This is a genomic window from Nonomuraea marmarensis (assembly GCF_043197025.1).
Classification (GTDB): Bacteria; Actinomycetota; Actinomycetes; order Streptosporangiales; family Streptosporangiaceae; genus Nonomuraea; species Nonomuraea marmarensis.
Window position 1 is genome coordinate 1 of sequence record NZ_JBICRM010000027.1, and the last position, 56434, is coordinate 56434.

Genomic DNA, 56434 nt, shown 5'->3' on the forward strand with positions numbered 1-56434 from the left:
GTCCGCAACCATGACGCGGCCATCCCCCGCGTTCGTCCGATTGATGGACAGCAACTGATCGTAACCCAGATGCATGAAGTCACCGACAAGCACCCAGTCATTGTCGTCCTGCCACCCATTGAACAGAGGATGCTCGCCCCAGTTCTCCCAATACCGAACAGTCGCCGGCGACTGCCCGCTGGAGAAGTCCGCAACCATGACGCGGCCATCCCCCGCGTTCGTCCGATTGATGGACAGCAACTGATCGTAACCCAGATGCATGAAGTCACCGACAAGCACCCAGTCATTGTCGTCCTGCCACCCATTGAACAGACGATGCTCCCCCCAGTTCTCCCAATACCGAACAGTGGCCGGCGACTGCCCGCTGGAGAAGTCCGCAACCATAATGCGGCCGCTCACAATGGTGTCGTATGTGTAATCGAGCGCGTGGTGATCCAGGGTTCTTCTCGGGGTAGGCGGGTTCTGCTCTCCGGCCCACGGCGGCATGGGATCGTCGAGGGCATGGCCTGCCACTACGCCGGCGGTTCCTGTGGGTGGCAGGTAAGCTTGATCAGGATGCGCCCGCTGCCACTCTGCCCACAGTCGGTCTATGTTGCAGTGGTGGAGCCAAAAGACAGGGTCGTTGGGAGACGACATATCCATCATTGATCCGCCGACCCACATATGGCCAGGATTGTGGATCACGCCCTCCAGACGATTGCGAAAACTAGTGTTGGTGTCGCTTGCCCGGTTCCAGGGTGCGGAGTCGTAAGGAACGACGCCTTTCGCGGTGTCGACCTGGCCCTGGGTCGGCAGTGAGCCCATCATCCCGAAGGCGCGCCGCAGGTAGGGGCGGGTTTCCCCGGGATCGAGGATGGTCAGTGTCCATTGACCTGTCGCATGCGCGAACGGCCCGGTAGTGACCTGCTGGTTGGGGCCGGATCCATTGCCGCCCAGGAAACCGGCGGACCAAAGTGATGATGCGGGTGAGTTGTCCACGGTCCAGTCCCAGTAAGGAATGGACACGCTCGAGTCGATTGATTGCAAGGCGCGTTCGAAGCGTCGAAGGAACTCCCGGTGCCAGGGAAGAAAGCCAGGGCCGCCGTGGGCCGGATCATTCGGTGAGGATTGAAAGGCCGTTCGGTGTTGCGCGACGAAAACGTCATAAGCGCCGCTTGCTTTTAATGCCTTGACGGCGGCCACGAAGGCCGATCTTTCGTTCGCCGTGAGACTGGCTTGATTCTTCCGGATGTCCATGTCGCTACCCCCGCACCGCGTCGCGATATTCGATGATCCGTTTTGCTAGCTCAGGCAGAGACCGCTGCGGGTCGTACGCGAAACTGGCAGCGATATACCGGCCGGAATGGTCGACAACCGTGTATATCTTTTCCTCGTCGATATAGAGCTCGGGTTCGGTGTCCGCCGGAGAGTCGAGGGTCAGATCGCCTTCGCCGGCCCGCCCTCTTACCGAGATTACCCGCCCTCTATATATTTCTTGGTGAGTTCTCATGACATTCACCCCATGCGGTCCAGGTGGAACTGGCTATTTAACCTCTATCGAAATTGACGTGATTTGTTCAATCGACGATATGGTCGGCCGTACACCTGCCGACGCGAAGCATCGTTCCCGGAGTACTGGTTGCCGGCATGAACACGACGACATGCTGATTCTCGGTTGCTCTCAGTAGAGTTCTCAGCATGAGTTAGCTCTGTGCGGGGACGCACCAGGGACCGACCTAGGGATTTCCCTAGCCTCGGCAGACGTCCACAGGCGGGACGAACGAAACGGCGGTGCCCCGACGGACGCCAGCGTTGATCACACCTCAGCACTAGATCGAGATCTTGAGGCTGAGGGCGCCTGAGGACCGAGCGGCTTGACCTTGACGCGACGTCAACGTGTCTAATCGGGGGTGATCGCCCCGGAGGAGAGGAAACCCGATGGTCAGAGCCGCGCTACGGATCCTGGGGTTCGAGTTGAAGGGCCTGGCCGCCATCGGGTTGTGGGTCGTGCGCCGCCGTCACGGCGTGCCGCGCGGCGCGACCGCCGTGACGTACGCCAAGGAGCAGACCTTCATGTTGTCGCTGATGTTGTTCGCGATGGCGGTCGAGACGGTGGTCATAGATCTGCTGCTGGTCGCCACCGGCGTGCCCGCAGGGGTGCGGTTCGCGGTGCTGTTCGCCGATGTGTACGGGCTGCTGTTCGGGGTCATGTTGGCCGCCGCCTGCGTCACCCGGCCCCATGTCGTCACGGCCGACGAACTGCGCATCAGGTACGGCGCGTACTTCGACCTGCGCGTGCCCCGCCACCAGATCGCCGCCGTGCGCACGGGCCGCAACTACGACGAGAGCAGCATGGTCTCGATCAAGGACGGCAGGCTGAGCGTGGCGGTCTCCTCGCAGACCAACGTGACGATCGAACTGACCGAGCCGATCACCTTCGTGCGCCCGCTCGGCGCCCGCGCCGAGGCCACCACGATCCGCTTCTTCGCCGACAAACCCGACGTCGTCACGACGGCTCTTCGCGCCGGTCTCCCCGTGCGCCCATGAACGGGCTACTCGGCGCGGCGGGCGCGGGCGCGGCGTTTGCCCTCGTGCATCGCCTGTACGCGGGCGATCGGGATCGTGTGCCCCTCTTCGACCAGGTCGGCGGGCAACCGCTGCGGCTCGGGCATGAGCTCGGCCCACGGGTCCCCCTTGAGCTGCCCGGGCGCCGTGTGGATGGTGAAGTCGGCCGGTGCCACGCGGTCGAGGTCGGCCCAGGGTACGGGGAAGGAGACGGGGGCGCCCGGGCGGATGCGGGGGCTGTAGGCGGCCACCACCGTGGCCCCGCCCGCCCGGGTGGAGTCGAGGAAGACCTTGCCCGCGCGGTCCTCGCGGATGAACGCCGTGGTGGCCAGCGCCGGATCCAGCCGCTCCGCGCGAGCGGCCACAGCGCGGGTGGCCGCCGCCAGGTCCTCCACCGCCGTCCCTTCCGCCACGGGCACGAACACGTGTACGCCCTTCGCCCCGCTGGTCTTCACCGCGCCCGCCAGCCCGGCGTCGTCGAGCGCCTGGCGTACCAGGAAGGCGCCCCGCACGGCCAGCGAGAAGGCGTCACTGCCCTCTGGCGGGTCGAGGTCGAGCACCATGTGCGTGGGCTGGTCGCCGACGAACAGCGCCGGGTGGTATTCCACCGCCCGCTGGTTGGCGAACCACAACAACGTCCGCCTGTCGTCGCACAGCGCGTACGTCACCTGCCTGCGTGACGCCTCGGCCCAGACGGACACGGACTTCACCCAGTCGGGGGCGTACTTGGGCAGGTTCTTCTGCATGAACGGCTGCTGGCCTGGGCGTACGCGGATGACGGAGAGCGCGCGGTCGCGCAGGGCCGCGATGATGCGGTCGCTGACCGCGTCGAGGTAGTCGACCAGGTCGCGCTTGGTCGCGCCCGCCCCGTCGAACAGCGGCTGGTCGAGGTTGGTCAGAGCGACCCCGTCACGTGTCTCATCGCTGGCCACCCGCCCTACGATGCCCATGCGCACACCCGAGGTCAACCATGAGGAGAGCCCGATATGACCCGGTACCTGTACCTCACCCGGCACGGCGAAGCATCACCTGACGGCAGCCTGACGGACGCCGGCCGCCGCCAGGCCACGTTGCTCGGCGAAAGGCTCCAGGGCATCTCCTTCGCCGCCGTCCACCACGGCCCGCTCCCCCGGGTGACCCAGACCGCGGAGCTGATCGGCGAGCAACTACCCGGCATCCCGCTGGCTCGGCCTCAACCACTGCAACGCCGCCCTGACCGTCATCAGGTACGCCCAGGACCGCCCGTCCTCGGTGCTCTTCTACAACGACATGGCGCACCTGCCGCCTGAGCTCAGGTGGACCGGCTTCCCGCCCGAGCTCCGCCTATAGACGGGCCGTACCCGCCCCTCTCAGGCTGGGCAGCGCGGCCGGCCGCCCGCTCAGCAGCAGGAGCAGCGCCTGTACGGGCCCCTCCACCACGTCCCCCTCACCAACCGCCCAGTCCACGTCCGTGGCCACCAGCCGGAGCCCGCGCAGGCGCCGCTGCGGGTAGAAGGGGAAGCCGCGCTCCCAGATGAAGGCGGCGCAAGCGCGGGCCACGTCGAGCGGCATGGCCCGGTCGACGCCCAGCGGCACCGCGATGTCCTGAGCGTGGACGAGCGCGTCGAAGAGCGGATCCAGCGGCTTGGTCGTCGGCGCCCTGCGATGCGAGGTGGCCGACTCGCGTACCTGCTCGACGATCTCGCCGATCGGCAGCCTGGCGTGCCGCACCGCTGTGTCGCGGACGAACCGGTCGAAGCTCCCGCGCGCCCGGGCGAACTCCACTATCGCCGACGGGAGGCTCACCCTGGTGGCGAGCGCGAGGTGGGCGGCCACGTCGCGGACCCGCCAGCTCTCACAGAGCGAAGGCTGCTCCCAGTCGTCCGCCGACAACGAGCCGAGCAGGTCGGCCAGGGCCCGCCGCTCGGTTCCGAGTGCAGCCCAGATGTCTTCCTGGTTCATCGCACCTCCATTGCTAAGGTAGACTTAATATAAGGCTTCATTAGCAATGGGAGAAGTGTCCTTGGCCGCCACACATCCACCGCACGTCATAGCGCTGCTCTACGAGGCGTATCTGCGCCTCCAGGACGTCGTCCTCGAAGCGGGCAGGACGTACGACACCCGCGTCAGGCCCGCCCACTCGGCGGTGTTCTTCCACATGGAGCACGACGGCATCCGGCTGAGCAGGCTCGCGCAGAAGGCCCAGATGACCCCGCAGGCGATGGGGGCGCTGGTCGACGACCTGGAGGAGCTGGGCTACCTGCGCCGGGCGCCCGACCCCGCCGACCGCCGAGCCAAGCTCATCGTGTTCACCGAACGCGGCGACGAGGCGCTGAAGGTCGGCTACGCCGCGATCGACGATGTCGAGCGACGCGTCGCGGCCCTGCTCGGCGAGGACGGCCTCGCCGAGCTGAACGCCGCTTTGAGCCGCGTCATCGGCGCCTTTTAGGAGGGCGCCTTGGCCATCAGCTCGCGTTCTTCGCGGGTGGCGATGAGCCCGGCCGGCGCCAGGATCTTCGACTCCTCGAACGGCACTTCCGTGCTCGGCAGCGGCTCCCGCGTCCTGATCGCCTTGGTCCACACGCGCAGCGCGTCCAGGATCACCACGATGATCAGGATCGCGAACAACGCGGACAGGATCCCGTCCACGGTGGAGTTGACCACGACCTGCTGCATCGCGTCGGGCGTCTTCGCGGGCGCGAGCAACTTCCCCTGGTCCAGCGCCGTCTGATAGCGGTCGCGCTGGGCGAAGAAGCCGAGCGTGGGGTCGGCGGAGAACACCTTCTGGTAGCTGGCCGTCAGCGTGACGGCCACGTCCCAGGCCAGCGGCACCCCCGTCACCCAAGCCCACTTCAGCCGCCCGCTCTTGATCAGCAACGTCGTGGCCACGGTGAGCGCCACCGCGGCGAGCAACTGGTTGGCGATGCCGAACAGCGGGAAGAGCTGGTTGATGCCGCCGAGCGGGTCGTTGACGCCCACGTAGAGGAAGTAGCCCCAGGCGGCCACGACGACCGCGCTGGCCGCCACCAGCCCCGGCCACCAGCTCACCCGGGAGATCGGCTTCCACACGTTCCCCAGCGTGTCCTGGAGCATGAACCGCCCCACCCGCGTCCCCGCGTCGACGGTGGTCAGGATGAACAGCGCCTCGAACATGATCGCGAAGTGGTACCAGAACGCCTGCAGCCCCGCTCCCCCGAGGAACCCGGAGAAGATCTGCGAGATGCCCACCGCCAGCGTGGGCGCGCCTCCGGTCCGGGCGATCAGCGTCTGTTCCTGTACGGCCGCCGCCGCGGCCTGCAACTGCTCGGGCGTGATCACGAAGCCCATGTTGGTGACCGCTTCCGAGGCGGTCTGCACGGTGGCCCCGACGACGCCGGCTGGGGAGTTCATCGCGAAGTAGAGCCCGGGGGTCAGCACGCAGGCTGCGGTGATGGCCATGACGGCGACGAACGACTCCATGAGCATGGAGCCGTACCCGATCATCCGGACCTGGGTCTCCTTCTGGATCATCTTGGGCGTCGTGCCGGACGAGATCAGCGAGTGGAACCCCGACAGCGCCCCGCAGGCGATGATGATGAACACGAACGGGAACAACGCCCCCGCGAACACCGGCCCCTTGCCGCTGAAGGCGAAGTCGGTGAACGCCGTGGTCTGCATCGCCGGCATCGTGATGGCGATCCCGATCGCGATGAGCACGATGGTGCCGATCTTCATGAACGTCGACAGGTAGTCGCGCGGCGCCAGCAACATCCAGACGGGCAGAATGGCGGCGACGAACCCGTACGCGATGAGCCACAGTGCCAGCGCCGACGGGCTCAGTGTGAAGAACGGCGCCCAGCTCGACTCCTGCACCCAGCCGCCGGCCACGATCGCCAGGAGCAGCAGCGCGACCCCGATCACGGTGGTCTCGACGACCTTGCCCGGCCGGATCACCCGCAGGTAGAACCCCATGAACAGGGCGATGGGGATGGTCATGGCGATGGAGAAGACGCCCCACGGGGACTGCGCCAGGGCGTTGACCACGACCAGCGCCAGCACGGCGAGCAGAATGATCATGATGGCGAAGACCGCGATGAGCGCCGCCGCCCCGCCGATCGGGCCGATCTCGTCGCGCGCCATCTGACCGAGGCTGCGGCCGTTGCGCCGCATGGAGAAGAACAGGATCACCATGTCCTGCACGGCCCCGGCGAAGATCACCCCCGCGACGATCCAGATGGTGCCCGGCAGGTAGCCCATCTGGGCCGCCAGCACGGGCCCCACCAGCGGCCCCGCCCCCGCGATGGCGGCGAAGTGGTGGCCGAACAGGATCCGCCGGTCGGTCGGCTGGTAGTCGATGCCGTTGTCGAGCCGCTCGGCTGGGGTGGCCCGGCGGTCGTCGGCACGCAACACCTTGCGCACGATGAACCTGGCGTAGAACCGGTAGGCGATGGCGTACGAACCGAGGGCGGCGGCCAGCAGCCAGACCGCGTTGACGTTCTCACCGCGGGACAGGGCGAGCACCGCCCACCCCGTGGCACCTACGAGAGCGACGGCCGTCCAGATGATGATGGAACGCAGTTTCACCCGTTACCTCCCGGATATGGGGCGACCCAGGCAACAACGCAGCCCTGCATCCGGCGGCAGATCGGTGGTGAAGTGCCGCCAGCGCCACAGCGGACGGCAGTCGATCGTCACGGGAAGCTCGGCGAGATGCACCCAGGCGGTGGGATGGGCGTACACCAGATCGGTCCCGAGCCTGCGCGCCCGGCGGGGCAACCGGGAGCGGCGCAGCGGCCTGACCGAGAACTCCCCCGCGTCCGCGCAGCAGAGGCCGGTCACATGCCAGTCGAAGAACACGACTTCTTGATCGCGGAGGGATTCACGAGCGGCGGGGGTGAGAGTGATACGGGACATCTGGCGCTCCTGAATATCAGGTAGCTCAGAAATTAACGTCGGCCTTACCCGCTGTACTCGCCGTTGAAACAGCCTTTGCGGAACCCCCGAAAAGCAACGCGCCCCTGCCCCGGTGGGGGCAGGGGCGCGATCACCTAACCGGTTACGGCTTCTTCCAGGGGTCGAAGTAGGCCACCGTGCCGAAGTCGACCTCCAGCGCGGTCGTCGGGCTCCCGCTGATCGCGCTCGCACCGGTCACGAAGATCCGGACACCCGCGCCGCCGGCCGCGTCCACGGCCAGCGCGTGCGCGCTGTCCGAGACGCCGGCCGCCCCGTCGAAGGTGCCCGTCCAGACCGGCTGGCCACTCGCCGCGTCGTACGCGATCGTCAGGTAGTCGTTGCCCTTGTCCGGGTCCTGCGCGCTCTGACCCGTGACGACCACCTTGCCGCCATCCGGGGTCACGGCGACGTCCCACGCGACGTCGTCGGTCTTCGCCTGGCCGCTGTAACGCTGCACCCAGGACCGCCGGCCCGTGGCGGGGTCGTAGGCGATCGTGGTGTAGTCCGACCTCGTCCCTTCGCCGTCGGTGTTGCCGGTGACGTAGAGCTTGCCACCGCCGGGCGCGAGCGTGATGTCCTGCGGGTTGTCGCTGGAGTGCGCCGGGCCGTCGTAGCGGTCGGTCCAGATCTCCTTTCCTGTGGTGGTGTCGTAGGCGATCGTGGCCCAGTCGGTCTCCGTCTTCGGGTCGGAGCTGGCTCCGGTGACGAAGACCGCCTTGCCGTCCGCCGCGACCTCCATCGCGGAGGGGATGTCGCTCCCGTTCGCCGGGCCGTTGTGCTGGGCCGACCAGAGCTGCTCGCCGGTGGCGGCGTTGTAGGCCACGGTGCCCCAGTTGGTCAGACCCGTGCCGGGTTCGCCCTGGCTCTGGCCGGTGACGATGAGCTTGGACCCGTCCGGGGTCACCTTGAGCACCCGCCCCTCGTCGGTGGCCCCTCCCGGCCCGTCGAAGTACGCGATCCACGTACGCGCGCCGGTGTCGGCGTTGTACGAGATCGTGTAGTAGTCCTCCTTGCCGGGCTCGGCCATCGCGGCCATGCCGGTGACGTAGACGCTCTTCCCGTCAGGGCTGACCTCGAGCCCCCAGCCGCTGTCCGAGCCGTTCACCGGCCCGTTGTACCGCGTGACCCAGAGCTCCGCGCCCGTGGCGGTGTCGTACGCGATCGTGACGGCGTCGTTGCCGGTGTCGTCGGTCCCGGTGCTGACGCCGTGGACGAAGAGCTTGCCGCCGTCAGGGCTCACCTCGATCGCCATCGGTTCGTCGTAGCTCTTGCCGGGACCCGTGTAGCCCTTGCTCCACACCTCGGCGCCGGTGGCGGCGTCGTAGGCGACGGTGGCGATCTGCGGGCTGAGCATGCCGGGAGAGGTGCCGTAGCTCACGCCGGAGACGTAGATCCGCTTGCCCTTGGGGTCGAGGGCGATGTGCTCGGCGGAGTCGTCGCCGCCCTTGGCGCCGTAGGTGGCCGCCCACTTCTCGGGCACCGGCCGTACGACGACGGGCACGCGTACCGTGTGCTTGTGCTCCTTCCAGGTGAGCTGCCCGCCCTGGTACTGGTTCATCGGCGCCGTGGTCTGCGTGAAGGAGACCGTGAACGACTTCGTCTCCCCCGACTTCAGCTTGAGCTTGCTCGGGCTGACCTTGGCCGTGATGCCGCTCAGGTCGGCGACGGAGGCGGTGTAGGTGGCGGTCGAGCGACCCACGTTGGTCACCTTGCGCGTCACCGTCTGGGTGCCCGGCAGCCTGCCGACCGAGATCGAGGGCACGTTCATGTCACTCGGGTCGAACGAGTAACCCTTCTTGGCCAGCGCGTCGCAGGTCTGCTGCTGCACGCCCTTGGTGCTCCCGCACAGGAACGCCAGCCAGTCCTGGACCCCGCTGTCGTAGACCAGGCCGGGGTCGGCGGCGCTGTTCGGAGTGACGTGGCCGGCGCCCGCGCTGAAGATCACCGACGGGTCCGTGTTCGGCCCGTCGCGCACGTCGGAGCCGCTCGTCATCAGCGCCGACTTGACGGCCATCGGCGACCAGTCCGGATGCAGGTCCTTCAGCAGCGCGGCGATCCCGGCGACGTGCGGGGACGCCATGGACGTGCCGCTGGCGAAGTTGAAGTCGAGACCGTTGGCCCCCGGCGGCGCGAACGCGGCCAGGATGTCCTGCCCGGGAGCGGTCAGGTCGGGCTTCAGCACGTCGCCGCCGGCGGCGGCGGTCGGCCCGCGCGAGGAGAACTCGGCCACGTACGGAGCCGGGGCGTCGTTGCTGATCTCCGCCTGGTCGATCGTGGCGGTCGCGCCGGCGGTGGCGGCGTAGTCCTTGACGGCCTGCCGGTCCTTGAGCGCGATGTGCACGGTGGGGACGGAGTGCAGGTCGGCGTTGAGCGAGCTCTCGTCGACGTTGGCCAGGACCATGCCGATGCCGCCCGCCTGGGCGACGGCGGCGCTCTTGTTGACGCGCGGCGTCACCCCGCGGTCACAGAGCACGATCTTGCCCTTGACCTTGGCCGGGTCGAGCACCGGTTTGCCGTCGTTGTCCTTGGCGGCGTAGCACTGCGCCAGCTGTGTCGCGTCCACGCCCGGCAGTCCCGCCGCCGTGGCGTCGATGAGCGGCGCGGGACCGGCCTTCGCCGCCAGCGACGCGCCGCTGTAGGTGGTGCCGTTGCCGAGCGTCACCGAGCCCGACGTGCCGCGGTTGTGGGTGCCCGCCGCGACCGTGGTCACCCACGGGGACGGGTGATCCACGGTGGCGGGCGTCGGGCCGCTGTTCCCGCCCGCGGCGGCGACGAAGACGCCCGCCTCCGCGGCGTTCAGGAACGCCAACTCCGCCGGGTCGAGAAGGTCCGCGCCCCCGCCCGAGACCGAGTAGTTGATGACGTCCACGCCATCCGCCACCGCCTGGTCAATGGCGGCGACCAGGTCCGAGTAGTAGCCGTTGGCCGTGGAGGCGTCCTGGGTGGACCAGAGCGCCTTGTACGCGGCCACCCGGGCCCGCGGCGCGATGCCGCTGATCGAGCCGAACGTCGCGGCCGGACCCGTCACGGGAACGTCGTGGTTGCCGCCCGCCGTCGAAGCCGTGTGCGTGCCGTGCCCGTTGTAGTCGCGCGGCGACTGGAACTCCCAGGGCAACTGCTCCTTGATGCCCTGGTCACCGCCCCACCCGGCGTTGAAGTGCTGGGCCGAGACCAGCTTGCCGTTGCACAGGCCGCTGTTCCAGGAGTTGTCGGGGGTGGCGGAGTCGCACTTGCCGTGGAACCCGTCGACCCGGCCGTACTTCTTCCCGCTCGGGTCGGGGTTGGCGAAGCTTTTGCTGTCCGCCCAGATGCCGCTGTCGATCACGCCGATGACCAGGCCGTCGCCGGCGCCCTTGCCGTGCTTGTCCCCGGTCGGTCCGCCGAGCTGGTCCCAGAGGCCGCCGCGGGCGTCCAGGCCCAGGAATGTCGGCGTCGACGACGTCTGCACCGACACCTTCCTGTCCTCGGTCACGGCCACCACATCGGGCATCGCCCGCAGCTGCTTGACCTGGTCCGCGGTCAGCTTGGCCGCGAAGCCGCCGTAGGAGTAGAGGTACTCGTAGACCTTCTTGCCGCCCCCGACCTTCTTCAGCGCGGCATCGTGCCGGCCGCGCAGGTGGTCAGCGTACTTGGTCACGTCGTTGGAGCCGGGGTCGATCTTCTCGCCCTCTTGCGGCTTGGTCTTGGCCAGCCCCGCCACGTCGCCCTCGTAGGTCGCCACGGGGTCGGGGGCCATCTGCACGATGTAGGTTTTCTGCTCGTCCGGGCCGGCTTGCGCGGAGACCGGGCCGGGCCAGGCGAGCCCGGCCAGCGTCAACCCGGTCACGGCCGTCATCGCCAATAACCGTCTGGGAATACCAGGAGATTTGGACAGATCCATCGTCGCCCCTCATGCGTCGCCGCTGTTCGCGGACGATCGCCGAGGCTAATGAGGGGCGGCTGGGGGCGGCATCCGTACGGTATACGGATTTTTGGACGGCACTTAACGGGAGATGACCATCCGGTAGCCTGTTTGCGCTGATATTTCACACATCAGGGCAGGTAGGGGGTGGGGCCGCGTGCCCTTGGGACCGGCCCGCGTCGCCCCCTCGGGATCTCTGTCCGACGTGCTCATCGGCCGCCGGGCCGAGCTCGCCCTCCTGCGTGCGGTCATCGGCTCTCCGCCGTCCCTCGCCCTCATCGAGGGGGAGGCGGGCATCGGCAAGAGCCGCCTGGTCGGAGAGCTGTTCGCGACGCCGGGCCTGGCTGGGATCCGCAGGCTCGTGGGCCAGTGCGAGCAGCTCCAGGAGCCCCTGCCGCTGTCCCCGCTGCTCGACGCCTTCCGCCTGGCCGGCGACGAGCTCGCCCGGTCCCGGCCGCCCAATCCCGTCGTGGGGGTGCTCGCGCCGCTGCTCCCCGAGCTGGCCGAACACCTGCCGCCGCCCCTGCCCGCGTTACCCGACCAGCGGGCGGAGCGGCACCGGGTGTTCCGGGCGGCCGTCGCGCTGCTCGACCATCTGGGCCCGCTGGTGCTGGTGCTGGAGGACGTGCACTGGGCCGACGGCGGCACCCACGACTTCCTCGCCTTCCTCGCCGCCCACCAGCCGAAGAACGTCTCGGTGATCCTCACCGTCCGCACCGAAGTGGGGCTGCTCCCGATCCGCGAGGCCTTCGCGCGGGCGCCCTCGGGCCCGGCCAGGACCGTCAGCCTGACGCCGCTGAGCCTGCCCGAGGTGGAGGAGCTCGCGCAGAGCATCCTGCGGGCCGAGCTGCCCCGTACGTTCGCCGCCCCCCTCTACGAGAAGACCGGCGGCATCCCGTTCGTGGTCGAGGAAGTGCTCCGCACGCTGCTGGAACAGCTGCCCGCCAGCGAGATCCCCGGCCGTCCCGACGTGCTGGCCGAGCTGGCCGTCCCGACGGTGTTGCGTGACGTGGTGCGGCAGCGCCTGTCCTCGCTCGACGACCCGGCCCAGGAGATCATCGGGGCCGCCGCCGTCATCGGCATGACACCGGATGACCACGTGCTCGCGGAGGTCACCGGCAGCGGCGCGGCGGGCATCGCCAAGGCTCTCGCGCAGGCCCAGGCCGTGGGGCTGCTGCACGAGGAGGACGGCCGCTGCCGGTTCCGCCACGCGCTGGCACGGCAGATCGTGTACGAGTCCGTGCCCGTGTCCGGCCGTCGCCTGCTGCATCTCAGGACCGCGCAGGCCCTCGAATCCGGGGCCGCGCCCAGACCTGTGGCCAGGCTCGCCCACCACTACCGGCAGGCGGGGCGTACGGCGGAATTCGTGGGCCACGCGGAGGCCGCCGCCGACACCGCCTTCTCCCACGGCAACGACGCCACGGCGGCCCGGTTCCTGCTCCAGGCGCTGGAGCTCGGCGAGTTGTCCCGCGAGGTACGCGTGCGGCTAGCCGTCAAGCTCGGCCGGGCGGCGGTCGACGGGCTGGCGCACACGGAGGCCGTACCGATACTCGAACGCCTGCTGGCCACCGAGCCCCTCCCCACCCACCTGCGCGGCGAGCTGCGCTTCGCACTCGGCCGGCTGCTGCGGCAGCAGGGCGAGACGCGGGCGGGCCACCTCCAGATCGAGAGCGCGATCGAGGACCTGGCCGACCGGCCCGCGCTCCTGGGGCGGGCGCTGGCCGTGCTCTCCGCGCCCGAGACCGTCGTGGACCGGCACGTCAGCGAGCACGCTGCGCGCTGCGACCAGGCCGAGGAGGCGGCCCGCCGCAGCGGCGACCGCGACGTCGGCATCGCGGTACGCATCGCCAGGGCCTCACTCCTGCTGGAACAGGGCGACCCGGGAAGCTGGCGGCTGATCGACGAGCTGCTGCGTGACGACGGCCTCAGAGCGGCCCCGAGAGAGCACGCCCGCGCCTGCCTCAACTGGGCTCAGGGCGCCCTGCACATCGGCCGGCTGGAGCGCGCCGAGGCGCTGCTCGCCGAGGGACGCCAGGTGGTCGACCAGGCCGAATACCTCCGGCTGGCGGAGATCGTCGAGCTGGTGACGGCCGCCGTCGACCACGCCGCGGGACGGTGGGAGGGCCTGGCGGACCGGGCCCGCCGGTTGGAGGGCACAGGGGCCAAGGTGGGGGCCGCGTCCCTGGACCGGCGGCTGCTGCAGGCCACGCTGCTCACGGCGACGGGCCCGGCCGAGGAGGCGACGGCCCGGCTGGGCGACGTGATCGCGATCGCCGAGCGGGTCGGGTCCGTGTGGCCGCTCATCCCCGCCCTGATGACGTTGTCCCGGCTGCTGCTGACGCTGGACGACGCCGCCGGGGCAGCCTCGTACGCGACCGCGGCCCTTGCTCACGTGCGTTCCAAGGGGAACTGGGTGTGGGGCGCGGAGACCGTACTGTGCCTGGTGGACGCGCTGGACGCGCTCGGCGAGGCAGGTGAGGCCGCTGAGCTGGTGGAGGAGCTGAATCTCGGCATCGCGGGCGCCGACGCGCCGATCGCGCAGGCGGCGTTGCTGAGCGCCCGGGCCGTCCTGGCTCGTTCGCGGGATTCTCTGGAGGCCGACCGACTGCTGGACGCGGCGCTGGCCACGTTGCGCGCCGCCGGGTTGCGTTACGAGGAGGCGCTGGCCGCCGAGCGCCTGGGCCGGTGGCGCTGCGAGCGCAGCGCCGCTGACGGGGGGCCGCTGCTGGAAGGGGCGCTGCGGTTGTACGGGGGGATGGGCGCGGACCGGGACATCGCGCGGATCTGCCGGGTCATGCGGCAGAACGGGGTGCCCATTCCGTATCCGTGGCGGGGAGGGCGTCCGTCGCACGGGCAGACGTTGTCGTCGCGGGAGCGCGAGGTGGCGCTGCTGGCGGCGGAGGGGAGGACGAACCAGGAGATCGCGACCGAGCTGTTCCTGTCCAGGCGCACGGTGGAGAGCCACATCTCCAGCGCGCTGCGCAAGCTGGGCCTGCTGTCGCGGAAGGAGTTGTCGACCCTCCTGGGCTCGGATCCATGACTCAGCAGATCAGGCGGTGCTCCCAGGCCGACTCGTCGCCGGGCAACCTCAGGCGCACCGCGGGACCGTTGAAGCGTTCGATCAGTTCGCTGAGCTGCCCGGGACCGGGCGGGATCGGGGCCGCGCCGTCGTCGCGTAACAGCCGACGACCCGCCGCGCCGCGACCACCGCACCGAGCCCGACCTCAGCCGCGAACCCTCGAACCCGCACGCCGCTCAGGCTAGGAGCCGCGGCCCGATCGCCCAACCGGCCAAAAGTACGATCGCGACCCTCCTTCCGGACGAGGCCGACGCCGGGCGCACGTTCCATAGGCTGTCAACCATGGCAGATCAGGAAGAGCAGCAGGACGTCCGCATCGAGATAAAGATGATCATGTCGATCACCGATGCGAAGGCCCTGCAAGACGCGGCCATCGACCTCATCGACAGGAACGGCGTCTGGCACGTCGGGCCGAACCCGACGGCCGCCCAGAAGCAGGAGGAAATCGACAAGATCAAGGCGGACCCGGCCCAGGCCGTGAGCAATCTGGTCGCCTTCATGAACATCGACGACCTGATCGCCGAGCGAGTCCCCGGCCTCGAGGCCGACAGCGCGAGCGTGGGCGCGAAGGTAGGAAGATCCGGCGAATTCGAATAGACCGGGTGACTGTCACTGCGAGTCCCAGGATCAGCGGGGCCTCTCCCGGCCACTCGGTCCTCCGCCAGGATTGCGACTGCTGAGAGAGAGGAGCCATCATGACCAAGACCAGCCCCGGCGGAACCCTGACCCTCGCCGAGGACCTCACCCTGAGCCGGATGGGCTACGGCGCGATGCAGTTGGCCGGGCCCGGGGTGTTCGGCCCGCCGAAGGACCGCGACCAGGCGATCGCGGTGCTGCGCGAGGCCGTCAGGCTCGGCGTCACGCACATCGACACCAGCGACTTCTACGGCCCCGCCGTCGTCAACGAGCTGATCAAGGAGGCCCTGCACCCCTACCCCGACGACCTCCGCATCGTCACCAAGGTAGGAGCCACCCGAGGCGACGACGCCTCGTGGAACGTGGCCCTGTCCCCGCAGGACCTGATCGACGCGGTCCACGACAACCTCACCCATCTCGGCGTCGAAGCGCTCGACGTGGTCAACCTGCGAGTCGGGGCCGCTGACACAGCGATCGCCGGCTCCCTCGCCGAACCCTTCGGCGTGCTCGCCGACCTGCGGCAGCAGGGCCTCATCCGGCACCTGGGCGTCAGCGGCGTCACCTCGGAGCAGCTCACGGAGGCCCAGCGGATCGCCCCGGTCGTCACCGTGCAGAACCTCTACAACCTCGCGAACCGCCAGGACGACGCGCTGGTGACCCGCTGCGCCGACGAGGGAATCTCCTACGTGCCGTTCTTCCCGCTCGGCGGTTTCACGCCGCTGCAGTCCGACGTCCTCGACCGCGTCGCCGCCCGCCTCGGCGCGTCGCCCCAGCAGACCGCCCTCGCCTGGTTGTTGCGGCGCTCGCCGACCATCCTGCTGATCCCCGGCACGTCCTCCCTCGGCCACCTCCGAGAGAACGTCGCCGCCGCCGACCTGGCACTCCCCGAGGACGCGGTGGCGGAACTCGACGCCATCTGAGCCTTCAGGAGTCCCGCGACTGGAGCAGGGTGAATGCCACGGCCAGCAGCCCCACCAGGGCCCAGATCACCCCCCTGGGATCTCGACGCCGGCCGCTCGGTACGCAGCCGCCGCAGGCTCCTGGAATGTTGCTCGTGCACGCGTACCATATGCCGTTTCCGGGGTTGGGCCGGATCAGGTGGTACGGGGACGCGTTCGCCTGGAGGCCGGCTACAGGGAGTCCAGCCAGCTGAGCAGGCGGGTGCCCTGGCGAGTCATGACGCTGGGCTCGCGCAGGGCGTTGGCCAGCAGGGACATGCCCTGGTAGGCGCCCACCAGGGTCAGGGCGAGCCCGTCGGGGTCGGGTAGGCCGAGTTCGCGGAACTGGCGTTCGACCCAGTCCAGCAGCAGCCGGATGACCCTGCCCGCCTCCACGTCCAGGCCGCCTTCGGCGCGTTTGTCCAGCTCGGCGGCCAGCGTACCGGTCGGGCAGCCGTACCGGACCGCGAGATCGCGTTGGCTGACCCACGCCTCCACGAGGTCCTTGAGCCGCTCCCGCGGATCGGGCAGGCCATCCAGCCGGTCGGTGAGCAGCCCCAGCTGTCGGGCGTGCTCGGTGAGCGCGGCGCCGACCAGCTCGTCCTTGGTCTTGTAGTAGTAGTACACGTTGCCGACGGGGACGTCGGCGGCATGGGCGATGTCGGCGATGGTGGTACGCTCCACACCCTGCTGGTGTACGACCCGGGCGGCGGCGATCATCAACCGCTGCCGCTTGGCGGTTGCCGCTCTTACCCGGGAACCTTTCGAGTCAGTCACCTGACTAACTATAGCCGCCACAAAGTCGGGGTCACCGGTTTCGATCCGCCCTCATCAGCCGCCGGCCAACCACCACACTGTTGTCCGCGGCCATCGCCCCCGGTCTCCCCGAACGTGAACCGTGGCTCTTTCGAGGGAGCCTCACGCGATGGCCGTCACCATTTCTCCCGGGCGACGCCTCGGCGGAGCCACCGCGGCACGGCGCGGTCAGAAACCGTGCCGGTGGGCCCGTCCGAGCCGATGGTCGCGAGCCGTACGATCGCGTCGGTACCCTGCTCGACCGTCTGGCGGCCGCTGTTGATCAGAACGTCGAGCCGGCCCTCTCGGCGAGTGAGTTAGGCCACGGCCACGGCGACGGTGGCGTCGTCGGTACCGGACCGGGAGGGTATGTCGCGCTCATCCTGGGAGCAGCAGGGACAGTCACGCCGCATCGACGGCGATTAGCCTTGAACGGTGGAAAAAGCCAACGCACTGGGCGTCTACCTGCGCGCACGACGCGATCTGGTACGCCCCGAGGACGTCGGCCTGATCGGCGGCGACCGCAGGCGAGTTCCCGGACTTCGCCGTGAGGAGCTGGCGATGCTGGCCGGCATCAGCTCCGACTACTACCTGCGCCTGGAGCAGGGACGCGGTCAGCATCCATCCGCCCAGGTACTGGACGCGCTGGCCAACGCGCTGCGACTCGACGCGGCCGCCACCGCGCACCTGCACGACCTGGCCCGCCCCAAGACCCGCCGCCGGGCCCGCCCGCGTGCCGAACGGGTCCCGGCCGGGATCATCCAGCTCATCGACCAGTTGCCGATGCCCGCGTACGTGTACGGCAGGTACATGGACGTGCTGGCCGCGAACCACCTCGCCAGGGCGCTGTCACCGAACTTCGCCCCTGGCCGGAACCTGCTGCGACAGGTCTTCCTGGACCCGGGCGACCGCGAACTCCACCTGGACTGGGACCGCGCGACCGCCGGCGTGGTCGGCGGCCTGCGCGCGACGGCCGGCGCCGACCCCGGCGACCCGCGCCTGGCGGAACTCGTCGGCGAGCTGTCGATCAGCAGTGATCGTTTCCGCACCCTCTGGGCCCGCGCCGACGTCGGGCACCGCGGGGAAGGCACGAGTCACATGCTGCACCCGCAGGTCGGGGAGCTGCACCTGCGCCGCGACAAGCTCGCCATCGCCGGAACCGAAGGGCAGCAGCTCGTCATCTACCACGCGGAACCCGGAACGGCCTCCGCCCAGGCCCTCGGTCTCCTCGGATCCATCGCGGCCACCGATGAACGCGACGCAACGACCCAAGACCAGGACATCGTCGGCTGAATGCGAGGTCGAACCCGCGCCACGCGACGTTCAGGACGTCCGGACCGCACCGAGGAAGGTCACGGTCAGCGGCTCGCCGGGCTGGGGGTCCTCCGCCGCGGTGAACTGGCCCTCCGCCCCGGTGAAGCTGTAGGTGGCCGGGCCCCGGCGGGTGACCGTCCACGGTCGGCGCAGGTCGCCCGACACGCTCAGCGGCGCGGCGACGGTGCCGCGGCCGGACTGCGCCGGTCCCGTGCAGTTGGTGCCGGTTACCGTCATCTGCCCGGCGTGCTTGTTCTCGGCTATCCAGGCACAGGTGTACGTGTCGGTGCCGGCTGCGGCGGGTTGCGGGTACGCGGTCAGGGCGAGCAATGCCAGGGCGAGCCTCATGGGTGTAACGGCCTTTCCGATGATCAGTAGTGCTTTCACCTCCCTGCCCACCATTACTCAAAGCAACTCTCTCATCACTCACAGGAGTAACCATCGATGCCCAGGACACATCGCCGGATATCAGAGTCCTCATTGGTTAGCTCGGCGAGCGTCACCGCGGACCGTCCGGCCAGGCGAGGACGGCGGCTGCGCGATGCCGAGCCGCTCGGCCGAAGTGCAACTCCTCCGCAACGGCAACGAAGCACTCCACCTCATCAGATCATAGGGCCGCGACGAAGCCCGCATGACTGAGCACCAACCGAAGCGTTCCCCGGCCAACCGGCCTCGGTGAACTCGCCCGGTCGGCCAGGACCCACCTCGCACCAAACTGCCATAACCTCAGCCTCTAACGCTCACTAATCAGAAAGGGCGACATATCACTGAACGTAGAAAAATAAGTTAGCAGGCGGTCAATTAATCGATCGCCCCCTGGACGTCAGCTCGCCGCGACATACATATTCATCAGGGATATGAGTGTTTTAAGGGGAATCGTGGGACCTCGGGGCGGCGGACCGTTATGGATGTATCAACAGAAGTTCGGGAAAATAGAGTGGGTCATGCGAAGGCTGCCGCCGAGCGGTATCGCTGGAGCGGCTCCGAGCGTGATGAAGCCTGGCGGAGGCAGGAGCGGGGTGAGGCGTTCCCCGACTCGCCGGAGATGCTCGCGGCCCGCGCCGCCCGCCTCATCCAGCGCAACGGGGTTCCGGTCGAGGCGGCGATGGAGGCCACCCGGGCCGACAGCCTGGACCGGCCCAGGATGTACGAGCGCATCCTCGGGGTGGCCAAAGACCTGCAGGCGTGGAGCTTCCTGCCTCGTGGCATGCGGGCCGCGCGGACCGTCGCACGGATCTCCGTCAGCGAGAACGGCCGCGAAATCCCGATCGGCACCGGCTTCCTGGTCTCGCCGAGGCTGCTGCTGACCAATCACCACGTGTTCCCCGGCGCCACGGCGGCCCGGTCGGCCTTCGTGGAGTTCGACGCCCAGGTCACCATCGACAACATCCCCGACGTGTCCAGGCGGTTCACCCTCGCCCCGGACACCTTCTTCATCGCCGACCCCGATCTCGACTTCGCCCTGGTCCTGGTGAGCCCCGGTGCCGACGGCCGGCCTCTGGGGGAGACGTTCGGCTGGAACAGGCTCAGTGTTCAGACGGGCAAGCTGGTCATCGGAGAGCCGGTCAACATCATCGGCCATCCCAGCGGCCGGCTGAAGGAGATCTCCATCCGGGAAAACCGGCTGGAGGCACGGCTGGACGACTTCATCCAGTACCAGACCGACACCGAACCCGGCAGTTCCGGCTCCCCGGTGTTCAACGACCAGTGGGAGGTGACGGCGCTCCACCACAGTGGCGTGCCCAGGACCGACGACCAGGGCCGGATCCTGCGGCGGGACGGGCAGATCTGGCAGGAGGGAGACGGCGACGACGCCGTTGACTGGATCTCCAACGAGGGCGTGCGCGTCAGCGCCATCCTCAAGCAACTGGCCGCGCTGCCGCTCGACACCGCTCGCCTGGCGTTCCTGGCCGAGATGGGGCCGGAGGCCGGGCTCCAGAACGGCGCCGCCGCGCGGACGGCCGTCGCCGGCTCGGTCCCGCCTCCCGCCCCCTCGGTTGACGGATCACCCGTCGAGACAGGCGTACGAGCGGATGACGCGTACGTCCGGACCACCGCGACCCGCATCGGCTTGCCCTCCAGACCGACCGCGTTCGGCGGGTCCAAGCACCTGGTCTTCCTGCACGGCCGCGGTCAAGAGGGACGTGACCCAGAGCAACTGCGCCGGTACTGGACCGCCGGGTTGAACGGCGGACTCACCCGAGCGGGGCTGACCACGATCACGCCGGCCGACGTCTGGTTCCCCTTCTATGGGCTGCAGCTCGCCCAGGCCCTGCGAACACGGGAGGCACCTCGGGGGGTCGTCGACGATCCCGTCGAGGCGGCCGCACCGGGATCCGGCGCCACGCGGCGGCTGTACGAGCAGATGATCATTGAGGCGGCGACCCGGGCAGGCATGCCCGCCGAACGGCCGGCCCGGGCGGAAGGGCTGGGCGACGCCGTACACCAGGGGTTGAGCTGGCTGGCCAACACCACCAACCTGGATCGGCTGCTCATAGCCGCGATCTTCGGAGATGTGGCCGCGTACCTCGACGACCAGCGGATCCGGGAGACGGTTCTGGACTGCGTGCTCCAGACGATGCCGCGGACCGGCCGATTGGTGCTGGTCAGCCACAGCCTGGGCACGGTGGTCGCGATGGACCTGCTCACCCGGCTCGACCCGAGGGTCGAGGTCGAACTGCTCGTCACCGCCGGCAGCCCGCTCGGTATGGACAGCGTCCACAAGCGCCTGCTCACCGGCGGGCCCCAGCGGCCGGGCCGGGTGGCGCGCTGGTTCAACGCCTGGTGCCCCATCGATCCGGTCGCCATCGGCTGCCCACTGGGCGATCACTGGCAGGGAGAGCTGGCCGAAACCCCCGTCACCAACCCCGCGGGCCGGGCCCACGACATCGAGGAGTATCTCGCTCACCCCGAGGTCGCCCATGTGATCGGGATCCCGCTCACGTCGCCGAGCCCGGCATGAACCCCAAGCAGTGTCGAACATGACACCTGGGCCGCTCAGATCGCCGGCGACGGATCCGCGCGGGACCAGCGTGCGACCGATCACCGCCCGGCCAGTGTCACCCTCGCTCATCCCTGAAGCGATCTTCGAGGGCCTCGATCAGGCCGGCGATCATGCCGTCGGGCGAGGGACTGTAGTGGGGTACGGCCCATCGAGTGATCTTGGCGTCGATCACCGTGGGCCGGCCCGAGCTCAGTGCCGCGCGGAACGCGTTCTCGAACTCCTCGAGCGTCTCCACTCGGTAGCCGTCCGCGCCGCACGCACCCGCGTAGGCGGCGAAGTCCGGATTCTGGAACTCGACCAGCCCCGTCTCCGCGTAGGTCGCGATCTGAAAGAGCTTGATCAACTTGAATTCCTGGTCGTCGAAGATGACCCAGATGACGGGGATGTCGTGCTCGACGGCCGTCATCAGTTCGAAGCCGGACAGCGAGTAGCACCCGTCGCCGCAGCCGACGACGACCGTCCGCTCCGGTTGTGCGACCTTCAGCCCGATGGCGCCGTTGACGTGCCCGGCCATCGGCCCGAACGAACCGGCCTTGCGGAAGTTCTGGCCTTCTTCGAGGTCCACGTAGTAGCCGAGCCACGCCAGATGCGCACCGGCGTCGGCGAGGACGACGCCGCGCTCCGGCAACATCCGCCCGATCGCCTGCGCGAGCTCTCCCGGGTGGATCTTCCCGGTCAGGTGGGTGATGTGCCTGGCCTCGTAGTCCCTGCCGTCGACCGCGACGGCCGGCACCTCGCCGACCCGCCGCTCCAGCGCGTCGACGAGGGCCGCCACGGCCGGTCGCGCGTCGGACAGGAGCGCATAGTCGGGCTTGTACGCCTTGTGGAATTCGGTGTCCGAGATGTTCACGTGAATGAGCAGCTTGCCGTTGAACAGGTCTTTGCGGTAGTTGAACGTGGCGTGCTGGTTGAGCGAGTTCCCGATGCACAACACGACGTCGGCCTCGCGGAAGGCCTTCCAGGCGCTCGCGTGGCCACTGTCGGCGAAGACGCCCACCGAGAGCGGGTGCCCCTCGGACACGATGCCCTTGCCGTCGAGTGTGGTCAGCAGCGGGATCTGGAACCGCTCGATCAACCGCCTGATCTCCGGCCCCGCTCCACTCCGGACGGCGCCGAAACCGGCGAGTGCCACGATGCGCTTCCGCCTCGCGATGGCCTCCGCCAGCACCGATGCGATCTCCTCCACACGTGCCGGGTCGGGCAGCACCCTCGCGACGTCAAGCCGGATGGGTCGCACATCCCCGGCCTCGACACCACGCTCGGTCAAGTCCTCGGGTACGTGGATGTGCACCGGTCCTGGCCGCCCCTCGAACGCGATGTTGACCGCTTCCTCGAGTACGTCCCACGTGTCGGCGGCGTCGGTGAGCAGGAAGGACTTCTTGGTCGTGGCCGCGAACATGGCCCGCGAGTCGGGTGTCCTGTTCATGCCCGAGGTCTCGTTGAGTGAGCCCCATCCCTGCCATTTCCTGGACGCGTACCCCGAGACGGCGAGGACCGGGTAGGAGTCGGACATCGCCACGGCCAGCCCGGAGAACAGGTTGAACGCCCCAGGTCCGGCCGTGGCGAAGCAGAAGCCCAGCTTGCTCGTGTACATCGCGTACCCGCAGGCCATGAACGACGCGGCCTGCTCGTGCCGGGTGATGATCGGCCGGATCCGCCGCGAATGCTTCAGCGCCAGCATCAGGCCGGCGGCGTTCTCCCCGGCACCGCCGAACGCGGCATCGACTCCCACGCTTTCGAGCCCTTTGACGAGAGCTTCGTAGACCTTCATGGCGTCCTCCCCGCATGCGGCTACATGTGCCACTGCGCGGCATGCCGCGCGTGCGCGCCGGTCGTTCCGTTCACGAAGAACCGCTCGTAGTACTCCGGCTCGACATGGTGGGTCTGCAGCCAGATGCCGGGCACGTGGACGGCGTCGGCATGTGCGGGGAACCGCCCGTGCGTCGCGTGCAGGTACACACAGACGTCTCGTACGCAGTCGATCACCTGCTGGTCGTACTCGCCCGCCTCGGCCAGATAGCGCTGCCCGTAGTCACCCTTGTAGACGCGGGCGAACGTCTTCGTGTCGGTGTAGATGCCGTCCGGCCCGAACTTCGCCCGCACGACGCTCTCGACGGCCTCCTCCATCGAGGGGTAGTTGGGCGGGCAGGCGGCCTTGATGAGGTGCTCTCCGCCGGCCCGGAGCCCGACCGGATGGGAACGCAGAGCGGCGTACTTCGGCAGCGGTACGTGCCAGCGCAGGATGTCGGGGAGCCGGAAGCGCGGCGTGACGAAGTCGAAGCCCAGCATCCGGCCGTACGCCCGGGAGAATTTCGGGTCGCCCAACATGATCTGCGGGTGGATCGTGGCGTGGATCCAGGCGCCGAGTCCCATGGCGTCGGCGACCAGCATCATGTTCTGCACGAGCAGATCGGCCTCGACCTGGGTGCGCATCGGCCCCAGGGCTCCGAGCGGCAGTTTGAGGTCCGCGTTCAGGAACCCGTTGCGCACCCATTTCCGCACGCCTGCCGGGCGGTAGAAGTTGCGGTCGTCGACGAGTGCCGGCCTGGCCCCCTCCGGCTGGGTGAGCAGGTACATCAGCCCGTTGATGTACTGGTGGGACAGGTCGACCACGGGCAGGAAGATCGTGGTGCCAGGGAGGTTGGACAGGAAGCGGTTGGAGTCCAGGTAGGCCGGGAAATCCCGCATCCCCTCGGCGACGTCGAGACGGTGGGGAAGGACTCTTACCTTGGCCCGGCGGGCCCGTTCGACCAGCGTGCCGGCGTCGAAGGGCAGGTCCGGGGAGGGTTCCAGCTTTCTCAGGTAGTACGTGCCGCTGTCGTTGATCATGAAGAAGTGGGTGCCCTGGGCGTTGTCGGGGCTGCCCGCCGTACGACCTGCGGTGTTGAGATTCGGCTTGGCCATGATGGGCTCACCGTCGCGCGGGTCCTCGAACGGACGGTCCGGCATGGTGAGGCCGGAGCAGCCCGTGAGGGCGATGAGCACGGCCTCCTCCAGCTCCGTCAGCGGCATCGGACGGTGCGGTGACCGGTAGCTCATCGAACCGGCCGGAACGGACGCGCCGCGGCTGACCCGATGGGTCCGCCGCCTCCAGATGGTCTCCAGCAGCGGCCGGGAGAGGAGGTCTTCCAGCCCCTGATGCCTGATCGCCTGCTTCATACTCGGTCACGCCTTTCGGGCATGGTCGGGCGCCATGGCGCGAACGCGCTTGCCGTTCTCGGCAGGAAGCCCGCCAGTTCGGGGCAGTGCCGCAGGATGACGCTCTTCATGCCGTTGCGTTCGATCCAGTCCAGCCCCAGCGGGGTGTAGATCTCGGGCCTGAAGTCGACGGTGAGGAAACGGTCGCTCTGCAGCCGCCGGCTGGCCATGAGGATGAAGATGCGGAACGCCGTGTCGCTGAAGCCGAAATGTTCGGGCGGGTTCTCCGCGTACAGGCCGACCATCGTGTCGATGTCGTCGACCGTACGGTAGACGTCCTTGAGCCGTGCCAGCGTGTCCGGGTCGGAGGTGAGGTCTTCGAAGCGGCGCAGGCGCGTCTTGTGCAGACCGGCGCGGAAGTCGTTGTAGCGCGGAACGCCGCGGCGGCGCGTACGGACGAGGTCGACCACGGACAGGTCGATGATCTCCCCGTTGCGCTCGAACGCCTGGAGCGCACGCGGATAGTTGTACAGGGTGATCGCCCCCGGGTGCGCGATGCCCAGCGAGTAGAGCGAGTTCGTGAGACCGGCCTTGCGCATGAGGGTCTCCGTGGCGGAGCCCTGCACATCGTTGAATCCCAGGGTGCCGAGCGTCCGGCCGGACCTGTGATCGGCGATCTGGTAGTCGTCCGGGATCAGCGGGTGCATCCGGTAGACGGTGACGAAGTCCTCGGTGAGCGAATAGGGCACGTTGTGGTGGTCGGGCAGGGTCTCGGGGATGCCGGTGAGCGCATGCGCGTCGACCAGCCACAACCCCAGGCGGGTCAGCCAGTTCTGCGGCGGCCCCGCCCAGTTGGCCGTCAGCCCGATGTCGATCAGTTCGGTCGCGAGGATCGCGGGGGTCCACTCCACAGTGTGGATCTTGGCGATGAGGGCGGAGATGACGAGCCTCGCCGTGTGGTACACGGTGTTCTCGTCCATGCGGGGGTACTCGCTCCGCAGGGCCTCGCAAACGGCGTTGTGCTCACGGGCGAACAGGGTGTGCATGACGCTGAGACCGAGCCACCAGTTGTCCCTGAAGCCGGTGATCGGGATGCCGTCCGGGCCGGGCAGCAGGTGGCCGTTCTCCAGATGCAACGCCGCGCTGCCATTCGGCTCGCGCAGGGACTTCGCGACGCTCTCGTCCCCGCCGTAGACCTCTGAGCCGTCCCACCAGTGGGAGGCAGCGTTGGCGGACAGGATCGGCGGCTCCGCACCGCCGGCCGGGCGCACGCCCTCGTCGTCGGCGAACCGCATCACCGTCTCGGGCGCTCCCCCCGGGGTGTTGGTCCAGGTCATGCCGGGCGGCAGCGGCACCTCGACGCTCTGGTGGCGCTTGTGCTCGACCCAGTCGTGCACCTGGAACTGGATCCAGGCGGCGGCGATGATGTTCAGCGACCGTGCCGGGATGAAGGTGTCGCGGTGGAGCAACTCCCTGCTGACGGTCACCGGATTGGGCGTGTCGAAGAGGTCGGGCCGGTAGACGGGTGGGAGATTGCGGCCGAAGGCCGAGCCGAGAGCCCCCATCTTCGGTGCGGACAGGTCGTTGTAGGTGCCGTCATAGGTGCGCCTGACCCGCAGGCGCTCATCGATGGGCGAGGCGACCGGATGGGCCTTCGGTACGGCCTCGCGAATCTCGGTGTCGATGAGGTTGTCACGGCGCAGCACCTGCCGGAGGGCTTCGATGTTGAGCAGCCCGAGCCAGGTCGGCAGCTTGTGCCAGGGGACGAACCGGTTGAGGACCCGGAATCCGCTGCGCAGAAACCCGCCGACGACGACGTTGCGCTTCGGCGTCGGCGTGCGGAAGCGATACCCACGGCGATGGGCACTGGCAGCCTCGTAGGCGGCCTTGCGAGCGCGGTTCAGGTTGCCGAGGGGGCGGAACTCGTCGGTGGTGTTCCACGGGTCGAAGGCCAGCTGGTCGACCTGGAGCGCGATGGCGCGCGCGGCCGCGGTGTCCAGATCCTGGCGCGGGATCGTCAGCGTGGCCACCGGGACGACGGGCGCGTCCTCCTCCCGCCAGTCGGCCGCGCCGTTCTCGATGGGCGTGCTCCTGGCGTCCTCGTAGCGCTGTACGCACAGGTCGAAGACGACGTCCGCCCTGGCCAGCCGCTCGGAGAGCTCGTACCCCAGGTAATCGGGATCGCTCCGCGACGGAGGGGGTGCCGCCGACGCGCCCGCGGCGGGGCGGAGCCGGTAGCGTACCGGCCCGGCGTCGCCCCACAGGATCGCACCGCGGCTCCAGTACGTCTCGAGGGCGAGGCTGCGCACCTCGCGCCCGGTTCCCGCGGTCACGTTACGCCGCATGCGCGCGGCGGTGGACCACCCCACCGCCAACGGCAGCTTGGCGTACACCGCGATCCCCTTGCGCAGGGTCGAGTCCGCGCCCGCCATGGCCTGCGCGAACGCGACGAACTCACGTGCGTTCCGCGCGTGGGAGACCGGATAGTTCGTCATGAGAAGGTCATGGGCCTGATCCGGCCCCACCTGGATCCGCAGTGCCGCACCTCGCAGATCGGGTGCGAAGTCCGGCTGCCGGGCGCCGCTCGCGTTGGACAGCCGGACGATGACCGGGTATTCGGCACCGGGCTGGGCGAAGCCGGTCCGCAGGTCCTCGGGAAGATCTGGCTGGAACCTCAGCCGGGCGTTCTCGACGCCGAGGATCGCCTTCGCGTGAAAGGTCCGCTCGATGGCGGCCGCACCGCTGCGTTTCTTGATTCTCAACTGGACCCGCATGAGATCGCGGGCGAGCTTCTCGAAGATCGCCCGCTCGACCTCGGGAGTACCGCCGACGTAACGCTCGTACTGCCCGGCCGGGGGCGCTTCGCGCACCGCCGGAGCTTCGCCGACTAGGCGCTCTTGCTGCTTGGTCATGCGAACTCCCTCGATGGATCTTTAATAGAAGCGCGATTCCATCATCCATGAGGTGAGAACAAATCCGAACAATGCACATCACAAGCGGCCGAAAGATTATCTTCAACGACTTATAGCCGAACGAAAGAATGCCGCCTTATTTGTTGATTCTTCGCCGGGAGACATGCGGTTGTTCCGTGCGCTTACCCATTCCCGGCACGCCCGAGGCCGCCTCTTGGGACGCGCCTTTCCTTGACCGACCACGTTTAGCGGGGTCGCGTCCGACTCACCTGAGCCAGAGCGCCAGCGCGAGGGCCCTCCGGCGCGGTGATGATCACCACGACCACGGCCGGCGTCGTGCCCGGCGACCGCTCTCCGGACATCCCGACGAACCGCTCAACGGGCAGGCCGGCCAAGAACCCGACAGCAAGTTGTACGCTCGCGAGTCCCGCGCTACCCCACGTAGGCCCTCCCACAAAGACCGTCAACCCGATGCCCGCGGTCGATGGCGGGCGGGATAATCAGGCTTCGGCGGCGACCATGCTCTCGATGATCAGGTGGTCATCCGTTGGCGAGCACGTCGGCCAGCCGGTGATTCGGATGAGTCGAACGATAGTGGCTGTCACCCCGGAATTGGCCAGTCGTGACCTGGCGGCGGTGTGCCGTCTCGCACCGCGCACTCCGCCCACCTGATCATCCTGGCGGCCATCGGCCCCGGTCTGCAGGGCTTGCCAAGGTCGATGGCGGCGGAATGATCAGGAGTGCTTCCCCGCGGTGCAGCGGGGCTCAGAGTTTGTACAGCTTGTTGAATGGTGTCGTGATTCGTTCCTGCCGCGATCCGAAATCGACGAGCACGGCGACCTCGTCTTCTACACCGATGACGACGCCAAGACCATATCGATCATGGGTCACCTGGTCGTCCACGCTGAACCGCTTGGCAGGCGGGGCGGGAGGCGGAGGTTTGAAGGGACTTGTGGGCAGGTGACGACGGGGAGCGCCGCTGGCTGGCTTCATCCCCTCCAGTATGTGCTGCCTGGGAGGACGCTCGCGACCGAAGGGCGACAAGTCAGTCAAAATGATCAGGGCCCGGGCGAGGATCTGACTCCTGACCTGGGCCTTCACAGCCGCACTGTCAGCTTGGGAATAGGCTACTGCTCTTGCCGTGCTGAGCTGGGAAAACAGGGGTGCAGGTCAGGGTGGGTCGAGTGACGTGAGTCCCCGTGATTCACCGCTGATCGCCATCCGTTCTGGTACGTGATCATGCCCCCGACCTCTTCCTTATCAGGACCGTCCAGGCTGTGATCAAGGACTCGGACCCGGTCCTGACCAGTGCTGGACGGTGTCGACGTGAGGCGCTGTGTGCCGTTGTTGCGGTACCCGCTACTCGGCGCGATCGCCGACCTGCATTAGCGCGACGCCCACCCATAGCTCAGCCCTGGCCGCGGAACCCCTGGTTCTGCGGGCGGGTTGCGCCAGCGCTTGCAGGCCAGCGGTGGTTGGCGCTGGGTTGTGTTGCTGAGGTTTGACAACGCTCTTGCGTTCGCGGTTAGCGTCAGGGATCCTTGACGACTATGACATTGAGGCTTGCTGAGATCCCCGATCACGAGGGCTTCGCCGCGCCGGTGCTCCCCAGTGGCGAGCTGGCCCCGTCCGCCAGTGCCTTCACCAAGACCTTCGTCGGCTACCAGGCCACATGTTCCTGTGGGTGGGCCGACCGGCGCCGATTCCCGGCCACGACGGAGGGGGTCAAAGAGGCGGAGTACCGGTGGTGGAGCAGGCATGCCCCTCCACTGCTCGCCGCCGCACCACCCAGAGAGCTGCTGATCAAGTCAAACCTCCTGTGCGAGCAGATCGTGAAGCTCGCCGTCGAGCGTCCTCTCGCCGCCCTCACCCTGCTATCTCAGGTAGAGAGCTGGCAGCGTACCCTGCTCGATCAGGCCGTCGCCGGGGCCCGGGAAGCCGGCGCCTCCTGGACGGAGGTAGGGGAGGCAATGGGGATCTCCAAGCAGGCCGCCCACGAACGGTTCAGGGCGCACGTGAGCACACAAGAGCACGGCAAGCTTCCTATCCCGCCAGATGGTCACTGATACGGTCCTGGCTGAGCAGGAACGGCCGGTTCTGACGGTGCCGAAGGTTTGCTGCCGTATCTCCTCGCTTCCGCGCCCTGGTGCTGCTCGCCACGTTCGGCAGGAGAACTCGTCACCGGCACACAATGATGACGAGGACGACCCAGATGGCCTACTGGGTCCCGCCGGGTGATCGTCAGGCCGAGACCGGGTCGCGCACCATGAATACGTCCACCTCGTCCTCGGTCTCGACCGTGAACCCGTGCCGCTTGTACAGCCGGCGGGCCGAACTGCCCTGGAGCACGTTCAGCCGGACCACGGCGTCTTCGCGGTCGCACCGCTCCAGCAGCCGGCTCAGCACAGCAGAACCGATGCCCCTGCCCTGCGAATCCGGATCCAGGTAGAAGTGCTCCAGCCAGTAGGTGTCCTTCGCCGGCCGCAGCGCCACGCAGCCGGCCAAGGCACCACCCACCTCGATCATCCAGGTGTGCGACGGCGTGAACCCGTCCCGCAGCCGCTGCCGCACACGCTGCTCGTCGTACCGCCCGAGCCGCTCGAGATCCGGCCTCAGCACCACGGCCCGCAACTCGGCCACCGCCTCGACGTCCGCCACCGAAGCCGGCCGAAGCTCCCAGTCCGCCATGATCGTGATGTTATCGCCCCGGGTTCTGCCAACCCCGGGAGGCTCCTACCGATCACCCGCAACCCCTGGAAGCGGCCGGGCTCACCCGCCCTTCACGACGGCGCTCCCGAAGTCTGCCGGGCGTTCGAGCAACTTGTAGGCGCGGGCCAGATCGGCGACCCGCTGGAGTTCTGTCAGGTCCAGCTTGGCGGGATAGGAGCCGAGCGCGACGCCTGCGGCCATTGCCCTGGAGATCCTCGTGTAGCGGGGCAGCGCGTCGCGCACCTGCTGGGGATCGCTCGCGATCAGGCGCTGCGCCTTGGCCAGCGCGCGCTGGAAGGCCGCCAGGGTGCGAGGGTTTCCCCGGATCCACTTGTCGGTGGCCGTCATGCCTGCGGTGTACAGGTTCGCGAACTCCTGGGTCATCGCGTCCTCCACGATCCGCGTGTGCTTGGTCTCGCGGCCCACGGTGACGAACGGCTCGGCCAGCAGGGCAGCGTCGAACTGCCCGCTGTGCAGCGCGGAGACCATGTCGGGATAGGGCTTCTCGACCAGCACGACGTCCCTCAGCGTCAGCCCGGCCCGCTTCAGCACGGCTGTCAGCGCCAACGGCCCGAGCCCCGTGAGGTTCGGGACCGCGATCCTCTTGCGCTTGAGGTCGCTCGCCGTCCTGATCTTCGACTTGGCGTTCACGGCGACCGCGAAGCTTCCTTGCGCGGCCTGGTACAGGCCGGAGACGATCTTGAACTCCTTGCCCATCTCGTTCACCTTGAAGACCATGGCGTAGTCGGTCTGCGCCAGGTCCAGCGCGCCAATTTCGACCTGGTGCACCGCTGCCGCCGCGCCGGTGATGATCGTCGGCTCCACCGTCAGCCCTTCCTGCTTGAAATAGCCCTTGGTCAGGGCCACGAACACGGGCACCGACTCCACGGTCGGCACCACGCCGACCTTGATGGTGGACTGCTCGGGCGGGCTGGACGGGCGGGCGGCGGCGCGCGGCTCCGCGGGCAGCGCCCGTACCCCGACGGTGGCGGCGAGCACGGTGACGACGACCACCACGACGGCGGCCAGCGCCGTAAAGTTGCGCCGCCTGCGCTGATGGATCTCGATCGCCCTGGCGCCCAAGTCGCGCTCCGGCATGTCGTCCGCGATGCGGCCGAGCTGTTCTCCGAGCCAGGTCATCGGCGTGCCCCCTCACTATGGGCCGGGTCGTCCAGAACGGGCAGTCTCGGCGCCAGCTCGGGCGCCAGCGCACGCAGGCGGGCCAGGGCGTGGTGCGCCTGGCTCTTCACGGTGCCGACGGAGCATCCCAGCAGGTCGGCGACGTCACGTTCGGTCCGGTCCTCGTAGAAGCGCAGGACGAGCACCGCGCGCTGCTTGGGCGTCAGCCGCATGAGCGCCTGGCGCAGGACGATCCGCAGGACGGCGGAGTCCTCGGGCGAGTAGGCGCGATCGGGCGGCTCGGCGCTCGGCACCTCGCCGGAACCGCGGCGCCGCCGCCACGAGATGTACTGGTTCACCATGGTCTTGCGCGCATAAGCGTCAAGGTTGTCGATGTGGCGTAACTTCGACCACCGCCCGATCATGCGGACCAGCACACTCTGCAAGAGGTCCTCTGCGAGGTGGACCTCTCCGGTGAGCAGGTAGGCCAGGCGCATCAACGGGCGTTGGTGAGCATCCACGAACGCCTGGAAACTGGCATCGCGATCCAACGTCTCTCCTCATGTCGGTACCCTCCAGACGCTGTGGGCGCGGCAAAAGGTTGGCACTCCTGAGCAGCGGGCGTACGGAAGTGACGGGTTACTCACACCGCCCTGCGGCCGTTGGCGTAGGTGAGCACGGCGGTGGCGAGCATGAGCACCGCGGCGGCCGGAGGCAGCCACGACGCTCCCCACGCGGAGCAGGTGACTCTCATGGTTGTCACCGCAGAGGCCGAAATGTATCCCCCAAGCAGTACTCCCCTGTAAGCAGAGCGCTCAGCCCTCGCCGGTGCGCAACTCACCGGTGGCGGTCCCCCCGACGCGAGCAAGGCGGCTGGGAAGCCGCAGGAGGATGGGAGGTAGGATAGAGGGCATGAGCGAGCCTACTGGCAAGTATTCGATCACCATGCCGCGCGACATCGCGGAGGCCGCCCGGTCCCGGAGCGGCCCTTCTGGCTTGTCCGCCTACGTAGCCGCCGCCGTCGCCCGCCAGATCGAGCGCGACAACCTCAGCGAACTCATCCAGGTCGCCGAGGCCGAGCACGGCCCCATCACCGACGACGAGGTCCAGGCACTGCGCGACCAGCTCCACCAGGCCCGGCAGGGACAGGCCCACGGTGGGGCGGACGCCGCGTGACCCGTTCTCCCGCCACCCCCGGCGGCACCCTCGTCCTCGACAGCGAGGGACTGGCCAAGGCCGTCCTGCGCGACCGCACTGTCACCGCATGGCTCGCACTCGCCCGCGCTGACGACCTTCGCGTCATCACCTCCGCCGCCACCCTCGTCGAAGTGGTCCACCCCCGCATCAACCGGCCGGCCCTGGAGTGGACGCTGTCCCGCCTTGTCGTCGAACCGGTCACCGAACAGATCGCCCGCCACGCCGCCACACTCCTGTCCGACGCCAGCCTGCACGGGCACAAGTACGCCATCGATGCCCTGCTCAGCGCCACCGCCCTCGCTGCTCCTGGCCCCGTCACGGTCCTCACCTCCGACCCCGAGGACCTCGCCGCCCTGTGCGGCGGACGCGTCATCGTCATCAAGGTCTGAGCTGTGCTTCTCACTCTGCTCTGCCAGATCACGTAGTCGCCGGATCTCGCGTAGATTTCCTGATCGCTGAGCACTGTGATCACAGTCAGCCCTTGCCGCCCGCGAAGCATCATCCCGATTCTGCGCGAGCACATGGACACCTACGTCAAGGACGAGCCGGGCTCGCTCATGTTCCCAGTAGGAACGGCGGCCGCATTCGTCGCAGCGGCTTCAACAGCCGGACCCGAGGGTCAACGTTGTGACCGAGATGGGGCTGCCCGGTCTCCACTCCCACGACCTGAGGCACACGGGCAACATGCTCGCCGCCGAATCGGGCGCGGGGCTCAAGGACCTCATGGCACGCATGGGACACGCCAACGTACGAGCCGCGGTGATCTACCAGCACGCCGTCAGAGGCGCGGACGAAGCGATCAACCAAGGCCATCGACAAACAGCTCACGGCGCGCGATGACGACGAGCATGGCGGAGCGGCGGGAGCGCTGGTCCCCGCAGGATGATCAACACCCAATGGCCGCTAATGACCCGAGAAAACCGAACAACTCCAGAAACGATCAAGGCCCGGATCGGGAATCACGCCCTGACCTGGGCCTTCATAATGAGGGTGACGGGAATCGAACCCGCGCTGTCAGCTTGGGAACTGCATCGATCGCGGCCCGCTGGGGCGGCTGAGCTGCGCGGAAGGCCGGTCCTGAGTGACCGTGGTTGACCCCTCGTCACCCTCCTAATGGCCCGCTAATGGCCCGGCGATCAGCCCGCTACCTCGTTCCTCGCACGACGCGCACCCCTGCCAGCCAGATCATCCTGTCTGCCGTCGACCCGCTTGAGGGGGAAGCGCCCATGGCCACGGGGAGGTCCTTACTGGGAGACGTAACGAGCACACCGCATGGGGTAATCCCCTAGACCGGTGAACCTGCGCATCCACCAATCGGCTTGTCGCGAGGCTCGCAAAGCGCGACCTCAACCGAGAGGCGGCCTGCATCGGATGTAGGCTTGGAGAATATGACTAGATGGTTATAATCGCTGTATGAGCTGGGAGGTCAGCCTTCATCCGGAGGTGGAGGCGTGGTATCTGACCATATGCGCAACCGATCCGGAGACTGCAGACCTGGTCAAGGACGCGATCGATCAGCTCGCCGAGGAAGGCCCGACGGCGCGCCGTCCTCTGGTCGACCGGGTACAGGGCAGACCACAACATGAAGGAACTACGCCCGCCCTCATCGGGGACGAGTGAGATCCGGATGCTGTTCTGCTTCGATCCGGCAAGGGAAGCGATCTTCCTGGTGGCCGACGATAAGGCTGGCAACTGGAACCGCTGGTATCGGGAAGCGATACCACTGGCTGATGAACGATTTGCCCAGCACCTGATCACGCTCAAAGAAGAAGAGCAGGAGGAGCGATGAGCACTCGGTACAGCAAGTGGTCGGATGTCAAGGCCAAGGCGGCAGCGCTCGACCCGCGAGACGCGACGGAAAGAGCTGCTGGAGAAGTCGTCGCGCGTGAACGCCGCGAAGCGTACGTCCGCGGATTCCAGCTCGCCGAGATCCGTCAGGCCGCCGGTGTCACCCAGACTGAACTCGCCGACACCTTGGGTGTCAGCCAAGCTCGCATCTCCAAGATCGAACATGGCGAGGTATCCGGCATCGACGTCGTACGAGAGTACATCGCTGCGCTCGGGGGTCACTTGGATCTCGTAGCTACGCTCGGCGACCGAACCTGGAAAGTCGCCTGAGGGGCGTGCCGATCTACAGCCAAGTAGTTCAGAACTTCGACCACGTCAGCCCAGACACAAGCCGTCACCCGGGCTTTCATACTGAGAGCGGGTGACGGGAATCGAACCCGCGCTGTCAGCTTGGGAATTGCAGAGATTTTGGCTCGTAGGGGGCGTTGACCTGGGACTGAAGCCGGGCGTGAGTGACCGTTGTTGACCCCTCGTCACCGCCCTTAATGGCACGCTAATGGCACGACGGTCAAGTGCTCTCTGTTCAACGGAGCGGGAGCGCTCGCACTCTGATGCCCGCGGGGGCGAAGGCCACAATCGCACCCGTCGACAGGTGAGGTTCGAGGACATCAAGGTGGTTAAGGATGATATTCACCAGCTCTGGCGGTCGAAGCTCAAGGATCTCTCGTACGAGCATGACCGAGGGCTTGGTCGTACGGGCCTGAGCCAAAAGCGCGCCGAAGTCCGTATCCGCCGAGACGATGACCCGGTTGTCCGCCATGGCAAGGGCCATGATCGTGGAGTCCGGCGCACTCGTTGCTTGGAGGTCGCGCACGTGCACCGCATCGTGACCGGCCTTCGTTAGCAGTTCAGCGACGCGCGGTGAGAGATTCTCATCGATCAGGAAGTTCACGCCGGCTCTCGGAGGCGGTAGAAGTGGACGTTCGTGGAGGCCGCTGCGTACTCCAGCCCCTGCTTGATGTCCTCGCGTTCGAGGTCGGGGTAGTCCGACAAGATCTCATCGAAGGTCCATCCGGCCGCGACGAGCCGTACCACCGTCTCCACGGTGATTCGCAGTCCTCGGATGGTCGGTTTGCCTTCGAGCTTGTCGGGCTCGACAGTGATCCGATCGAAGTTCATGATGTCTCCCCTCCATCTCGATACTGCCAGCTCGCACCCGCGCTAGCGACCACGATACTGCGGCGACATGAAGAGAGATGAGGAAGATCAAGGCAACCGGCCAGCACCAGGGGCCTGGCTGAGCTTTCTGTGGAGCGGGTGACGGGAATCGAACCCGCGCTGTCAGCTTGGGAAGCTGATGTTCTGCCATTGAACTACACCCGCGTACGACCTGAAGTCGCGCCCCCCACTGTAGCGGAAACTTGGCGTACAACAGCAATCCCAGCGCCCCGCAGTTCCCGGGAGGGCGGTAGGTTGCTCTGCGTGTTGCTATCTGACCGTGACATCCTCGCTGAGATCGACTCCGGGCGGCTCGCGCTCGATCCGTTCCATCCGGAGATGATCCAGCCGTCCAGCATCGACGTGCGGCTGGATCGGTTCTTTCGGGTGTTTGAGAACCATCGGTATCCGCACATCGATCCGTCGGTGGAGCAGCCGGATCTTACCCGGATGGTTGAGCCTGATGGGGAGGATCCGTTCATCCTGCATCCGGGGGAGTTCGTGCTGGCGTCCACCTATGAGGTGATCTCCTTGCCGGACGATCTCGCTTCTCGGCTGGAGGGGAAGAGTTCGCTTGGGCGGTTGGGGTTGTTGACGCATTCCACCGCGGGGTTCATTGATCCGGGGTTCAGTGGGCATGTCACGCTGGAGTTGTCGAACGTGGCCACGTTGCCGATCAAGCTCTGGCCTGGGATGAAGATTGGGCAGCTGTGTGTGTTTCGGCTTAGTTCGCCTGCTGAGCATCCGTATGGGTCGGCCAAGTACGGGTCGCGGTATCAGGGGCAGCGTGGGCCTACGCCGTCTCGGTCGTTCAGGAACTTTCATCGGACCAAGATCTGAGCGGCTTGGTCTACGGGGGTCTCGGATGGTCACGAATGCGCTGAAGGGTCACAACTGTGCTGAGGGCCTCGCGGTCTACGACCTCAGGGGCCCCTAGCCACGTGGTCTACGACCTCAGGAGCCAGGTCAGGGTCTACGAGCTCAGGATCCCGGCACCTGGCCGGTGGGCGAGGATTGGGTCGTAGGTAGGGTCAGGTGGCCGAGGTTGGTCGGCCTGGGGGCTGATCGATTTAGGTAAATAACGCGGTCGGGCGGCTTGGATTTCGGGGGTGTGAATCCGCGTTTCGCCGCCGATCGTTACAAATAACCACTCAGCGTAATCGGGTGCGCTCATCGGATCAGTCCAGAAGCCTGGCCGCTACGGGCTTCCCGGAAAAAGGCACCCAAAGTACTCTCTGTCCCGGTGTCGCACAACATACGCAGGGTAACCAGAAGGAGAAGGGGACATGAAGTTCGCATTTCGCCTGGTAACCCGTACTCTCTTCCACGGACCATCCCCGCACATCTGGAGAACGACGTGCGCCTGCGTCTCACGCCACGTGAGGACAGCTACTACGACCTGTTCGCCGATTCGGCGAACAACCTGGTCACGGCATCCCGTCTGCTGGTAGAGATCATCAGCGACGGATCGGACAGGGAGACCCTGGCCGAGAAGATGCGCGCTTGCGAGCACGCCGGGGACGAACGCACCCATGCGATCATGAACCGGCTCAATGAGAGCTTCATCACTCCGTTCGACCGTGAGGACATCTACCGCCTCGCGTCCAACCTCGACGACGTGATGGATGCCATGGAGGCCGCTTCCGACCTCATCGTGCTGTACCAGATCGACCATCTCCCCAAGGACGTCGTACGGCAGGTCGAAGTGCTCGAGCGGGCCGCCGAGCTGACCGCCGAGGCCATGCCGCGGCTGCGCTCGATGAAGAACCTCAACGAGTACTGGATCGAGGTCAACCGCCTGGAGAACCAGGGTGACCAGGTCTACCGGAGGCTGCTGGCGAAGTTGTTCAGCGGCGAGTACGACGCCCTCACCGTCATGAAGATGAAGGAGGTCGTCGACGCGCTGGAAGAGGCGGCCGACGCCTTCGAGCACGTGGCCAACACCGTCGAGTCGATCGCGGTCAAGGAAAGCTAGGACCAGGTGGACCTCACGCTCGCCCTCGTCATCGGCGTGGTCGTCATCGCTCTGGCCTTCGACTACACCAACGGGTTCCACGACGCGGCGAACGCCATCGCTACCTCCGTCTCGACCCGGGCCCTCACGCCCAGGGCCGCGTTGTTCATGGCCGCCGCCATGAACTTCATCGGCGCCCACCTGGGCACCCAGGTCGCGCAGACGGTCGGCAAGGGCATCATCGACGCTCCGGGCGGCTCGCATGGCCTGGTCGTCGTCGCCGCGGCGCTCATCGGCGCGATCGCCTGGAACCTGATCACGTGGTACTTCGGCCTGCCCTCCTCCTCCAGTCACGCGCTCATCGGCGGCCTGGTGGGCTCCGCGCTGGCCTCCGCCAGCGTGGTGCACTGGGATGGCGTCGTCGAGAAGGTCGTCATCCCGATGGTGTTGTCGCCGTTGATCGGGTTCACCCTCGCCGCCGCGATCATGATCGCAATTTATTGGATCTTCCGCAACAGCCAGCCGGGCAAGACCAACCGGGGCTTCCGCTATTCACAGACCGTCTCCGCTGCGGCGATGGCGCTCGGGCACGGGCTGCAGGACGCGCAGAAAACCATGGGGGTCATCTTCCTGGCCCTCACCGTCGGCGGCCTCGCCAAACCTAGCGATCCCATCCCGCAGTGGGTCATCTTGGCCGCCGCGGGGGCGATCTCGCTGGGGACGTACGCGGGTGGCTGGCGCATCATGCGTACGCTGGGGCGGCGCATCATCGCTCTCGACCCGCCGCAGGGATTCGCCGCTGAGTCGGCGGCGGCGACCGTGTTGTACGCGGCGGCCATCGGGTTCGGGGCGCCCATCTCCACCACGCACACGATCACCTCGGCGATCATGGGTGTGGGGGCCACCAAGCGGCTCAGCGCCGTGCGGTGGGGGGTCGCGGGCAACATCATCACCGCCTGGATCCTGACCATTCCCGCCGCCGCTCTTGTGGCCGCCGTTTCCTACTTCATCCTCCATTGGATCGTGGAGTAGGTGCGTACATCACGTCCACGTCCCAGCGGTTGAAGCCGAGGGACTCGTACAGCCCGATCGCCGCCGTGTTGGCCTCGTCCACGTACAACATCGCCTGGGCGAGGCCGCGGGCGCGCAAATGGCTCAGGCCGGCCAGGGTGAGCGCCTTGCCGAGGCCGGTGCCCTGCTGGGAGGGGTCGACGCCGACGACGTACACCTCCCCCAGGGGTTCGTGGCCGTGGTCGGAGGAGCCGTGGATCTTCGTCCAGTGGAAGCCGACGAGCCGGTCGTCGCGGAAGGCCAGGAAGAAGCCCTCGGGGTCGAACCAGGGCTCCTGCTCGCGGCGGATCAGGTCGTCCATCGTCCAGGCGCCCTGTTCCGGGTGGTGGGCGAAGGCCGCGGCGTTGACCTTCAGCCAGGGCTCCTCGTCCTGGCCCGGTACGAAGGTGCGCAGCCGTACTCCGGACGGGAGGACGAAGGGCGCGAGCGGGGCGAACAGGGAGCGGCGCATCTGCCAGAGCGAGCGGACCCGTTCGAAGCCGAACGAGGTCGCGAGGGCCCCCGCGCCCGTGTGGTCGCCGTGTGCCCAGAGGCGCAGCGTGCCTCCCGTCAGGTCCATGACCGATCTCAGGAGGTGGGCGCCGTGGCCCTGGCGCCGGTAGGAGGGGTGGATGACCAGCTCGACGCTCGGGCCCTCCACCTCGTCCGTGGGGTCCATGTGGGCATAGCCCAGCAGAACATCGGAGTACAGGAGCAGCGAGCGCGCCCGCGGGTCGCCGCCGTAGCGTAGGTGGAGCATCACGTGTTCGTTGAGCGGGCGGACGCCGTCGGCCTCCGTTGCCGCCTCCACCAGGCTCAGCACATCGTCGATCTCTGGGTCATCGAGCCGTTCCCTGACCTTCACGCGCACACTCACAGGACGAACTCTAGGCGTATGACTGGCAAATAACGCCATGTGACAGCCCGGCAAATCGTTACCTTTGCGACATTGGTTGCATAGGTTCTCGCCGTAACGTCTTGGGCCATGACGTCTCGTTCCCTCCTCCGGATGGCGCTGGCCGGAGCCGTCGCCTCGGGTGCGGTCATGCTCGCCACGCTCCCGGCCGACGCGAGCAAGGCCCCACAGACGGTCCCCGTCCGGCTGCTCGCGCTCAACGACTTCCACGGCAACCTCGAACCTCCCACCGGGTCCTCCGGCCGCATGGTGGACGAGAACGGCAACACCGTCGACGCCGGCGGCGCGGCCTACGTTGCCACCCACATGAAGGCCCTGGCCGACAAGAACACCATCGCCGTGGCCCAGGGCGACCTCATCGGGGCGACGCCGCTGATCTCGGCGGCGTACCACGACGAGCCGTCGATCGAGTTCATGGACAAGTTGGGGCTCAAGGTGGCCGCGGTGGGCAACCACGAGTTCGACGAGGGCTACACCGAGCTGCGGCGGATCATGAACGGCGGCTGCCACCCGGTGGACGGGTGCTCTCCGGCCGGGCCGTGGAAGGGCGCGAAGTTCGACTACGTCGGCGCGAACGTGCTGTTCAAGAACCCGAACGAGAAGACGGACGCGCTCGCCGCGCTCGGCGGCTCGAATTCGGCCCAGGTCAAGAAGGTGTTGTCCGACTGGGGTGTGCCCGCCCTGCCGCCGGTCTCCATCAAGTGGATGAACGGGATGCCCATCGGGTTCATCGGGCTCGTCACGCAGACCACGCCGAGCATCGTCACGAGTGAGGGGATCAAGGACCTCAAGTTCGTGGACGAGGTGAAGGCCGCGAACGTCGCCTCCAAGCTGCTCAAGCTGGTAGGCGTGAAGGCGCAGGTCGTGCTCGTGCACGAGGGTGACCAGGTGAACGCCGGCCAGTCGCCGGACGCGTGCAGCGCCGTCCCCGGGGCGGGCAACCGCATCGCCACGCAGGTGGATCCGGAGATCGACCTCATCCTCAGCGGGCACTCGCACCAGGCGTACCTGTGCAAGGTCAAGGACCCCGCGGGGAGCGACCGCGTGTACTCGCAGGGCGGGTCGTTCGGGCGAGTCATCACGCAGGTGGACCTGAAGGTGAACGTCAATAACCTCGACATCGACCGCGCCTCGGTCGTGGCGGACAACCACATCGTGACCCGGACAGTCACACCGGATCCCGAAATTTTGGCGTTCGTAAAGACGTGGAACGACCGCGTCGCGCCCGTCGCCAACAAGGCGGTCGGCACGATCAGCGCCGACATCACGAACGCGGCCGCCCCGTCCGGCGAGTCCGCGCTGGGGAACCTCATCGCCGACGCCCAGCTGGCCGCCACGAAGACCGGTGGCAACGCCCAGATCGCGTTGATGAACCCGGGTGGGGTGCGGGACTCGCTGGTGTACGCCGGCTCGCCGGCCGGCGAGGGCGACGGCGCGGTCACGTACGGTGAGGCGTTCAAGGTACAGCCGTTCAACAACCTCATGCAGGTCGTCACGCTGACCGGCGCCCAGCTCAAGACGCTGCTGGAGCAGCAGTTCACCGGCGGGCCGAACAACCAGGCGTTCACCAAGATCCTGCAGCCCTCGGCGAACTTCACCTACACCTACAGCAGGAACGCCGTCTGGGGCGCCAAGATCTCCAACATGAAGATCGACGGCGTGGCGGTGACGGACGCGCAGTCCATCCGGGTCGCGGCGAACAACTTCCTGGTGGGCGGTGGTGACGCGTTCCTCGCCTTCAGGGACGGAACGGAGCTGTGGAGCGGGCCGCTGGACATCGACGCCTTCGTCGAGCACCTCGGCAAGAACAACCCCATCGCCCCGCCCGCCACCAACCGCATCGCCGTCGTCGACTAGCCCCTCGGGTCCGCCCCTCCAGGGGCGGGCCCAAAACCTTCATCCTGTACGGCGGAGCCGACGGCACACCACCCGCCGACCAGCGCCGGCGGCCTCGGAGGGAGACGCCCGCTGACCCGCACAGGGCGGGCCGCCGCAACGGCGAAACGTTCACCGACCGGCGGCCCGACCCGGACACCGGCCAGCACCTCGCCGGCAAGCCGGCGGGCAGAGTCCAGGCATGGGCTCAGGGTTCCCTGTGCAAAGGGAGGACGGCCACGAAGCGGGCGCCGGGTTCGTGGTCGGCGACGGTCAGGGTGCCGCCGTGAGCCGTGGCGATGTCACGCGACAGGGGCAGCCCGAGGCCGCTGCCCCCCTTGTCCTTGGCCCTGGCGTTCTCCAGACGGGTGAAACGCTCGAAGACCCGTTCCCTGTCCTTCGGCCGGATGCCGTCCCCGTCGTCGGTCACCATCACAACTACCCGGTCCCCCTCCACCTCCACCTCCAGGTCGACCCTGGTGGCGGCGTGCCTGGTGGCGTTGTCGAGGAGGTTCGTGAGGAGGCGGTCGAGCTGGATGGGCGAGCCGAAGACGGGGGCCGCGCCGCACGAGTCGAGGACGATGGGGACCTGGGCGCCCTCGCGACGGCGTACCTGATCTTTGGCCACGCGGACCAGGTCCACCACGCGGCGCGGTGCGACCGCGCCCGCGTCGAGCCTGGCCAGCATCAGGAGTTCGTCGATGATGCCGGTCAGTCGGTCGGCGGCGGCCAGGGCTCGTTTGCCCGTGGCCTGCCAGTCCGTCTCGTCCGGGTAGGCGTTGGCCACCTCGAGCTGGGCGCGCAGGGCCGAGATGGGGCTGCGCAACTCGTGTGAGGCGTCGGAGACGAAGCGGCGCTGGGTCTCGACGGAGCGCTGGAGGCGGTCGAGGGTGTGGTTCGTGGTGGCGGCCAGGTCGGTGATCTCGTCGCCGGTGTCGGGTATGGGGACGCGCCTGCTCAGGTCCTGGCCGGTGATCTCGGCCATCTCGGCGCGGATGCGTTCGACCGGGCGCAGGGCGAGGCCGACCACGGCCCACGTGATGCCCGCGACGCTCACCAGGATGAGCGGAGTGCCGAGGAACAGCAGGATGTTTATCCATTTGAGGGCTTTGTCGACGTCGTTGAGGGAGGCCGCGCCGTACACCGTGGCCAGGCCGTTCGATGTGTGCACTTTCATGGCCATGACGAGGTAGTGCGTCTCGGGCTCGTGCTGGTGGCGGGACAGGGTGAGTTCGGTGGTGTAGATCGTCTCGGGCTCGGACGCCTGGAACGCCATCAGGCTCGGGATCTGGTCCAGGCCGGGGCTGGTCGCGATCACGTTGCCGCGCGCCGAGACCACCTGCAGGACCTGGACGTGTGACGGCGTCTCCAGCACCGTGTGGAACTCCCCCGCGCGAAGCTCGCTCGCGACCCGCCGTACGGCCAGTTCGACCCTGGTCTGCACGACCCCGTACAGGTTGCCGGGCACGGTGATGAGCGTCATGACGGAGGCGATGGTGAAGACCACCGCCGCTACGAGGGTCGCGATCGTGGTCAGACGCGCTCGGATCGAGCGGGGAAAGAGCCGTTTCACCATCCCATTTGCCCAGCCTTTATCACCATAAGTGACAGTTACCCGCAAGGGACATTCGCAACATTATGGCGGCTGATCTGCTGATATATTGCCGCCAATCGGACAGAGGGGTCGCCTTCGACTACTCTCCGTATATCCACCCTCCGCGTGCGCCCGGGGATCTCGGGCTCCAGTACGTCGACGCGCGTGACCTGGCCACGCGCCGCACGGTCGGGCTATTCGGGCTTCGAATCCGATCGGTACGTGCGGAAGAGGTCATACCCGGCGGCCGACAGGGCGATGGAGATCGAGAGGAGCACCACCACCAGCCCGTGCCGGAAGGCCGTAGCCCACCCGTCCCCCAGCGCGCCGAAGAACGTCGAGCCCGCTGCCGCGATCCCGATCGCCGAGCCCAGCCGCTGCCCCGTCTGCAGCACCCCCGCCGCGCTCCCACCACCCGCGGGCGGCACCTCGGACAGGGTGATCGCCTGGTTGGGGGAGATCACCAGGCCGCTGCCCATGCCCGCGACCAGCAGCGGCAGCACGGTCGCCAGCCCCACCCCACGGCCGGGCACCAGCGCGGTGGCGGCCATCGTGGCCAGGAGCCCGACGATCACCGTGGCCAGTCCGAGCGTCGTCAGCCGCCGCCCCATGCGCCACACGAGCCTGCCCCCGATCATGGCGGCCATGGCCGAGCCGAGGGCGAACGGGGTGATCGCCAGCCCGGCCATCAGCGGGCTGTATCCGAGCCCGCTCTGCAGGTACAGCGTGAAGATGAAGAAGATCCCGGTGAACCCGGCGAAGTAGAACAGCGCGATGGCCGTCCCCAGACTGTACGAGCGCTTGCGGAACAGCGCCAGGTTCACCAGCGGCTCCCGCCCGTAGAACCGTTCCCACACCACGAACCCGGCCAGCACCGCCAGCGCAGCCGGAATGAGCAGCCATTTGGCGCTCCCCTCCCACTGCTGCCGCTGGATGAACGGCAACAGCAACCCCGCCACCCCCACTCCCAGCAGCAACACCCCCACCAGGTCCATGCTCTCGTGCCGCCGGTGCACGAGTTGCGGCACCGGCAGCAGCTTCCTGGCCAGCGGCAGCAGCACCATCCCGATCGGCACGTTCACCAGGAACACCCACCGCCATCCGTGCTCGGGCCCGAACGCGGTCACCAGCGCCCCGCCGATCGTGGGTCCCGCGGCCGTGGAGACACCGATGGTGGCCCCGAGGGCGCCGAACGCCCGCCCCCGCTCGTACCCCTGGAACATCTGCTGGATCAGCCCCGACACCTGCGGGTTCAGCGTCCCGGCGGCCAGGCCCTGCACGAGTCTGGCGATGATCAGCACGTGCATGTTCCAGGCCAGCCCGCACGCCGCGCTGGACAGCGTAAAGAGCACCACGCCCACCATGAAGATCGTCCGCCTGCTCCGCGCATCCCCCAGCCGCCCGGACGGGACCAGCAGCAGCCCGAACGTGAGCGCGTACCCGGACACCGTCCACTGGAGGCCGTCATCCGTCGCGTGCAGTCCCTCCCGGATCGACGGCAGCGCCACGTTGACGATGCTCACGTCCAGCCCCGTCATGAACGGCGCCACCAGGCACACCGCCAGCGCGCGCCTCCGCGTGTCGAACCCGGACGCCCCCATCACGGCAACCTCTCCGCGCAACGGCAGCAGAAGACGGTACGGCTACCGCATCGCGCTCATTGATTCCCCGCACGTCACGAAATATCAGCCTTCAATGATTTCTTTGCCCCGGGATCCGGTGTGGGCACTCCACCCCAGTGTTCGTTTCTGAGCGGAAGGAAGGTAACGTCCGCTCATGGACACGATGACCGTTGAGCAAAACGGCATAAACGCGGTTCCCGAAGCGGAGCGGCGCGGGCGGCCCGGGGATCTCTTCTGGCCCTGGGCAGGATCCAATCTGTCGTTGTTCGGGGTCGCGTTCGGTGTGTACATCGTCGGGCTCGGGCTCGGCGTTCTGCCAGCGATCATTACCGGCGCCGTCGGGTACGTGTTGTCGTTCCTGCTGGTCGGGCTGGTCGCGATCGGGGGCTCCAGGTCGGGGGTGCCGACGATGACGCTGGGACGGGCGCCGTTCGGGTACCAGGGGAACAAGTTGCCCGCCGTGTTCTCGTACATCTCGAATGTCGGGTGGGAGATCGTGCTCGTCACGCTCTCCGCGCAGAGCGGCGCGGCCATCCTCGCCCGGCTCGCGCCCGGCATCCCGGCCACCACCGCCACCGCCCTGTGCTTCGCCGTCGCGGCGGTGGTGGTGATCGCGGTCGGCGTGTACGGGCACGCCATGATCATGGTGGTACAGCGGTATCTGACGTACGCGTTCGTCGTGCTGACCGTCATTTACATGATCCTCATGGTGCCCAGACTCGGCGGGGCGCTGGAGACCACGGCGGGACCCGGCGGTTGGGTGGGCGGGGTCATCTTCGCCATGACCCTGCTGGGGCTGGGCTGGGTCAACTGCGGGGCGGACTACTCCCGTTACCTGCCCGCCGAGTCCCGGCCGCGGTCGGTGGCGTTGTGGACGACGCTCGGGGGCGCGGTGCCGCCCATGGTGCTGCTCGTGTTCGGGGTGCTGCTGGCGGGCGGGGATCCGAAGCTGGCCGAGGCCGCGGGCGGCGACCCGGTGGCGGCGCTGGCCGGGGCGTTGCCGACCTGGTTCCTGCTGCCGTACCTGCTGACCGCCATCGGCGGTTTCCTGGCCGGGGCGATCATGGACATCTACTCGTCGGGGCTGTCGATGCTGGCGCTCGGCGTGCCGATCAGGCGGCACTACGCGGTGCTGATCGACGGCGTGCTCATGCTCCTGGGTGGCTACTACCTGCTGTTCGTCTCCGACAGCTTCCTCGGCACGTTCCAGGCGTTCCTCGCGATCATCGGCGTGGTGATGGCCGCCTGGGTCGCGATCTTCCTGGTGGACATGTGGCGGCTGCGGGCGGGTGGCCGGGCCTACGACGAGCGGCTGCTGCGCCCCGGCGGACCCGTCTTCCACTGGCCGGGACTGGTGTCGCTGGTCGTGGCGTCCGTCGTGGGGCTCGGGCTGATCACGTCGGCCGACGAGAACATCGCCAAGGTCATCGGCTTCCTGATGAGCGACGAACTGAAGGCGAGCACGTTCGGAGCGGCGAACATCGGCGTGGTCATCGCACTCGTGCTGGCGGGGGCTCTCTACTTCATGATCACCGCCTTCACGCATCGTCGAACCCGGGCCATCTGACGCACACCGCCCCGTCGCCGCCGCTCGACGGTTACTGTTGGTGAGTAATGATGGACATTCCGTTGCGCCTGTTGCGGTACACAGCGCACGCCACGGCCTGCGGGCTGCTGGTGATCGCCGTGCTCACCGTGCTGCGCGCGGACCGCGTGCCCGAGGCCGTGGGTGGCGTGTTGCTCGGCCTGGTGTACGCCGCCGGTCCGATCATCGAAGCCAGGTGGCCAAGGGCGCAGGCCGGCTGGCTCGCCGTCGTGACCGCCGGGTGGGTGGTGCTGGGCGTGATGGCGCCGCCGTTCGTATGGCTGGCGTTTCCGTTGTTGTTCGCGTACCTGCACTTGCTGCCGCTGTGGGGGGCGATGTTCGGGGTGACCGTGCTGACGTCGGCGGCGATCCTGGCGGCGGCGTGGCACGCGGGCGAGTTGTCGGCGCCGCTGGTGGTGGGGCCGGGCGTCGCGGCCGTGGTCGTGACGCTGCTGGCGCTGACCTGCAAGGCGCTGAGCGAATGAGCGCAGGCGTCAGCCCATGGGCATCGGCATATCCGGCATCAGGCTCTTCGCGTACGCGCCCACGATCTGGCCCCTGTTGTTGATCCCGAAGGCGACCGAGGCCGGCGCGCGCGGGAACTCGATCCGCGTGAACGGCCCCTTGACCCCCTTGGCCAGCAGGAACCCGCGGGCGGTCGCCTGTGTGCCGTCCCGGTACGTGGTCCCGACGACCTGCCCGAGGTCGTTGATCCCGGACGGGAACGTGAGCACGTCCCCAGGCGACTTGTACGTCGTCACCTTCCCCCTGTCGAGCAGCAGGCCGTAGCCGCGGTTCGGCCCGGTGACGACCACGCCGATGTAGCGGCCGAAGTCGTCGATCCCGGTGATCGCGGCTCCGACGGCCCCGGGGAAGTCGGGCAGCTTGATATCCCGATATTTCCCGTTCTCCCAGAGGAAGCTACGGTCCTCGCCACCCAGGACGTAGGTGCCGACGACCTGGCCGAGATTGTTCAGGCCCAGTGGCTGCGTCTGATCCGCCCCCGGAAAGTCGATGCGCGTGAACTTACCCCCGCGCAGCAGGTAGCCGCGCAGCTCGGCGTTCCCGCTGCCCGGGTACGGATCGGTGAGGCTGTAGGCCCCGACGACGTCGCCACTGTTGTTGATCTTGCCGGCGGTGGACCCCTTCGCGCCGGGGAAGTCGATCCGCGTGAACTTCCCCTTACGCAGCAGGAACCCATGATGCCGCCCGCTGGAGTCGTCGAAGTCGCCCACGATCGCGCCCTGGGCGTTGACGCCGATCGCCAGCACCTGAGAACGCGCCCCGCCGGGGGCGTCGATGGTGGTGTAGCGCCCGCGGTCCAGCAGGAAGCCGGGGACCGGGGTGTCGATGGCGGCCGTCGCGGGAGTGGCCGCCAGGAGCACCGCGAGGAACGCGGCGACGAGAAGGAGAGAACGAGTCATGTCGATCTCCACGAGTAGTCAGCTCATCCGTACACCTCCCATTCGTCGCGAACAGCACCACGGATCAGGCCGTCACGATGGCGAAGTCGCGTACCGGCCGGTCGAGCACGGCGACCAGCCGCTGCAGCACCGTCGTGTCCCCCTCGCGCTCGACCCCCTCGACGCCCTTGCCCGACAGCAGGCCGACGAGCTGGGCCTTGGTCAGCCGCAGCGTCAGATCAGCGGCGTCGTCGGGCGGGTCGGGCTGCTGGATCAGCGCCCCGTTGGACAACGTCGTACGGTGCCGCTCCCCCAGGTCGGTCAGGTGCCAGTCGATGGTCAGCCGCTCGTGCCAGGCCCGCGGACCGTCGACGCGGATGGCGATCGAGTCGAAGACCTGCTCCACGGTCAGCGCGGCGAAGAAGTCGGGCGAGGTGGCCTCCATCGTGTCCGGCACGATGCCGTCGGCCACCTCCAGGGCGCCGGTGAGGTAGAAGTTGCGCCACGTGCCGTTCTCGGCGCCGTGGCCGAGCCTGGTGTAGACCTCGGCGAGCAGGTCGCGGGCCTCCTTGTTGCCCTCGTCGGCGAAGACGGCGTGGTTGAGGAGCTGGGCGGCGAAGCGCAGGTCGTTCTCGTCGATGTAGCGCCTGGCGAACGCGACCACGGCCGCGCCCCCGCCCAGGCACTCGACGTAGCGGATCGCGCTCTCCCTTGGCGGGTGTTCCCAGAGGTGTGCCGGGTTGCCGTCGAACCAGCCCAGGTAGCGCTGGTAGATGGCCTTGACGTTGTGGCTGACCGAGCCGTGGTAGCCGTGCGTGTGCCAGGACCGCTCCAGCTCGGGCGGCATGTGCAGGGCCTCGGCGATCTCGGGGCCGGTCAGGCCCTTGTTGAGCAGGCGGAGCGTCTGGTCGTGCAGGTATGCGTACATGTCGCGTTGTTGTGCGAGGAGACGCACGATGTTGTCGCGCCCCCACGTGGGCCAGTGGTGCGAGGCGAAGGCCACGTCGGCGCGGTCGGCGAACAGCGCGATGGCCTCGGTCAGGTAACGCACCCAGATGCGGGCGTCGCGGACCTCGGCGCCGCGCAGGGTGAGGAGGTTGTGCTGGTTGTGGGTGGCGCTCTCGGTCAGGCACAGGGCCCGGCGGTCGGGGAAGAGCAGGTTCATCTCCGCACCGGCCTCGGGGTGGAAGACGATCCGTACGCCGTCGATCCGCTCCTCCTGGCCCGTACGCGTGATGTCGAGCGTCGGCGGGATGAGCGACATGGTGCCCGTCGAGGCGGTCAGACCGAGGCCGCAGCCGATCTGGCCCTCGGGCGAGCTCGGCAGGGCGGGGCCGTACATGTAGACGGCGCGGCGGGCCATGGCCGGGCCCGCGTAGACGTTCTCCGAGACCGCGTGCTCCATGAAGCCCGCGGGGGCCAGGATCGGGACGCCGCCGTCGGTGACGCCGCGCACGCCGCCGAAGTGGCCGGGGTGCGCGTGCGTGTAGATCACGCCGGTGACCGGGCGGGGGCCGCGGTGGGCGCGGTACAGCTTCAGCGCCGCGGCGGCGCACTCGATGGAGATCAGCGGGTCGATCACCAGTACGCCGCGTTCGCCTTCGACCAGGGTCATGTTCGTCAGGTCCAGGCCGCGTACCTGGTAGATGCCGTCGGTGACCTCGTACAGGCCCTGTCTGGCGCAGAGCTGAGCCTGCCGCCAGAGGCTGGGATGGGCCGTTTCCGGGCATTCCTCCTGGAGGAAGTCGTAGGAGTCGTTGTCCCAGACGACCCCGCCGTCCGCCGTTCTGATCACGGCCGGGCTGAGCTTCACGATGAAACCGCGATCGGCGTCCTCGAAGTCGTGCCTGTCGTGGAACGGAAGGTCTCCCATGTCCAGCCGAGTGCCCTGGATCGGACCCAGAAAGCTCAACAAACACCCCCAATAGCATGAATCTAGGGCAATAGGGACATACGGCCGAGGAGAGCTGATGTGATTGGCTGGTTCTCTGCTGAGCGTTGTGGGGGAAAAGTCATGAAAGCGTGCGTGTTCGACCTCGATGGCGTGCTGGTCGACTCCGAGCCGGTCTGGGAGGAGGTGCGGCGGGCATTCGTCGCCGCACACGGCGGGACCTGGCAGCCTGACACGCAGTCCAGGCTCATGGGCATGAGCACTGCGGAATGGGCCGCGTACCTGCACTCGCTCGGCGTGCAGCCGGCGCCCGACGAGATCGCGCGCGGCGTAGTCGACCAGATGGTCGCTCGCTATCGGGACCAGGTGCCGCTGATGCCGGGGGCGGTGGAGACGATCAGGCGCCTGTCCGGGCAGGTCACGCTGGGGCTGGCCAGCTCGTCCCCGCGTACGCTGATCGACGTCGTGCTCGACGCGGCGGAGCTGAAGGAGTATTTCGCGGCCACCGTGTCCACCGAGGAGGTCCCGCGCGGCAAGCCCGCCCCCGACGGCTACCTGGCGGCGGCCCGGCGGATGGGGGTCGATCCCCGGGACTGCGCGGCGGTCGAGGACTCCAGCAACGGGCTGCGGTCCGCGTACGCGGCGGGCATGCGCGTGATCGCCGTACCCCACCCCCGCTACCCGCCCGCGCCGGACGCCCTCGCCCTGGCCTGGCGGGTTCTGCCCGGCCTCGACGCGCTCACCGCGGGGTTGCTCTCGTGAAGGTCTGACCTGGGTGGCTATGCTTACGGAATCGTGCGAGACATCACGGTATTCAGCGGCAGCGCCCACCCCGAACTGGCCGAGGAGATCTGCGACCACCTAGGCACAACCCTGCACCCCGTCCAGGTCCACCGCTTCGCCAACGACGTGCTCGAAGTGCAGCTCCAGGCCAACTGCCGCGAGCGTGACGTGTTCCTCATCCAGCCTCTGGTGCCGCCCGTGCAGGAGCACCTGGTCGAGCTGCTGCTGATGCTCGACGCGGCCCGCGGCGCGTCCGCCGCCAGGACCACCGTCGTGCTCCCGCACTACGCCTACGCCCGCAGCGACAAGAAGGAGGCGCCGCGCATCTCCATCGGCGCGCGGCTGGTCGCCGACCTGATGGTGGCCGCCGGCGCCAGCCGGGTGCTGGCCATGACGCTGCACTCGCCGCAGGTGCACGGCTTCTTCAGCGTCCCCGTCGACCACCTGCACGCGCTGCGCGAGCTGGCCGCGCACTTCAGCCGGTACGACCTGTCGAACACGGTCGTCGTCTCCCCCGACCTCGGCAACGCCAAGGAGGCCGCCCACTTCGCCCGCCTGCTCGGCACCGGCGTCGCCATCGGCGCCAAGCAGCGCTTCAGCGACGACCGCGTGGTGATCAGCTCCGTGATCGGCGAGGTGGCCGGCAAGGACGTGATCATCCTGGACGACGAGATCGCCAAGGGCAGCACGGTCATCGAGCTGCTCGACCGGCTGCGCGAGCAGCGCGTCCGGACGGTACGCGTGGCCTGCACGCACGGCCTGTTCGCGGGCGGGGCGATCGAGCGGCTGAGCGCGCTGCCCGAGGTCGAGGAGATCGTCTGCACCAACACCGTGCCGCCGCCCAAGCCCAGCGACAAGCTCACGGTGTTGTCGATCGCCCCCGCCTTGGCCGAGGCCATGCGCCGCATCCACGACGGCGAATCGGTGAGCTCCCTGTTCAGTACATCCTGAGGATCTGCCCGGTGACCCTCCTGCCCTGGTGCGAGGCCAGGAACGTGATCACCTCCGCCACCTCCTCCGGCCGGGCGACGCCCAGGAACACGTCGCTGGCCGCGACCGACTTCTCGACCTCCTGGTTGACCCAGCCGGTGTCGGTCACGGGAGGGTAGACCATGTTGGCCGTGATGCCGTACTCGCGCAGCTCGTGGGCGGCCGACATCGTGTAGTTCTCCTGGGCCGCCTTCGCCGCGCCATAGCTGACCTCGGTCGGGAAGCCTCCCGGGCCGCCGGAGGTGAGGCCGATGATGCGGCCCCAGCTCGCGCCGCGCTCGATGTGCCGCCGCGCGAACTCGGCGATCAGCAGCGCCGGCGCCCGCACGTCCACCGCGAACTGCCTGTCGTGCGTCTCGGCGTCCACCGGCCTCAGCCGACGGCCGAAACTGTCGCGCTCGTTGGGGGCGAAGGTGTCGCTCTTAGAGGCGCTGGCGTTGTTGACCAGGATCTGCACCGGCCCGAGCGTCTTCTCGGCCTGGTCGAACAGGGATTTCGGGGTCTCGGGGTCGGCCAGGTCGGCCTCCGCGGCCGCGGCCGTGCCACCGGTCTCGCGGATGCGGCGTACCACGTCCTCCGCGCCCGCGCCGCGGACCCGGTCGTATTCCTCAGGGTATGCCGGTTCGTTAAGCGGGGCGAGGCGCTTGTAGGTCAGGAAGACCGCGACCCCCTCGGCGGCCAGCGCGATCGCGGTCGCGGCGCCTATGCCCTGATTGGCCCCGGTGATCAGCGCAACCTTTCCAGTCAGCCCGATATCGATCATAGTTGCCATCATGCACGCAGCGACGGAGCGCCTGCTAAGGCATTTTCTCGAGGGTGTCGAACCGACCGTTCCGCTGGTGGCGCTGTGGGCCCATGGCTCGCTCGCGGCCGGCGACTACCAGGAGGGCCGCAGCGACCTGGACCTCGTCGCCGTCATCGACACGCCCGTGACCATGGATCACTGGCGGCGGATCAAGGCCCTGCACCGGTCGATCGACCTGCCGCTGGCCGACAAGCTGCACTGCTCCTACATGGCCAGGCAGGAGCTGGTCGACCTCGCGGCCGAGCACGTGACGTGGGCGCACTCGGAGATCTTCCGTCGCACTGTCACCGCGGTCACGCGGCGCGAGCTGCACGCGGGGGCACGGCAGCTGTACGGTCTCCCGCCGGCCGGGTTGTTGCCGCCGGTGTCGGACCAGGAGCTGGCCGATTTCGTTCGGGTGGATCTGCGTGACTTCTGGCTGGACAAGACACAGGGACGGCGGCGGTGGTTGCGGGACGTGTGGGTGGACCTGGGCATGCTCACGGTCGCCAGGGCCACGGTCACCCTGCGGGAAGGGCGCCTGATCAGCAAGCGGGAGGCCCTCGACGTGCTGGCCGAACTGGGCGCGCCGGAGAAGGTGGTGGCCGACGTCCGGGCCCGCAGGTACGGCACGCCGGCTCCGGTGCTGAGCCGGTTCAGGAGGGGGCGGCTGGCTCGGGCGTTCATCCGATCCGCGATCAGGAAGACGCTGACCTGAGGGTCAACGACGACCCCGTCTCACAAGGCAGGATGTCGGCGCTCGCGCTAATTGTCGGGGGGATAGTGTTAGCTCGGGCTACGACCTGAAATGTGGGGAAGGGCGGCAAATGGGGGAGATCCGGCAGTCCTATCTGGTGGCCGCGGCGTCGGCGGTGTCGCTCCTGCGCGATCCCGCCGTGGGGGCGGCCTGGGACAAGCCGAGCGCGCTCACCGAGTTCAGCGTCGCGGGGCTGGCGGGGCACCTGGCTCATCAGCTCGTCAGGGTCGGCGACATCCTCGCGTCGAACGGGGAGGTTCAGGAGCCGGTCCAGCTCCTCGAGCACTATTCGAGGTCGCCGTGGATCCAGGCGGGCCTCGACCACGAGAGCAACGTGAGCATCAGGCGCGGCGGCGAGGCGGCCGCGGCCACCGGGTCCGCCGCGCTGGTCGACAAGGCCCAGACGCTGCTCGACCTGCAGACCGCCGCACTGGCCGTGGAGCCGGCCGACCGGGTCGTACGTCTGCCCTGGGCGGACTGGTCGCTGCGGCTGGACGACTTCCTGCTGACCCGGATGGTGGAGCTGGTCGTGCACGCCGACGACCTGGCGGCGAGTGTGGGTGTCGAGACCCCCGAGCTGCCCTCGTCGGTCATCGAACCCGTGGTCGAGCTGCTGGCCCGGCTGGCCGTGCACCGCCACGGGCCTACGGCGGTCATCCGCACGCTGAGCCGGGCCGAGCGGGCGCCCGCCACGATAAGCGCCTTCTAACGGGTACGCCTCCCACGGTGCCGGTGCGGGTGGCGCGTCAGGAGGCGATCATGCGGAGGGCCGTGACCACCTCGCGGCCCGACAGCGCGCTGTCCGGGTCGAGCAGCCACTGCGACAGGAACCCCGTCAGCATGGCCTGGTAGAACGCCCCCGTGAGCCGCTCCCGCTCCGGATCGCTGCCCGGCTCGATCCCCTCGAACAGCTGCGCCAGCCCCAGCCGCGCCTCCATGATGGCGCCCGCGAGCTGCTCGCGAACCTCGGGCACGTGGTCGATCTGCCCGAGCAGCTCGAACTGCACCACCCACAACGGCCGCAATCTGGAGAACGACTCCACCACCCGATCCCACGCGGCCTCGAACCGCTCCAGCGGGCTGGCCTCCGCCTTGACGTCGGCCGTCAGGGCGGCCCCCAGCTCGCCGCCCCACTCCTCCATCGCCTGGAACAGCGCCTCGTTCATCAGCGCTTCCTTTGACTTGAAGTGGTAGCCGATGCCCGCCAGGCTCACGCCGGAGGCGTTGGCGATGTCACGCGCCGTGGTGCGCGAATAGCCCTTCTCGATCAGGCACCGCTTCGCCCCGGCCAACAGATCTTCCCTGTTTCCCATGCTCACAGGCTAACACAGATGTCTTGAAAATTTGTCCTAGACAAACGTCTAAGACACATGTAGCTTCAGGGGCATGACGAACACGAACATCCTCATCTCCGGCGCGAGCATCGCCGGCACTGCGACGGCCTACTGGCTCCGGCGGCACGGCTACACCGTGACCGTGGTCGAGCGCGCCCCCGCGATCCGCGAGGGCGGCTACAAGGTGGACATGCGCGGCGCGGCGCTCGAGGTGATCGAACGCATGGGCCTGCTGGAGGCCGCCCGCGCCAGGAGCACGGACATGCGGATCGCCACCCACTACGACGCCAAGGGCAGGGCGGTCGCGACCATGGACGCCGACCTGTTCGGCGGGCGCATGGGCGATGACGTCGAGATCATGCGCGGCGACCTCAACGAGCTGCTGTACGACCTGACCCGCGAAGACGTCGAGTACATCTTCGACGACTCCATCACCGGCATCGCCGAGGACGGCACGGTGACGTTCGAGCGTTCGGAGTCCCGTACGTTTGACCTGGTCATCGGCGCGGACGGCGCGCACTCCAACACCAGGCGGATCGCCTTCGGCGAGGAGTCTCAATACGCCCGCGACCTCGGCTACTACGTCTCGATCTGCACGGTCCCCAACACGCTCGGCCTGGATCGCGAGGAGGCCGTGCACGCGGCCCCGGGCAGGACGGTGAACGTCTACAGCACCCGGCAGGACACGAGCGCCAAGGCGCTGTTCATGTGGTCGTCGGAGCCGCTGGCCTACGACCACCGCGACACGGCCGGGCAGAAGGAGCTGGTGGCGCGGGCCATGGCGGGAACGGACTGGGAGGTCCCCGCGCTGCTCGACGCCATGCGCGGGGCCAAGGACTTCTACTTCGACTCGATCTCCCAGATCCACATGGACCGCTGGTCCAATGGGCGGGTCGTGCTCGTGGGCGACGCCGGGTACTGCGCCTCGCCGGCCTCGGGGCAGGGCACGAGCGTGGCGCTCGTGGGGGCGTACGTGCTGGCCGGAGAGCTGGCCGCGGGCGGCGGGTTAGACGGCTACGAGCGGGAGATGCGCGCGTTCGTCGACGCCAACCAGGCACTCGCGCCCGCCAACGTCAAGGGCATGGTGATCGGGTCACGCGCGGCCCTCTGGTTCCAGCTCAAGATGATCAAACTGCTCCCGCACCTGCCGGGCCGCGACCGGATGATCGACCGGATCGCCGGCGCCATCCACCGTGCCGCGACCGCCATCACGCTCAAGAACTACCCGGAATAAAGCCTTCCGCGAGTGATCGGGGGCGCCCGGCCGCCGGGCTAGCCGGTGACGTCCGCGTAGTGGCAGGCCGCCTGGGCCTCGGGGACTGCGGGCAGGATGCTCAGCAGCTCAGACCGGCACTTCCCGTCCACCCCCGCCTCGGCCGCCTTCCCCGAGGCGAGCACCTGGCAGCGGGCGTGGAACCGGCACCCACCGGGGATCCGAGTCGGGTCCGGCGGCTCGCCGGTCAGCACCACCCGCTCGGGCGACTCCGGCAACACCGACATGAGAGCCTGCGTGTACGGATGCCGCGGCGCGGTCAGCACCTGCTCGACGGGACCGGACTCGACGATCCGGCCCAGGTACATCACGGCCACCCGGTCGGCGATGTTCCAGGCCAGCCCCAGGTCGTGGGTGACGACCAGCGCCGACAACCCCAGCTCCGCCCGAAGCTTCAGCAGCAGGGCGAGGATCTCACCGCGTACGGAGGCGTCGAGCGAGGCCACCGGCTCGTCGGCGATCAGCACCTTCGGGTTCAGCGCCAGCGCCCCGGCGATCACCACGCGCTGCCGCTGCCCACCGGACAGCTCATGCGGGTAACGCAGGAAGAACCGGTCGGGCGGCCGCAGCCCAGCCCTGGACAGGGCCGTGGAGACGACCTCCCGCTCATCCTGCAGGCCATGGATGCGCGGCCCTTCGGCGACGGCCTCGTACACCGTGTGCCTGGGGTTGAGCGAGCCCGTCGGGTCCTGCAGGACGAGTTGCACCTGACGCCGGTAGGCCTTGAGCGCCTTGGAGCCGTACTCCAGCGCCGTGCCGCCGTACCGGACCTCGCCCGAGGTGGGGCGTTCGAGGCCGAGCAGCGTGCGGGCCAGAGTGGTCTTGCCGCAGCCGGACTCGCCGACCAGCGCCACGATCTCGCCCTCGCCGATGGACAGGTTCACGCCGTCCACGGCGCGGGCGCGGCGGCCGCGCGAGGAGAACTCCACGTGCAAGTCCCGCGCCTCCAGCAGGCTTGGGGGAGCTTGCTCCCCCAAGCCTGCTGAGACAAACGCCTCTTCCTCGCCCTTCGGGGGGGTCGCGGGGGGCTTGCCCCCCGCGTGAGTCTCAGTCATGAGGCCCCCTCCTTTGCCCTGACGTGCACGCAGGCGGCGGTACGGCTCGGACCCGCCGGCCAGAGCTCCACGTCCAGGGTCGCGCATTCGTCCAGCGCCACCGGGCAGCGCGGGTGGAACGAGCAGCCGCCCGGAAGCTGCATCGGGTCAGGCGGATCGCCTCCGAGGCCTTTGGGCGCCATGCGCGAGCCCGGGTCCCCCACCGTCGGGAACGCCGCCGCCAGCGCCCGGCTGTAGGGGTGCTTGGCGTCGTGGAACACCTCGCCGGACGGCCCGTGCTCGACGACGCGGCCCGCGTACATGACCGCGAGCTGGTCGCACACGTCCGCCAGGACCGACAAATCGTGCGAAATCATGATCAGCGA

Annotated in this window: 52 protein-coding genes and 1 tRNA gene (1 of these 53 cut by a window edge); 26 read left to right on the forward strand and 27 right to left on the reverse strand. The window is 68.2% G+C overall.

What is annotated here, in order from left to right; all coding sequences use genetic code 11:
• A partial coding sequence (locus tag ACFLIM_RS34250; RefSeq protein ID WP_393172516.1) for a tyrosinase family protein occupies positions 1–1236 on the reverse strand: 1236 nt, incomplete at its 3' end.
• Positions 1237–1917: 681 nt separating this feature from the next.
• Between ACFLIM_RS34250 and ACFLIM_RS34255 the strand changes: the two genes are divergently transcribed.
• Positions 1918–2526 carry a hypothetical protein gene (locus tag ACFLIM_RS34255; protein WP_393172517.1) on the forward strand — a complete coding sequence of 203 codons (609 nt, stop codon included), beginning with the start codon at positions 1918–1920 and terminating at the stop codon, positions 2524–2526.
• A gap of 5 nt (positions 2527–2531) precedes the next feature.
• Here ACFLIM_RS34255 and ACFLIM_RS34260 read toward each other — a convergent pair whose 3' ends face one another.
• Positions 2532–3494 (reverse strand): DNA polymerase domain-containing protein, encoded by a 963-nt coding sequence (locus tag ACFLIM_RS34260; RefSeq protein ID WP_393172518.1) that lies wholly within the window; start codon positions 3492–3494, stop codon positions 2532–2534.
• Between the two features lie 36 nt (positions 3495–3530).
• Here ACFLIM_RS34260 and ACFLIM_RS34265 point away from each other — a divergent pair, with 36 nt between their 5' ends.
• Positions 3531–3833, forward strand: coding sequence for a histidine phosphatase family protein (locus ACFLIM_RS34265; protein WP_393172519.1), 303 nt, complete (start codon positions 3531–3533; stop codon positions 3831–3833).
• A gap of 34 nt (positions 3834–3867) precedes the next feature.
• Here ACFLIM_RS34265 and ACFLIM_RS34270 read toward each other — a convergent pair whose 3' ends face one another.
• Positions 3868–4485, reverse strand: a complete 618-nt coding sequence (locus tag ACFLIM_RS34270) for a maleylpyruvate isomerase family mycothiol-dependent enzyme (protein WP_393172520.1) — start codon at positions 4483–4485, stop codon at positions 3868–3870.
• A gap of 61 nt (positions 4486–4546) precedes the next feature.
• Between ACFLIM_RS34270 and ACFLIM_RS34275 the strand changes: the two genes are divergently transcribed.
• A complete protein-coding gene (locus ACFLIM_RS34275; RefSeq protein WP_393172521.1) occupies positions 4547–4972 on the forward strand; it encodes a MarR family winged helix-turn-helix transcriptional regulator in 426 nt (141 codons plus the stop codon).
• Here ACFLIM_RS34275 and ACFLIM_RS34280 read toward each other — a convergent pair.
• The 3 genes from ACFLIM_RS34280 to ACFLIM_RS34290 all read right to left on the reverse strand — a co-directional run bounded on the left by ACFLIM_RS34280 (position 4969) and on the right by ACFLIM_RS34290 (position 11290).
• Positions 4969–7086, reverse strand: coding sequence for a carbon starvation CstA family protein (locus tag ACFLIM_RS34280; RefSeq protein WP_393172522.1), 2118 nt, complete (start codon positions 7084–7086; stop codon positions 4969–4971). The genes ACFLIM_RS34275 and ACFLIM_RS34280 overlap by 4 nt on opposite strands.
• 3 nt (positions 7087–7089) lie before the next feature.
• Positions 7090–7416, reverse strand: a complete 327-nt coding sequence (locus ACFLIM_RS34285) for a hypothetical protein (protein ID WP_393172523.1) — start codon at positions 7414–7416, stop codon at positions 7090–7092.
• A gap of 142 nt (positions 7417–7558) precedes the next feature.
• Positions 7559–11290 carry a S8 family serine peptidase gene (locus tag ACFLIM_RS34290; protein WP_393172524.1) on the reverse strand — a complete coding sequence of 1244 codons (3732 nt, stop codon included), beginning with the start codon at positions 11288–11290 and terminating at the stop codon, positions 7559–7561.
• A gap of 223 nt (positions 11291–11513) precedes the next feature.
• Between ACFLIM_RS34290 and ACFLIM_RS34295 the strand changes: the two genes are divergently transcribed.
• From ACFLIM_RS34295 to ACFLIM_RS34305, 3 genes are all read left to right on the forward strand, one after another.
• Complete coding sequence (locus ACFLIM_RS34295; RefSeq protein ID WP_393172525.1) at positions 11514–14396, forward strand: helix-turn-helix transcriptional regulator; 2883 nt, start codon at positions 11514–11516, stop codon at positions 14394–14396.
• A 321-nt stretch (positions 14397–14717) separates the two neighbouring features.
• Positions 14718–15032 carry a hypothetical protein gene (locus ACFLIM_RS34300; protein ID WP_393172526.1) on the forward strand — a complete coding sequence of 105 codons (315 nt, stop codon included), beginning with the start codon at positions 14718–14720 and terminating at the stop codon, positions 15030–15032.
• A 98-nt stretch (positions 15033–15130) separates the two neighbouring features.
• Positions 15131–15991 (forward strand): oxidoreductase, encoded by an 861-nt coding sequence (locus ACFLIM_RS34305; RefSeq protein ID WP_393172527.1) that lies wholly within the window; start codon positions 15131–15133, stop codon positions 15989–15991.
• A 210-nt stretch (positions 15992–16201) separates the two neighbouring features.
• On the opposite strand, the gene ACFLIM_RS34310 is transcribed toward ACFLIM_RS34305, so the two are convergent.
• A complete protein-coding gene (locus ACFLIM_RS34310) occupies positions 16202–16786 on the reverse strand; it encodes a TetR/AcrR family transcriptional regulator (protein WP_393172528.1) in 585 nt (194 codons plus the stop codon).
• Between the two features lie 453 nt (positions 16787–17239).
• On the opposite strand from ACFLIM_RS34310, the gene ACFLIM_RS34315 reads away from it, so the two are divergent.
• The gene (locus ACFLIM_RS34315; RefSeq protein WP_393172529.1) at positions 17240–18097 is read left to right on the forward strand and encodes a helix-turn-helix transcriptional regulator; all 858 of its coding nucleotides are present in this window, start codon (positions 17240–17242) and stop codon (positions 18095–18097) included.
• Between the two features lie 30 nt (positions 18098–18127).
• Here the strand turns inward: ACFLIM_RS34315 and ACFLIM_RS34320 are convergent, their stop codons facing one another.
• On the reverse strand, positions 18128–18466 hold the full coding sequence (locus ACFLIM_RS34320; protein WP_393172530.1) for a hypothetical protein: 339 nt from the start codon (positions 18464–18466) through the stop codon (positions 18128–18130).
• 589 nt (positions 18467–19055) lie between these two features.
• Between ACFLIM_RS34320 and ACFLIM_RS34325 the strand changes: the two genes are divergently transcribed.
• Complete coding sequence (locus ACFLIM_RS34325) at positions 19056–21080, forward strand: serine protease (RefSeq protein WP_393172531.1); 2025 nt, start codon at positions 19056–19058, stop codon at positions 21078–21080.
• Positions 21081–21177: 97 nt separating this feature from the next.
• On the opposite strand, the gene ACFLIM_RS34330 is transcribed toward ACFLIM_RS34325, so the two are convergent.
• The 4 genes from ACFLIM_RS34330 to ACFLIM_RS34345 all read right to left on the reverse strand — a co-directional run bounded on the left by ACFLIM_RS34330 (position 21178) and on the right by ACFLIM_RS34345 (position 28273).
• Positions 21178–22893, reverse strand: coding sequence for a thiamine pyrophosphate-binding protein (locus ACFLIM_RS34330; protein ID WP_393172532.1), 1716 nt, complete (start codon positions 22891–22893; stop codon positions 21178–21180).
• 20 nt (positions 22894–22913) lie between these two features.
• Complete coding sequence (locus tag ACFLIM_RS34335) at positions 22914–24281, reverse strand: hypothetical protein (protein ID WP_393172533.1); 1368 nt, start codon at positions 24279–24281, stop codon at positions 22914–22916.
• Complete coding sequence (locus ACFLIM_RS34340) at positions 24278–27172, reverse strand: peroxidase family protein (protein ID WP_393172534.1); 2895 nt, start codon at positions 27170–27172, stop codon at positions 24278–24280. The genes ACFLIM_RS34335 and ACFLIM_RS34340 overlap by 4 nt, the downstream gene beginning before the upstream one ends.
• Positions 27173–27937: 765 nt before the next feature.
• Positions 27938–28273, reverse strand: a complete 336-nt coding sequence (locus ACFLIM_RS34345; RefSeq protein ID WP_393172535.1) for a hypothetical protein — start codon at positions 28271–28273, stop codon at positions 27938–27940.
• A 449-nt stretch (positions 28274–28722) separates the two neighbouring features.
• Between ACFLIM_RS34345 and ACFLIM_RS34350 the strand changes: the two genes are divergently transcribed.
• The gene (locus ACFLIM_RS34350; RefSeq protein WP_393172536.1) at positions 28723–29238 is read left to right on the forward strand and encodes a hypothetical protein; all 516 of its coding nucleotides are present in this window, start codon (positions 28723–28725) and stop codon (positions 29236–29238) included.
• A gap of 175 nt (positions 29239–29413) precedes the next feature.
• On the opposite strand, the gene ACFLIM_RS34355 is transcribed toward ACFLIM_RS34350, so the two are convergent.
• From ACFLIM_RS34355 to ACFLIM_RS34365, 3 genes are all read right to left on the reverse strand, one after another.
• Positions 29414–29860 carry a GNAT family N-acetyltransferase gene (locus tag ACFLIM_RS34355; RefSeq protein WP_393172537.1) on the reverse strand — a complete coding sequence of 149 codons (447 nt, stop codon included), beginning with the start codon at positions 29858–29860 and terminating at the stop codon, positions 29414–29416.
• Positions 29861–29941: 81 nt separating this feature from the next.
• Positions 29942–31021, reverse strand: a complete 1080-nt coding sequence (locus ACFLIM_RS34360; protein WP_393172538.1) for an ABC transporter substrate-binding protein — start codon at positions 31019–31021, stop codon at positions 29942–29944.
• Positions 31018–31551 (reverse strand): SigE family RNA polymerase sigma factor, encoded by a 534-nt coding sequence (locus tag ACFLIM_RS34365; RefSeq protein ID WP_393172539.1) that lies wholly within the window; start codon positions 31549–31551, stop codon positions 31018–31020. The genes ACFLIM_RS34360 and ACFLIM_RS34365 overlap by 4 nt, the downstream gene beginning before the upstream one ends.
• 361 nt (positions 31552–31912) lie before the next feature.
• Between ACFLIM_RS34365 and ACFLIM_RS34370 the strand changes: the two genes are divergently transcribed.
• From ACFLIM_RS34370 to ACFLIM_RS34395, 6 genes are all read left to right on the forward strand, one after another.
• Positions 31913–32176 (forward strand): CopG family transcriptional regulator, encoded by a 264-nt coding sequence (locus ACFLIM_RS34370; RefSeq protein WP_155355627.1) that lies wholly within the window; start codon positions 31913–31915, stop codon positions 32174–32176.
• Positions 32173–32586: a PIN domain-containing protein gene (locus tag ACFLIM_RS34375; RefSeq protein ID WP_393172540.1), complete on the forward strand. Its 414-nt coding sequence runs from the start codon at positions 32173–32175 to the stop codon at positions 32584–32586. The genes ACFLIM_RS34370 and ACFLIM_RS34375 overlap by 4 nt, the downstream gene beginning before the upstream one ends.
• 247 nt (positions 32587–32833) lie before the next feature.
• Positions 32834–33037: a tyrosine-type recombinase/integrase gene (locus ACFLIM_RS34380; RefSeq protein WP_393172637.1), complete on the forward strand. Its 204-nt coding sequence runs from the start codon at positions 32834–32836 to the stop codon at positions 33035–33037.
• A 573-nt stretch (positions 33038–33610) separates the two neighbouring features.
• Positions 33611–33817 carry a hypothetical protein gene (locus ACFLIM_RS34385; RefSeq protein WP_393172541.1) on the forward strand — a complete coding sequence of 69 codons (207 nt, stop codon included), beginning with the start codon at positions 33611–33613 and terminating at the stop codon, positions 33815–33817.
• A 7-nt stretch (positions 33818–33824) separates the two neighbouring features.
• On the forward strand, positions 33825–33986 hold the full coding sequence (locus ACFLIM_RS34390; RefSeq protein WP_393172542.1) for a type II toxin-antitoxin system RelE/ParE family toxin: 162 nt from the start codon (positions 33825–33827) through the stop codon (positions 33984–33986).
• Complete coding sequence (locus tag ACFLIM_RS34395) at positions 33983–34315, forward strand: helix-turn-helix domain-containing protein (protein WP_393172543.1); 333 nt, start codon at positions 33983–33985, stop codon at positions 34313–34315. Before ACFLIM_RS34390 ends, ACFLIM_RS34395 begins: the two co-directional genes overlap by 4 nt.
• A 253-nt stretch (positions 34316–34568) precedes the next feature.
• Here the strand turns inward: ACFLIM_RS34395 and ACFLIM_RS34400 are convergent, their stop codons facing one another.
• The 3 genes from ACFLIM_RS34400 to ACFLIM_RS34410 all read right to left on the reverse strand — a co-directional run bounded on the left by ACFLIM_RS34400 (position 34569) and on the right by ACFLIM_RS34410 (position 35368).
• A complete protein-coding gene (locus ACFLIM_RS34400) occupies positions 34569–34937 on the reverse strand; it encodes a DUF5615 family PIN-like protein (RefSeq protein ID WP_393172544.1) in 369 nt (122 codons plus the stop codon).
• The gene (locus ACFLIM_RS34405) at positions 34934–35164 is read right to left on the reverse strand and encodes a DUF433 domain-containing protein (protein ID WP_103961631.1); all 231 of its coding nucleotides are present in this window, start codon (positions 35162–35164) and stop codon (positions 34934–34936) included. The genes ACFLIM_RS34400 and ACFLIM_RS34405 overlap by 4 nt, the downstream gene beginning before the upstream one ends.
• A 130-nt stretch (positions 35165–35294) precedes the next feature.
• A tRNA-Gly gene (locus ACFLIM_RS34410) sits at positions 35295–35368 on the reverse strand.
• A 99-nt stretch (positions 35369–35467) separates the two neighbouring features.
• Here ACFLIM_RS34410 and dcd point away from each other — a divergent pair.
• From dcd to ACFLIM_RS34425, 3 genes are all read left to right on the forward strand, one after another.
• Entirely contained in the window at positions 35468–36043 is a 576-nt protein-coding gene (dcd, locus tag ACFLIM_RS34415) for a dCTP deaminase (RefSeq protein ID WP_393172545.1), read from the forward strand.
• 517 nt (positions 36044–36560) lie between these two features.
• A complete protein-coding gene (locus ACFLIM_RS34420) occupies positions 36561–37178 on the forward strand; it encodes a DUF47 domain-containing protein (RefSeq protein ID WP_132627671.1) in 618 nt (205 codons plus the stop codon).
• 6 nt (positions 37179–37184) lie between these two features.
• Entirely contained in the window at positions 37185–38189 is a 1005-nt protein-coding gene (locus tag ACFLIM_RS34425; RefSeq protein ID WP_393172546.1) for an inorganic phosphate transporter, read from the forward strand.
• On the opposite strand, the gene mshD is transcribed toward ACFLIM_RS34425, so the two are convergent.
• Positions 38164–39084, reverse strand: a complete 921-nt coding sequence (gene mshD / locus ACFLIM_RS34430) for a mycothiol synthase (protein WP_393172547.1) — start codon at positions 39082–39084, stop codon at positions 38164–38166. The two genes, ACFLIM_RS34425 and mshD, sit on opposite strands and share 26 nt — an antisense overlap.
• Positions 39085–39192: 108 nt before the next feature.
• On the opposite strand from mshD, the gene ACFLIM_RS34435 reads away from it, so the two are divergent.
• The gene (locus ACFLIM_RS34435; protein WP_393172548.1) at positions 39193–40980 is read left to right on the forward strand and encodes a bifunctional metallophosphatase/5'-nucleotidase; all 1788 of its coding nucleotides are present in this window, start codon (positions 39193–39195) and stop codon (positions 40978–40980) included.
• A 226-nt stretch (positions 40981–41206) separates the two neighbouring features.
• On the opposite strand, the gene ACFLIM_RS34440 is transcribed toward ACFLIM_RS34435, so the two are convergent.
• Both ACFLIM_RS34440 and ACFLIM_RS34445 read right to left on the reverse strand, forming a co-directional pair.
• Positions 41207–42574: a sensor histidine kinase gene (locus ACFLIM_RS34440; RefSeq protein WP_393172549.1), complete on the reverse strand. Its 1368-nt coding sequence runs from the start codon at positions 42572–42574 to the stop codon at positions 41207–41209.
• A 212-nt stretch (positions 42575–42786) separates the two neighbouring features.
• Positions 42787–44214 (reverse strand): MFS transporter, encoded by a 1428-nt coding sequence (locus ACFLIM_RS34445; RefSeq protein WP_393172550.1) that lies wholly within the window; start codon positions 44212–44214, stop codon positions 42787–42789.
• Between the two features lie 154 nt (positions 44215–44368).
• On the opposite strand from ACFLIM_RS34445, the gene ACFLIM_RS34450 reads away from it, so the two are divergent.
• Both ACFLIM_RS34450 and ACFLIM_RS34455 read left to right on the forward strand, forming a co-directional pair.
• Positions 44369–45781, forward strand: a complete 1413-nt coding sequence (locus ACFLIM_RS34450) for a purine-cytosine permease family protein (RefSeq protein WP_393172551.1) — start codon at positions 44369–44371, stop codon at positions 45779–45781.
• 47 nt (positions 45782–45828) lie between these two features.
• Complete coding sequence (locus ACFLIM_RS34455; protein ID WP_393172552.1) at positions 45829–46284, forward strand: hypothetical protein; 456 nt, start codon at positions 45829–45831, stop codon at positions 46282–46284.
• A gap of 9 nt (positions 46285–46293) precedes the next feature.
• Here the strand turns inward: ACFLIM_RS34455 and ACFLIM_RS34460 are convergent, their stop codons facing one another.
• Together ACFLIM_RS34460 and ACFLIM_RS34465 are read right to left on the reverse strand one after the other, a co-directional pair.
• Positions 46294–47223: a hypothetical protein gene (locus ACFLIM_RS34460; RefSeq protein ID WP_393172553.1), complete on the reverse strand. Its 930-nt coding sequence runs from the start codon at positions 47221–47223 to the stop codon at positions 46294–46296.
• A 64-nt stretch (positions 47224–47287) separates the two neighbouring features.
• A complete protein-coding gene (locus ACFLIM_RS34465; RefSeq protein WP_393172554.1) occupies positions 47288–49075 on the reverse strand; it encodes an alkyl/aryl-sulfatase in 1788 nt (595 codons plus the stop codon).
• Between the two features lie 153 nt (positions 49076–49228).
• Between ACFLIM_RS34465 and ACFLIM_RS34470 the strand changes: the two genes are divergently transcribed.
• Together ACFLIM_RS34470 and ACFLIM_RS34475 are read left to right on the forward strand one after the other, a co-directional pair.
• Complete coding sequence (locus tag ACFLIM_RS34470) at positions 49229–49855, forward strand: HAD family hydrolase (RefSeq protein WP_393172555.1); 627 nt, start codon at positions 49229–49231, stop codon at positions 49853–49855.
• A gap of 33 nt (positions 49856–49888) precedes the next feature.
• Positions 49889–50827 carry a ribose-phosphate diphosphokinase gene (locus ACFLIM_RS34475; RefSeq protein WP_393172556.1) on the forward strand — a complete coding sequence of 313 codons (939 nt, stop codon included), beginning with the start codon at positions 49889–49891 and terminating at the stop codon, positions 50825–50827.
• On the opposite strand, the gene ACFLIM_RS34480 is transcribed toward ACFLIM_RS34475, so the two are convergent.
• Positions 50814–51629, reverse strand: coding sequence for an SDR family NAD(P)-dependent oxidoreductase (locus ACFLIM_RS34480; protein ID WP_393172557.1), 816 nt, complete (start codon positions 51627–51629; stop codon positions 50814–50816). The genes ACFLIM_RS34475 and ACFLIM_RS34480 overlap by 14 nt on opposite strands.
• Positions 51630–51639: 10 nt before the next feature.
• Between ACFLIM_RS34480 and ACFLIM_RS34485 the strand changes: the two genes are divergently transcribed.
• Positions 51640–52368, forward strand: a complete 729-nt coding sequence (locus tag ACFLIM_RS34485; RefSeq protein WP_393172558.1) for a nucleotidyltransferase domain-containing protein — start codon at positions 51640–51642, stop codon at positions 52366–52368.
• Between the two features lie 109 nt (positions 52369–52477).
• Positions 52478–53116, forward strand: a complete 639-nt coding sequence (locus tag ACFLIM_RS34490) for a maleylpyruvate isomerase N-terminal domain-containing protein (RefSeq protein WP_393172559.1) — start codon at positions 52478–52480, stop codon at positions 53114–53116.
• A 37-nt stretch (positions 53117–53153) separates the two neighbouring features.
• Here ACFLIM_RS34490 and ACFLIM_RS34495 read toward each other — a convergent pair whose 3' ends face one another.
• Positions 53154–53720: a TetR/AcrR family transcriptional regulator gene (locus tag ACFLIM_RS34495; protein WP_393172560.1), complete on the reverse strand. Its 567-nt coding sequence runs from the start codon at positions 53718–53720 to the stop codon at positions 53154–53156.
• Between the two features lie 73 nt (positions 53721–53793).
• On the opposite strand from ACFLIM_RS34495, the gene ACFLIM_RS34500 reads away from it, so the two are divergent.
• Positions 53794–54975 (forward strand): FAD-dependent monooxygenase, encoded by a 1182-nt coding sequence (locus ACFLIM_RS34500; RefSeq protein WP_393172561.1) that lies wholly within the window; start codon positions 53794–53796, stop codon positions 54973–54975.
• Between the two features lie 38 nt (positions 54976–55013).
• On the opposite strand, the gene ACFLIM_RS34505 is transcribed toward ACFLIM_RS34500, so the two are convergent.
• Positions 55014–56069, reverse strand: a complete 1056-nt coding sequence (locus ACFLIM_RS34505) for an ABC transporter ATP-binding protein (RefSeq protein WP_393172562.1) — start codon at positions 56067–56069, stop codon at positions 55014–55016.
• Positions 56066–56434 carry the end of an ABC transporter ATP-binding protein gene (locus ACFLIM_RS34510; protein WP_393172563.1) on the reverse strand. It continues 606 nt past the right edge of the window, so the window shows 369 of its 975 coding nt (coding positions 607–975); its start codon lies off the right edge, out of view — the gene reads right to left on this strand; its stop codon occupies positions 56066–56068. The genes ACFLIM_RS34505 and ACFLIM_RS34510 overlap by 4 nt, the downstream gene beginning before the upstream one ends.

What these genes read in the sequence shown, in the direction of transcription:
- ACFLIM_RS34255 (WP_393172517.1), top strand. Translation starts at nt 1,918, where the DNA reads ATGGTCAGAGCCGCGCTACGGATCCTGGGGTTCGAGTTGAAGGGCCTG.
- ACFLIM_RS34260 (WP_393172518.1), bottom strand. Translation starts at nt 3,494, where the DNA reads ATGGGCATCGTAGGGCGGGTGGCCAGCGATGAGACACGTGACGGGGTC.
- ACFLIM_RS34265 (WP_393172519.1), top strand. Translation starts at nt 3,531, where the DNA reads ATGACCCGGTACCTGTACCTCACCCGGCACGGCGAAGCATCACCTGAC.
- ACFLIM_RS34270 (WP_393172520.1), bottom strand. Translation starts at nt 4,485, where the DNA reads ATGAACCAGGAAGACATCTGGGCTGCACTCGGAACCGAGCGGCGGGCC.
- ACFLIM_RS34285 (WP_393172523.1), bottom strand. Translation starts at nt 7,416, where the DNA reads ATGTCCCGTATCACTCTCACCCCCGCCGCTCGTGAATCCCTCCGCGAT.
- ACFLIM_RS34290 (WP_393172524.1), bottom strand. Translation starts at nt 11,290, where the DNA reads ATGACGGCCGTGACCGGGTTGACGCTGGCCGGGCTCGCCTGGCCCGGC.
- ACFLIM_RS34300 (WP_393172526.1), top strand. Translation starts at nt 14,718, where the DNA reads ATGGCAGATCAGGAAGAGCAGCAGGACGTCCGCATCGAGATAAAGATG.
- ACFLIM_RS34305 (WP_393172527.1), top strand. Translation starts at nt 15,131, where the DNA reads ATGACCAAGACCAGCCCCGGCGGAACCCTGACCCTCGCCGAGGACCTC.
- ACFLIM_RS34320 (WP_393172530.1), bottom strand. Translation starts at nt 18,466, where the DNA reads ATGAGGCTCGCCCTGGCATTGCTCGCCCTGACCGCGTACCCGCAACCC.
- ACFLIM_RS34330 (WP_393172532.1), bottom strand. Translation starts at nt 22,893, where the DNA reads ATGAAGGTCTACGAAGCTCTCGTCAAAGGGCTCGAAAGCGTGGGAGTC.
- ACFLIM_RS34335 (WP_393172533.1), bottom strand. Translation starts at nt 24,281, where the DNA reads ATGAAGCAGGCGATCAGGCATCAGGGGCTGGAAGACCTCCTCTCCCGG.
- ACFLIM_RS34340 (WP_393172534.1), bottom strand. Translation starts at nt 27,172, where the DNA reads ATGACCAAGCAGCAAGAGCGCCTAGTCGGCGAAGCTCCGGCGGTGCGC.
- ACFLIM_RS34350 (WP_393172536.1), top strand. Translation starts at nt 28,723, where the DNA reads ATGACATTGAGGCTTGCTGAGATCCCCGATCACGAGGGCTTCGCCGCG.
- ACFLIM_RS34355 (WP_393172537.1), bottom strand. Translation starts at nt 29,860, where the DNA reads ATGGCGGACTGGGAGCTTCGGCCGGCTTCGGTGGCGGACGTCGAGGCG.
- ACFLIM_RS34360 (WP_393172538.1), bottom strand. Translation starts at nt 31,021, where the DNA reads ATGACCTGGCTCGGAGAACAGCTCGGCCGCATCGCGGACGACATGCCG.
- ACFLIM_RS34370 (WP_155355627.1), top strand. Translation starts at nt 31,913, where the DNA reads ATGAGCGAGCCTACTGGCAAGTATTCGATCACCATGCCGCGCGACATC.
- ACFLIM_RS34380 (WP_393172637.1), top strand. Translation starts at nt 32,834, where the DNA reads ATGGGGCTGCCCGGTCTCCACTCCCACGACCTGAGGCACACGGGCAAC.
- ACFLIM_RS34385 (WP_393172541.1), top strand. Translation starts at nt 33,611, where the DNA reads ATGAGCTGGGAGGTCAGCCTTCATCCGGAGGTGGAGGCGTGGTATCTG.
- ACFLIM_RS34390 (WP_393172542.1), top strand. Translation starts at nt 33,825, where the DNA reads ATGCTGTTCTGCTTCGATCCGGCAAGGGAAGCGATCTTCCTGGTGGCC.
- ACFLIM_RS34395 (WP_393172543.1), top strand. Translation starts at nt 33,983, where the DNA reads ATGAGCACTCGGTACAGCAAGTGGTCGGATGTCAAGGCCAAGGCGGCA.
- ACFLIM_RS34405 (WP_103961631.1), bottom strand. Translation starts at nt 35,164, where the DNA reads ATGAACTTCGATCGGATCACTGTCGAGCCCGACAAGCTCGAAGGCAAA.
- ACFLIM_RS34435 (WP_393172548.1), top strand. Translation starts at nt 39,193, where the DNA reads ATGACGTCTCGTTCCCTCCTCCGGATGGCGCTGGCCGGAGCCGTCGCC.
- ACFLIM_RS34440 (WP_393172549.1), bottom strand. Translation starts at nt 42,574, where the DNA reads ATGGTGAAACGGCTCTTTCCCCGCTCGATCCGAGCGCGTCTGACCACG.
- ACFLIM_RS34450 (WP_393172551.1), top strand. Translation starts at nt 44,369, where the DNA reads ATGGACACGATGACCGTTGAGCAAAACGGCATAAACGCGGTTCCCGAA.
- ACFLIM_RS34455 (WP_393172552.1), top strand. Translation starts at nt 45,829, where the DNA reads ATGATGGACATTCCGTTGCGCCTGTTGCGGTACACAGCGCACGCCACG.
- ACFLIM_RS34460 (WP_393172553.1), bottom strand. Translation starts at nt 47,223, where the DNA reads ATGACTCGTTCTCTCCTTCTCGTCGCCGCGTTCCTCGCGGTGCTCCTG.
- ACFLIM_RS34465 (WP_393172554.1), bottom strand. Translation starts at nt 49,075, where the DNA reads ATGGGAGACCTTCCGTTCCACGACAGGCACGACTTCGAGGACGCCGAT.
- ACFLIM_RS34480 (WP_393172557.1), bottom strand. Translation starts at nt 51,629, where the DNA reads ATGATCGATATCGGGCTGACTGGAAAGGTTGCGCTGATCACCGGGGCC.
- ACFLIM_RS34485 (WP_393172558.1), top strand. Translation starts at nt 51,640, where the DNA reads ATGCACGCAGCGACGGAGCGCCTGCTAAGGCATTTTCTCGAGGGTGTC.
- ACFLIM_RS34490 (WP_393172559.1), top strand. Translation starts at nt 52,478, where the DNA reads ATGGGGGAGATCCGGCAGTCCTATCTGGTGGCCGCGGCGTCGGCGGTG.
- ACFLIM_RS34495 (WP_393172560.1), bottom strand. Translation starts at nt 53,720, where the DNA reads ATGGGAAACAGGGAAGATCTGTTGGCCGGGGCGAAGCGGTGCCTGATC.
- ACFLIM_RS34500 (WP_393172561.1), top strand. Translation starts at nt 53,794, where the DNA reads ATGACGAACACGAACATCCTCATCTCCGGCGCGAGCATCGCCGGCACT.
- ACFLIM_RS34505 (WP_393172562.1), bottom strand. Translation starts at nt 56,069, where the DNA reads ATGACTGAGACTCACGCGGGGGGCAAGCCCCCCGCGACCCCCCCGAAG.